General features: G+C 45.6%; 23 protein-coding genes and 3 pseudogenes. 5 read left to right on the top strand and 21 right to left on the bottom strand.

All coding sequences use genetic code 11. From position 1 onward, the window contains the following. Positions 1 to 196: 196 nt before the first annotated feature. The 3 genes and pseudogenes from MiSe_RS20805 to tnpA form a co-directional block, all read right to left on the bottom strand. A pseudogene (locus tag MiSe_RS20805) lies at positions 197 to 286 on the bottom strand (helix-turn-helix domain-containing protein); the annotation flags it as partial. Positions 287 to 725: 439 nt separating this feature from the next. After that, the gene (locus MiSe_RS20810; RefSeq protein ID WP_226584536.1) at positions 726 to 6,749 is read right to left on the bottom strand and encodes a trifunctional serine/threonine-protein kinase/ATP-binding protein/sensor histidine kinase; all 6,024 of its coding nucleotides are present in this window, start codon (positions 6,747 to 6,749) and stop codon (positions 726 to 728) included. Between the two features lie 163 nt (positions 6,750 to 6,912). Beyond that, complete coding sequence (gene tnpA, locus MiSe_RS20815; protein ID WP_226584539.1) at positions 6,913 to 7,386, bottom strand: IS200/IS605 family transposase; 474 nt, start codon at positions 7,384 to 7,386, stop codon at positions 6,913 to 6,915. A gap of 34 nt (positions 7,387 to 7,420) precedes the next feature. Between tnpA and MiSe_RS20820 the strand changes: the two genes are divergently transcribed. Beyond that, positions 7,421 to 8,725, top strand: coding sequence for an RNA-guided endonuclease InsQ/TnpB family protein (locus tag MiSe_RS20820; RefSeq protein ID WP_226584541.1), 1,305 nt, complete (start codon positions 7,421 to 7,423; stop codon positions 8,723 to 8,725). 20 nt (positions 8,726 to 8,745) lie between these two features. Here MiSe_RS20820 and MiSe_RS20825 read toward each other — a convergent pair whose 3' ends face one another. Both MiSe_RS20825 and MiSe_RS20830 read right to left on the bottom strand, forming a co-directional pair. Further along, positions 8,746 to 10,839: a pentapeptide repeat-containing protein gene (locus MiSe_RS20825; RefSeq protein ID WP_226584544.1), complete on the bottom strand. Its 2,094-nt coding sequence runs from the start codon at positions 10,837 to 10,839 to the stop codon at positions 8,746 to 8,748. Positions 10,840 to 11,106: 267 nt separating this feature from the next. Next, entirely contained in the window at positions 11,107 to 11,289 is a 183-nt protein-coding gene (locus tag MiSe_RS20830) for a hypothetical protein (protein WP_226584547.1), read from the bottom strand. Positions 11,290 to 11,605: 316 nt separating this feature from the next. Between MiSe_RS20830 and MiSe_RS53915 the strand changes: the two are divergent. From MiSe_RS53915 to MiSe_RS52100, 4 genes and pseudogenes are all read left to right on the top strand, one after another. Then, a pseudogene (locus tag MiSe_RS53915) lies at positions 11,606 to 12,817 on the top strand (PAS domain S-box protein); the annotation flags it as partial. A 30-nt stretch (positions 12,818 to 12,847) separates the two neighbouring features. Next, positions 12,848 to 15,313 (top strand): annotated as a pseudogene (locus MiSe_RS20835) (PAS domain-containing sensor histidine kinase); the annotation flags it as partial. A gap of 337 nt (positions 15,314 to 15,650) precedes the next feature. Next, complete coding sequence (locus MiSe_RS20840) at positions 15,651 to 16,076, top strand: response regulator (protein WP_226584554.1); 426 nt, start codon at positions 15,651 to 15,653, stop codon at positions 16,074 to 16,076. Positions 16,077 to 16,150: 74 nt separating this feature from the next. Continuing rightward, positions 16,151 to 18,949: a response regulator gene (locus tag MiSe_RS52100; RefSeq protein WP_307731487.1), complete on the top strand. Its 2,799-nt coding sequence runs from the start codon at positions 16,151 to 16,153 to the stop codon at positions 18,947 to 18,949. A 326-nt stretch (positions 18,950 to 19,275) separates the two neighbouring features. Here MiSe_RS52100 and MiSe_RS20855 read toward each other — a convergent pair whose 3' ends face one another. The 16 genes from MiSe_RS20855 to MiSe_RS20930 all read right to left on the bottom strand — a co-directional run bounded on the left by MiSe_RS20855 (position 19,276) and on the right by MiSe_RS20930 (position 48,699). After that, on the bottom strand, positions 19,276 to 22,713 hold the full coding sequence (locus MiSe_RS20855; protein ID WP_226584557.1) for a PAS domain S-box protein: 3,438 nt from the start codon (positions 22,711 to 22,713) through the stop codon (positions 19,276 to 19,278). Positions 22,714 to 22,720: 7 nt separating this feature from the next. Continuing rightward, positions 22,721 to 23,062, bottom strand: coding sequence for a slr1659 superfamily regulator (locus MiSe_RS20860; protein WP_226584560.1), 342 nt, complete (start codon positions 23,060 to 23,062; stop codon positions 22,721 to 22,723). Positions 23,063 to 23,625: 563 nt separating this feature from the next. Beyond that, positions 23,626 to 24,708, bottom strand: a complete 1,083-nt coding sequence (locus MiSe_RS20865; protein ID WP_226584562.1) for an ATP-dependent 6-phosphofructokinase — start codon at positions 24,706 to 24,708, stop codon at positions 23,626 to 23,628. A gap of 289 nt (positions 24,709 to 24,997) precedes the next feature. Continuing rightward, complete coding sequence (locus tag MiSe_RS20870; protein ID WP_226584565.1) at positions 24,998 to 26,014, bottom strand: dihydroorotate dehydrogenase-like protein; 1,017 nt, start codon at positions 26,012 to 26,014, stop codon at positions 24,998 to 25,000. A 23-nt stretch (positions 26,015 to 26,037) separates the two neighbouring features. Then, positions 26,038 to 28,617 carry a cation-translocating P-type ATPase gene (locus MiSe_RS20875; RefSeq protein WP_226584568.1) on the bottom strand — a complete coding sequence of 860 codons (2,580 nt, stop codon included), beginning with the start codon at positions 28,615 to 28,617 and terminating at the stop codon, positions 26,038 to 26,040. Positions 28,618 to 28,691: 74 nt separating this feature from the next. Continuing rightward, positions 28,692 to 29,378 (bottom strand): hypothetical protein, encoded by a 687-nt coding sequence (locus MiSe_RS20880; protein ID WP_226584570.1) that lies wholly within the window; start codon positions 29,376 to 29,378, stop codon positions 28,692 to 28,694. 123 nt (positions 29,379 to 29,501) lie between these two features. Next, the gene (locus MiSe_RS20885; protein ID WP_226584571.1) at positions 29,502 to 30,101 is read right to left on the bottom strand and encodes a flavodoxin family protein; all 600 of its coding nucleotides are present in this window, start codon (positions 30,099 to 30,101) and stop codon (positions 29,502 to 29,504) included. A 135-nt stretch (positions 30,102 to 30,236) separates the two neighbouring features. Then, a complete protein-coding gene (locus MiSe_RS20890; RefSeq protein WP_226584573.1) occupies positions 30,237 to 30,857 on the bottom strand; it encodes a 4Fe-4S single cluster domain-containing protein in 621 nt (206 codons plus the stop codon). An 85-nt stretch (positions 30,858 to 30,942) separates the two neighbouring features. Further along, positions 30,943 to 34,626 carry a pyruvate:ferredoxin (flavodoxin) oxidoreductase gene (gene nifJ / locus MiSe_RS20895; RefSeq protein WP_226584575.1) on the bottom strand — a complete coding sequence of 1,228 codons (3,684 nt, stop codon included), beginning with the start codon at positions 34,624 to 34,626 and terminating at the stop codon, positions 30,943 to 30,945. A gap of 80 nt (positions 34,627 to 34,706) precedes the next feature. Continuing rightward, entirely contained in the window at positions 34,707 to 35,738 is a 1,032-nt protein-coding gene (locus MiSe_RS20900) for an RRXRR domain-containing protein (RefSeq protein ID WP_226584577.1), read from the bottom strand. A 666-nt stretch (positions 35,739 to 36,404) separates the two neighbouring features. Further along, on the bottom strand, positions 36,405 to 37,913 hold the full coding sequence (locus tag MiSe_RS20905; RefSeq protein ID WP_226584579.1) for a GGDEF domain-containing response regulator: 1,509 nt from the start codon (positions 37,911 to 37,913) through the stop codon (positions 36,405 to 36,407). A 12-nt stretch (positions 37,914 to 37,925) separates the two neighbouring features. Continuing rightward, positions 37,926 to 39,950, bottom strand: coding sequence for an adenylate/guanylate cyclase domain-containing protein (locus MiSe_RS20910; protein WP_226584581.1), 2,025 nt, complete (start codon positions 39,948 to 39,950; stop codon positions 37,926 to 37,928). Between the two features lies 1 nt (position 39,951). Then, positions 39,952 to 41,745, bottom strand: coding sequence for a response regulator (locus MiSe_RS20915; protein ID WP_226584583.1), 1,794 nt, complete (start codon positions 41,743 to 41,745; stop codon positions 39,952 to 39,954). A 45-nt stretch (positions 41,746 to 41,790) separates the two neighbouring features. Further along, positions 41,791 to 42,927 (bottom strand): PAS domain-containing protein, encoded by a 1,137-nt coding sequence (locus tag MiSe_RS20920; RefSeq protein WP_226584586.1) that lies wholly within the window; start codon positions 42,925 to 42,927, stop codon positions 41,791 to 41,793. Positions 42,928 to 43,378: 451 nt separating this feature from the next. After that, positions 43,379 to 46,963 (bottom strand): DUF8508 domain-containing protein, encoded by a 3,585-nt coding sequence (locus MiSe_RS20925; RefSeq protein ID WP_226584589.1) that lies wholly within the window; start codon positions 46,961 to 46,963, stop codon positions 43,379 to 43,381. A gap of 524 nt (positions 46,964 to 47,487) precedes the next feature. Continuing rightward, complete coding sequence (locus MiSe_RS20930) at positions 47,488 to 48,699, bottom strand: phosphodiester glycosidase family protein (protein ID WP_226584592.1); 1,212 nt, start codon at positions 48,697 to 48,699, stop codon at positions 47,488 to 47,490. Positions 48,700 to 48,931: the final 232 nt, after the last annotated feature.

Raw genomic sequence — 48,931 nt, forward strand, 5'->3', positions numbered from 1 at the left:
GTTACCACCGTTTAACCCCGCTTCAACCTATAAGATTACCAGTTTTATAGATTGGGGATTAAGCTGTCACTCCAACATCAAGAGGGATGGACTTACACCATCACGGAAATTAGATTGTCAAGGTTAATTATTACCAACCTTGCCCTGCTTACACTTCAGCCGTTGGGCTTTCCATTTTTGCAGGAACGAATCGCACCCAGACTACCCGCACACAACCAAATAATTTGGCTAATGCCAACTTTTGACTTGCTGTGGGATAGCACCTATAACGATACCGGGCTTTCATCTTCTTGTTTAATTTCTTGTGTCCATTATAAACCAGAGCTTGGATAAAAGCCGTCGTTCTACGACGGGGCTTTAAACCCAAATTTTTGGTAAAGGTGAAGAGAAATTAAGTTGCAGTTTCTCACCCGCCAGGGAATAAATTCCAAAGCTGATAGCGAAAGTCCTCTCAAGAGGACTTATAGCGGATTGCAGCCATAATCAAGAGGACTTATAGCGGATTGCAGCCATAAAAGGTACAGCTGAGTTTGTCAAGCGCGCACCATGCGCGGGTGCGCGCTTGACAAACTCAGCTGTACCTCACTCGCTGGCAATCCGCTGTAAAATTTGTTCAGCAACGATGCCACTGGATTTGATATCAGTCCATTTTAATGGACGCAAGGCTATCAGCTTTGGAATTTATTCCCTGGCGGGTCGGTGGAAAGGTGCAAGATCTCAGTGCATCAACCAGAAATTGGAATCGATACGGTAAAAGTCGTTTGACCAGGCACCGATTCTACCTCAATTTTCCCTTGATGCTTCTCAATAATTTTTCTGACAATATCCAATCCCAAACCGCTGCCTTCTCCTGGGGGTTTCGTGGTAAAAAATGGCTCGAAGATCCGCGACATAATTTCTGGAGGAATTCCCTTACCGCTATCGGTAATGCTAACCCGCATCCAATTATCTTGCTGGTTGGCATTAATGGTTAAAATTCCCTTGTTGCCCATCGCTTGTAAAGCATTGTGGATTAAATTGGTCCAAACTTGATTCAGTTCATCGGCATAGCATAAGATTTCCGGCAAATCGTTTTCGTAATTTCTGATGACTTCCACACCCTGTTTTAGTTGGTTGTAATAAAGCGTTAAGATAGTTTCAATTCCATCAGTGAGTTTAGCTAGCACCTTTTCTCCAGAAGCGTTCCAATGGGTATAGCTTTTCAATGCAAACACGACTTTTGCCGCTCGGTCGGTGGCTGTTTTGATAGTATTGGTGCTTTTTTGTAAACTCCCCAATTGATAAGCTTTGTTTAAAATTTTGCCACTTTCTGGGTTTTGCAGCAACGGCAAAAAAGGTTCAATATTGTCATAAATGCCCAGGTCAACCAAGGTATCGGCAACCGTCTCTGGATCGGCAATAGCGAAAGATTCCAGTTGCCGATTTAACGCCCGTTTGGCCAGGCGTTTTTCTTTAGTAGATAACTGGGTAGTTTGAGGATTGGAATGTTGCAGTAATAGGAAGAAATCCTGGTGCCGTTCTGGAGATAAAGATTGGAAAAATTCGGGGAACTCCAAAAGGTTTTGCCCCAAGAAATTAGCAATATTCTCCACGGATGAGCGAATCGCCCCCAAGGGGGTATTAATTTCATGGGCAACTCCGGCAACGAGTTGTCCCAACGCTGCCATTTTTTCTGATTGAATCAGTTCTTGTTGAGTGACTTTTAATTCTTGCAGCGTCTTGACTAACTCGTCATTTTTGTTAAGCAAAGCTGTCTCTGCTTGCTTGCGTAGGCGAAGCTCTTGGTAGACATCGCTGATATCGTGAGCAACCCAGATCGCCAAATCGTTTGAAACCGGCGAAATACAAGCTGTAAACCAAACTTGGCGCTCGTTAATCGTTAGGTAGTAATCCAAATGAATCGTCTGCTGTGTCTCTAAAACCCGTCGGACTAGCTCCCACCAATTCTCCGTATTTTCATCGATAAAAAATGGTTCGATTGTATGACTGATAATGTCAATGTCGGGTGGATACAAAGAACTCGTATTCGTCGGCACAACTTCTACATTTCCTTGGGCATCCAGGATCAGTACAATATCGGTCATGGCTTCAAACACGGCTCGCATTTTACTTTCAGAGGCTTGCAGCTTTTCTTCCAGCAATTTGCGTTCAATAATTTCTTGTTGCAATTCTTGAGTTCTCTCTTCGACTTTCGCCTCCAGGGTTTGGGAATAGTTTTCTAATTCCTCGTAGAGTCGGGCATTTTCCAGGGAAATCGCCGCTTGAGAGCATAATAATTGGATAAGGGATAAGCGATCGCGGGTAAATGCCCCTGTCGTCAGATTATTTTCTAGGTAAAGAATGCCGATGAGTTGACCTTGATTTTGGATCGTCGTACACAGAATTGATTTAGGTTGATTGGCAATAATGTAGCTATCTTGAGTAAAGGCAATTTCCTCAACCGCATCGTTTAAAACAACATCTTCTTTAGTCCGCGCTACATAGTTAATAATCGAGTTGGGCAGGTAAGCACACTCCCCTGCTTCTGAATCTGACCCGTGAGCGCATACGGGAATAGAGCGTCTGACGATGACTTCCTTGTGCGCCAACTGTCCGGCGATTTCAACCACCCATTCCCCCGCTTGTTCCCTTAAAATAAAGCCCCTTTGGGCCCCGGCATTTTCCATAACGATCTTGATCATTTTGGCTAACAAGCTATCGAGGACAATTTCACTGGCAATGGCGTGAGAAGCTTTCATCACAGTGCCTAAATCCAAGATTTCGCTCGAATTACTGCTGGTTGAAACAATAGTAGCGCTCCTGGCATTTTCCACCCTGATGCGCGTGAGCAATTCGGGATAGCGTTCTGACAATTCCTCAACTTTGGCTTGACATCCCCAGAGGGTATAACAATAGCGCGCATCGTTCATGTAAACCGAGGCAATTTTTTCTTTACCCCAAGCTTGATAGAATTTAGCTGCCAGCTCATTGGCGAGTGCTTCTTCATTAATGTAATCGTTTTGTTTAGCGAGGGAAATCGCGCGATCATAATTTTCCATCGCCTCAACATTTTGTTTTAAAACTCGCTGCCGTTCCGCTTCAACCAGATAAAATTTATGCAAAAAATTCATCGGGGCGTGCTGCGCCCATTTTTGCATCTTTGTCTGGTTTTCTGCCACTTGTTTAAGCAGGGTATTTTGCTGGGATTTATCCCCATCGGCATACACCGCTAGTCTCGCCAGAGAATCGTAGAAATAAAACGCGGCTACGACCATATTGCCGGTGACTCCGTCTAAATATGGTTGGGCTATTTCGGCATTTTCTAAGGCTTGATCCTGTTCGCCAAACAGATAGCAGAGGATGAGTTTATTTAAATAAAAGTTGTAAATTGCGGTGCGGTAATTAGATTGAATCAGCAGCGGTAGGGATGCGTCTTCATGGAAAGCTTCCCCCAATAACCGACAAGGATTTTCAGCTTTTCCAAGCAAGTTAAGAACGGCTTGATGAAAGATTTTCAGGCTCTGCAAAGCAATGCCTTGCTTGAAATTATCTAGAACCTGGCTGTAGGTTGCCATTTCTGCTTCTAATTCTGTCAATGGCTGCCCCATCCAATAGCCATACTGACATTTTTCTTTGGCACTGTAGCTGGCAAAATCGAAATTCCCGGTTTCGATTCCGAGCGAGTAAGCTTCCAACAATAACTCGGCGGCTTCTCCGATATGTTTTTTTAAATATAAAATGAAAGTAGCGACGATGAATAATGTTTTAGTCTTAATCGTTTTATTATTGAAATTTGAGGCTAAATTCAAAGCTAAATCGCCCAACTGAGAAGCCGATTCAATTTCTTGAAAAATGCCGTTTAAAATTTGCCCGTAACTGGCATAAGCAATGGCTGATTCAGGGGCATTGCCACGTTGAATAGATAAATTGACCTGTGTTAAGACAATCAGCAAAAATAAAGGTTGAGAGGTGATATAGGTAACCGGATTGATTTTTGATAGAATACCCAAAGCGGCTCGCACAGAAATATCCGTCATTTCGGGCAAGTTAATTAAGTCATTTATACCAGTTTTAGGAATCAGGGCAGCGGTTTGCGCCAGGAATTTTTGCATAGCTTTAGGGGTGGGCGACTTTGGCAAGCTTACCCCTAACTGTTCAGACACTTGCAGTCCAATTTTGATGGCTTCAACGAGTTGGTTTTGCGCCTTATAGGCTTGGATTTTAATTTCATAAACCTTGACTTTGTCGAGCAGGGTTTTAGCTTGTTGCAGCACGGTTTCCCCTAATGATTCCATCTGCTGAAAATCCCCGCTGAGGTAGGCTGCTTCTGCGGCTTCTAGATGAATATTTAAGCTCAAATTGTATTGGTTTTCCCAAGCATTTTCTGGTAGTAAAGATCGCGCTAAGGTTAGATAAGCGCTCGCTGCCCTATAAGCCGTAGCTGACTTGGCTCTTTTTCCGGCAATTAAATTTAGTTCTGCTAGTTCATCCAAATCTTTTTCACAAGCTGTTTCAGCAGTTTCAGTTAACAGATATAAAACTCCACTATTTAAATGATCGACAATCTTAAATATCTCATCAACTAACTGTTCTGGCTGAGTCTTTTGCAACAACAGGCGACCAATTTTTAAGTGAACTGCTTGTCTTTCCTCGAAACAGATCAAATCGTAAGCTGCTTGTTGCACCCGGTCGTGGGAAAATGCATATTCCAGAATTAATAGATCAGAGTTTAACTCGGACGTAGGCAGAATTAACCCCGCCTGAATCGCTACTTTTAAATCCTCAAAAACTCTCCTTGGCGATTGTTCGCAAATTATACAAAGAGTGTCTAAATCGAAATTCCCACCCACACAAGCCGCCATCTGTAAAACCCGCTGAGTTGATGGGGGAAGTTGCTTCAATTTGTCGATGGTTAATTCTACCACATTATCGGTAATACCCATCGCTTCAATCCCCTCTATATCCCATTGCCAGCTTAAACAATCGAAATCAAAAAATATCAATTTATTTCCATATAGAGTATGTAAAAATTCCTTCAAAAAAAAAGTATTGCCCCCGGTTTTTTGCCTCACCAATTCTGCTAAAGGTTTGACCGAGTTAACATCACTGCGTAACGTGTCGGCAATTAGTTGAGCGATCGCATCTATTTCTAAGGGTGCTAAACCGATTTGGCTAACAGTTACTCCTTGTTTCTGGATCGCCTCTATCGTCGTCATCAAAGGATGATTCGATTTAACTTCGTTATCCCGATATGCCCCAATCAACAATAGATGTTGAGGGGGGGCAAAGGCTGATGAACTGCCGACTTCACCTGTCATTATCAGTCGAATTAATTTGAGGGAAGCGGGGTCTGCCCATTGCAAATCATCTAGAAATATAACTAAAAAATGGTTGTGTGACTCAAACAAACGGATAAAATTTTGAAAACTTAAATAAAACCGATTTTGCGACTCGATTGATTCTAACTCCGGCAAGGCTGGCTGCTTGCCAATAATCAATTCTATTTCGGGAATGACATTAATTATTACTTGACCGCTGTGACCCAAAACTGCTAAAAATTTTTCGCGCCATTGCTGAAGTGAAGCTTGACTTTCTGTTAGCAGTTGTCGCACCAATTCCTGAAAAGCGCTGATGATAGCAGTGTAAGGAATATTCCGCTGCAATTGTTCAAATTTACCACTAATAAAATAACCGCAACCTTGGGTAACAGATTTACAAATTTCTTGCACCAGTGCTGACTTACCAACGCCAGCAGCACCCGTCACTAACATCATCTCTATTTGAGATTTTGGCTGGGAACTTTTGGATTGTAGAGACGCTGATACTCTTTCAAATGCTGCCATTAACGTTTGAATTTCTCCCTCTCTGCCGTAAAGTTTTTGGCTGATTTGAAACTTATCAGAAATGTCATGTTGGCCGGGAAAGATGCATTCGATCGTGCCAATCGATTCTAACTGCATCAACGCCAGCACTAAATCGGCTTTAATTCCCCAGGCACTTTGGTATCGCTCTTCGGCATTCTTCGCTAATAATTTCATGATGATACCCGCCAGAGGTGGAGGAATTTCTGGATTAATTTTATCGAGGGGTAAAGGCTGTCTAGCAATGTGACAGTGTACCAACTCGATTGGATCTAAAGTCTCGAACGGCAAAGCGCCGCCGAACATTTCATAAAAAGTGACCCCCAGCGAGTAAAAATCAGTGCGATAATCCACAGAACGGTTCATTCTTCCAGTTTGCTCTGGCGATATATAAGGCAGAGTGCCTTCTAAAACCGTAGGATTTTTGAGGGTAGTTTGAGAGTAGGTTAAAACTGTCGCAATGCCAAAGTCGATGATTTTCAGTTCTTCGGTTGTGGGATTATAAACGATATTCGAAGGGTTAATATCTTTGTGAATAATATTAGCCGCGTGGATGCGCTCTAAACTCTCGACGATTTTAATGGCAATGTTGAGCAATTCAGACAGGGTAAACTTTTGCTCGCGCATCAAGGTTTTTAAGGAGGAGCCGCCGAAATCCTCTAAAATAATCGCTAACGTTCTCTGATAGCTTTCTAAGCTATAAGCCTTGATAACGCCGTCCGACTTCAGCTGGCGGAGGATTTCATATTCCTGCTTATAGCGAGTCAGTTCCGCTACTGTGGGATAATCTTGCTTAAGTATCTTGACAATTACCGCACGATGGTCTGTCTCGCGGATGCCGCGATAAACTTGCGAGTTGGCACTTTCGTAAATTTGGGAGAGAACCTGATAGCCGGGAATTTCAATCATAATAGATTTAACTATAGAAAAATATTTAAGCAATTAGTCTTGTTGTAAATAATCGGGAATGGGGTTTTTGGCATTGTACATGACAAAAATCCCATTTATATCCAACTGACGAGTTATTCATTTGTAGCAATTCAAAATCAAAATGGGTTTAAGGGGTTTAACTTCAACCGCCAGAAGTCCCGCCCCGTCCGTTTACGGCGGGGCCGGGATGAATGGCGGGATCTTGATCGGACTCTGACGCTGAGTCTTGGGATTGGACATACTGTTTTAGTCGCTCAACGGTAACACCTCCAGATGATGCGACAAAATAGGACTCCGACCAGAACAGTGGCTTCGAGTAAAACTTTTGCACATCTTGAGGGAATTCCTTCCGAATCATTCGACTGGTGACGGTCTTGAGATTGTTCACGAACTTGCTGACCTGCATTTGAGGGTAATAGGAGAACAGCAGGTGAATATGATCTGCTTCTCCATTTACCTTGATTACTTGACATCCCCATTTCTCGCTCACTGATTGGACGATCTCCGCCAGCCTGCTGAGTATTTCTGCTGTGATTACCTTTTTTCGGTATTTTGTCACAAGCACTAAATGAGCTTTCATGTCTGAAACCGCCCTGGAATGTGATTTATAACCCATTGACTGCGTTTAGTGCTGTGGTATGATACTGACTATGAGGATATCACACCAGTACCGCTTACTACCAACCGCTGAACAAGCCGCCCTGATGAAACGGTGGCTCGATATGCTGCGGGCGCAGTATAACTATCGTCTAGGTCAGCGCTTCGATTGGTACTCCCAGACGCGGTGCAGAGTCTCTGCATGTCCTCTAACTTGTTCAATTGTTCCCGTAGAGGAGATTTTCAAAGACATCCGATCAGAAATGATTGGGAAAAGTGGTTATGTGAATTGGAAGGCTATGCAACAAGGTGCTTTACCTGAAACCAAGGTAGAGCGACCGTGGTACAAAGATATATATTCTCAAGTTTTACAAGACTGCATTCATCGGGTTGATAAGACGTTTGAGCGGTATGTTTTTGGCGACAAAAACGGCAACCGCTCTGGGAAACCACGTTTTAAAGGTAAGGGGCGTTATCGCTCCTTTACCTACACCCAGATGAAGCAAGACAGTCTGGCTCTTAATCGCATTACTCTACCCAAGATTGGGGATGTTAAGCTAATCCTTCATCGACCACTGTTAGATGGATTCAAAATCAAAACGGCTACAGTAACGTTGAAGGCAGATGGTTGGTATCTGACGCTTTCCCTGCAAGATGACACTGTACCAGAAATGATTCAGCCAACGGTTGAACCGCGTTGGGATAACAGTATTGGCATAGATTTAGGTCTAGAAAAGTTTGCGGCAGATTCAGAAGGAGAGTTTTATGATGCTCCTCGGTATTTTCGCTCCCAAGAGGAGAGATTAGCCTTACTTCAAAAAAAACTAGATGCTACTACTAACTTTCGAGCTAAGAAACGGCTAAAAATTCCTATAGCCAAGCTGCACCAAAAAATAGCTCGTAGACGCAAGGACTTCCACTACAACACCGCTAAAAAGATTCTTTCAAAAGCAGAAGTTGTGTTTGTGGAAGACTTAGCTGTCAAAAACATGTCCAGAAGATGCAAACCAAGACCGGATGGCAAAGGCGGTTTTGCCGCTAACGGTCAAAGTGCAAAGTCTGGGATGAATAAAAGTATTGCTGATGCAGGATGGAGCCAATTCATTGAGATACTAACTGTCAAGGCTGAAAGTGCTGGGCAGAGAGTTATCAAGGTTGACCCCAAGGGAACTACACAGCATTGTTCAGAGTGCCTCAATCAAGTTCCTAAAGAGTTGGCCTCGAGATGGCATAGTTGTCCTCACTGCGGCCTACAACTCGATAGAGATACTAACTCGTCAGTGCTAATCAAAAAAGTGGGGTTGGGCGTCGCCTCACTCAAAAAGGCTCGCAAGAGAAGCCAGCGCTGTACTGCGTAGCAGTCAGCGTCTGGAGTACGTCACATGTCCAAGTCGCTTATGCTTAACCCATCTTGCCAAGATGACTCGCTTGTTGGCAAATCATCCTCAATAACAGCTCTACGCTGCTTCAAGCTCTGCTTTGTTTGCTCAGAAAGTCCTAAATTGCGATGAAATCGCGCATATTCCACTCTGACGCGGCTCAGGTCGGTTTCGCTCAAATCCGCATTGGTCAAATCAACGCGCCCCATGTCCGCACCGTTCAAGTTAGCATGGCGAAAGTTAGCGCTCATCAAGGTAGCATGGCGCAGGTTTGCATTGCTCAAGTCGGCATTGCTCAAGTTCGCTCCGCTTAAGTCGGCATTGCTCAAGTCGGCATTGCTCAAGTTCGCTCCGCTTAAGTCGGCACCGCTCAAGTCGGCATGGCGTAGGTGAGTTAAATTCAGACAAGCCTCGCTTAAGTTAGCACCGTTCAAGTTAGCCGCACCCAGATTAGCACCCTTAAGATTCGCGCGGCGTAAGTCAGCCATACGCAATTTCACCACGATCAAGTTAGTATTGCTCAAGTTAGCATCGTTCAGGTTAGTCCGGCGCAGATCGGCTCCGCGCAGGCTCGCACCGCTGAGATTAGCATGGTTTAAATCTGCTGCGATCAATTCTGCACTGTTGAGCGTGGCTTTGCTTAGATCCGCACTGCTGAGCTTGGCATTGCTTAAATCGGCATGAGTCAGGTTAGCACCGCTGAGGTTAGCACCGCTGAGGTTAACACCGCTCAAGTCAGCACCGTGTAAGTCGGTGCCGCTGAGGTTAGCACCCTTGAGGTTTAAATCGCATTTAAGTTGCGAAAACACTCGATAACCATCCAAATCGTCACTCGCTGACTCGCTGTTGGAATTCTTTTTTATATTGACTAAATTGTATTCTACATCTTCCGTATAAACTGTAAAAACCAGATTTAACACTTCCAAAAAATGAATGACGCCCCAGCAGTCTTCTTCGGGCAATTTTTCATAATATTGAATTAAATTAGCAATCCGCGCTTCTAAATTGACGCGAACATTTTTGCAAAACAGCACAATTTTGAGCAGAATAATCGCTAAAGTCAGCGTCTCGTTTTGAGATATGAGTAAAACAAACAACAACGAAGGTTCCTGCTGATTTTCTGTGGTTAAGCATTCAATCACCTGGTTACAAGTTCTCAGGATTAGTTCGGTGGTGACAGTGTCTTCTTCCCGCTCTTTATAGAGATGTTCTAGTTTTTTAGCTAACTCAGCTTTCAAAGTTTTGATAAATCCTTTGTTGTTTATATAAAGCGAATATAAAATATATTTTTGCAGGTTTTGTTTAAACATCTGATAACTGACCTGCTGATTTTGATTGTTGAAAATATTTGCCAAGTTAGAATAGCTGAACAACCCGCGTTTGGCGACAATTTTTTTGATCAGACGCAACGCTTCATCTCCCAACCGCGTCGGGTTTTTGAGTTCGCTATCCTTGACAGTAGCAGACTGAGAGTGAGCCGTGTACATCGCCAGATCGTGCTTAAACTTTTCTTTTAGATGCTTGGATAATTCCTTAGCAGCTTCCCGCTGTTCGATGGGATTTTTTAGATCCACATATTGCGCCGCCAATAAATAAGCAGTATAGCGATGGCTCCAATAGCCTTTTTGACGATTTTCAAACGCCGAAGCAAATAATTTGAGTTCTTCGTAATCTTTACTGTTAATAAAATTTTGAATCCAGCTATTGAGATGGCTGAGGGGTAGAGATGCAATAATTTCGGTGGGTGAGGTTTCTGGAAATAGGCGAATTAACTTTTGGATGGTATGGTACTGTCTAGCCGCCCACCAGTTATTGATTAAAATATAACAAGTTCTTTTGATCGTGTTTCTAAATTCTTGCTCGTCCTCAAAAAAAATGATTTCGTAAAGCGCATGAAGCGCTGAGGAAGAAACTGCTTTAATTGGCTCCAAAAATAAATGTTTAAATTCCAATAAAACCGTTCCAGGTTCCCAGCTATGAACAATTTCCAAGAAAAAGCTATAAATTTTTTCTTGAGCCAACTGAAGATTTTGTCTTGACTTGTTTAACTTGTTACTTGGAGCCGTTCTATTAGGATCTTGGAAAGCATCCATAGTGGTTTTATTTATCAGGTCACTTAGCTCTTTTCTTGAGGCGTGACCGCAGAAAAGCTGATGCAGCCTGGGTCAATCTACCTAAATCTTAGCCTGAGTAGTTTTAATCACCCATGAATTTTTACAAAAACTCTGCCGGTAGTCTATGCCGCTTGGCGGTAATTGCCGCCGTTTTTCCATGTCAATAATTTGACATTCTCTCAGGAGCATTTATCTTCCTGCACTGGAAGTTTACTTCGAGTATATCTGTTGATCCCTCCCGGAGCGCTACATTTTCTCGACCCGTTCAATTAAACTTTGAGCCATCTCAATTGCTACCACAATCAGATCCTGCTCTTGCTGTCCCCTGCCTTTCTCATCGCTGACGCTGGCATAAATGTGGGGATTGGCAAGCATTCCAGCTAAAATTTGGGTCGCAATTTGTTTGAGTTCGCTGTTTTGTGTGTCCATTTTTACTTCCTCTCTCAAACCGATTTCTAGCAAAATAGTTGCAGGAGGGGGGTTTTACGAGGCCATCACCTTTGTTTCTTCGTAGTTTCACAGAAACCCGGTTTTTTTCCACAGATTGGTTGGTAAAACCCGCCCCTACTGTTGCTCCCATTCTTCAAGAAAGATTGCAACTGCCTGCGGTATGAAAACTGATTGATACAATCGGGCTAGCCGTTTTATATAACTGTCGCGGTTTTGCTCCCGTTTCGAGGTTTGTTTCCCAGATCCTTGAATGGGGTAATTTGTCCCAATTTTAACCAAGAGCCAGTCGTTTAAGATGTTCCCTGTTCCTGAGCTTGAGCTTGTTGACTTACTCATTTTAGATCGATTTATCGATTGCTCTCCTTTGACTGTTGCGCCGGATACCCCGGTTATTGATGCGATCGCTTTAATCAACCAAACCAGTGCTGCCTGCGTTCTGGTGGTAGAAGGGGGGCGCTGTATTGGTATATTTACCGATCAAGATGTAGTAAAAATCACTAAAACCTCCCTGGAACTATCCAGGGTCATCCAAGAGGTGATGGCGCAACCCGTTATTACCTTGACGCTAACCGGGTCGGAGACGGTATTGACAGCTTTAGCACTGTTGCAGCACCATCGAATTCGCCACCTACCCGTTGTAGGCGAACAAGGTGAATTGATCGGGTTAGTAACTCAAACCAATTTGCTGCAAGTATTTAACTCAAAAGAAACTGCCCTTAGCGATATTAGCCAGTACCAGCAGGTAAAGGAAGCGCTGCAAGCCACCATAGCATCTTTAAGGTTTCAAAAATTTGCCTTATATCGGTCAGCGATTGTAGCGATGACCGACCAAAAAGGCACGATTACCTATGTGAACGATAAATTTTGTCAAATTTCCCAATATTCCAGAGAAGAACTGATGGGAAAAACCCATCGCCTGATTAATTCTGGTTACCATCCCCCGGAATTTTTCCGGGAACTTTGGTCAAGGATTTCTAGCGGTCAGGTGTGGCAGGGAGAGATTAAAAACCAAGCCAAAGATGGCAGTTATTACTGGGTTGATACGACGATTGTTCCCTGTCTCGATCGGGAAAGGAAACCGTTGCAATATTTGGCAATCAGGTTTGATATTACCCAACACAAACAGGTAGAAGAAGCGCTGCGGGAAAGCGAAGAACGCTTCCGCCAAGCATTTGAACATGCAGCGATTGGCATGGCATTAGTATCTTTGTCGGGACGCTGGTTGCAAGTGAACCCTTCGTTGTGCGAAATGTTGGGCTATTCAGAACGGGAATTATTGGATAAAACCTCTCAATCTGTTACCCATCCAGACGACTTAGATACCAGCATAGATCGACGGCGTCAATTGCTAGCAGGTGAAATTCGATCTTATCAATTGGAAAAGCGCTACCTGCACAAACAAGGGAAAGTGGTGTGGGTACAATTGAGCGTGGGGTTAGTGAGAACTTCTTTGGCAGAGCCGTTGTATTTTGTGGTGCAGATTCAGGATATCAGCGATCGCAAACAAGCAGAGCAAGAACGCCTGCAACTATTGCAGCAAGAACAAGCAGCAAAAAACCAAATCGCCAACATCCTAGAAAGTATCACCGATGCCTTTTTGACCCTGGATAGCGAGTGGCGATTGACCTATGTTAACCGGCAAGCAGGGCGGATCTTGCAGAAGCACCCAAATGAGTTAATTGACAAGAATATTTGGCAAGTCTTTCCAGATGCAGTGAGGACGAAATTCTACCAGGAGTATTATCGAGCGGTTTGCCAACAAGTGAGCGTGGAATTTGAGGAGTATTATCCACCCCTTGCCACTTGGTTTGCAGTCCACGCCTATCCCTCAAAAGATGGCTTGTCGGTTTATTTCCAAGATATTACCAAGCGCAAGCACACTGAGGAAGCGTTGCGAGAAAGCGAAGAACGCTGGCACTTAGCTTTACGGGGTAATAACGATGGGATTTGGGACTGGAATGTGCGGACAAACGAAGTATTCTTTTCACCGCGATGGAAAGAAATGCTGGGGTATGAAGACCACGAAATTAGCAACCATTTGGATGAATGGGCACTCCGAGTGCATCCCGACGATCTGGGGTGGGTAACCCAAGCGATCAAAGACCATTTTGCTAAGAAAACCCCGTTTTACGTCACCGAACATCGCGTGCAGTGCAAAGACGGCACGTATAAATGGATACTGGATCGGGGACAAGCGCTGTGGGACTCACAAGGCAAGGTGGTGCGGATGGCGGGTTCCCATACTGATGTTACCGAGCGCCGGCGAGCCTCTGAAGCGCTGAGGGAAAGCGAAGAACGGTTGCGGGTGGCGCTAGAAGCTGCTTGCATGGGGACTTGGGACTGGAATATTCAAACGAACCAAATTAGCTGGTCCCAAAACCTAGAATGCTTGATGGGGTTGACGCCGGGAGGCTTCGACGGTCGTTACGAAACATTTATTAACTTGGTGTACCCGGAAGATCGAGAGCGAGTGGTGACAGCTATTACCCGTGCGGTGCAACAAGGAGAAGGCTATGAGATTGAATTTCGGTTTGTGTTACCGGATGGTACAATTCGCTGGGCTGCGAGTAAGGGACAGGTGTTTTACGATGAAACAGGTAAACCCGTTCGGATGGCTGGGGTAGACCGAGACATCACCTCACGCAAGCAAGCTGAAGAGGAATTAAGGCGTCAAGGGCAGCGATCGCAACTATTTGCCGAAATTACCCTCAAAATTCGCCAATCTTTGCAACCAGACGAAATTCTGCAAACTGCCGTCACCGAGGTGCAAAAACTGCTCGATACCAACCGAGTGCTGATCTTTCGACTGTGGGGGGACGGCTCGGGAACGGTGGTGCAAGAAGCTGTGGAACCGGGTTTTACGGCTATTTTGGGCCAAAAAATCACCGATCCCTGCCTGGGACAAGAACACCTAGAACCATATTGTCAAGGTAGAGTGGGTGCGATCGCCGATATCGAAACTGCCGATATCGCACTCTGCCATAAGGAATTACTCCGGCAGTTTGGTATCAAAGCAAACCTCGTAGTACCGATTTTAATGCGGGAAAACTGCTGGGGTTTGCTGATTGCCCATCAGTGTTCTAGTCCCCGAAATTGGACTCATTTTGAAATCGATTTACTGCAACAACTCGCCAACCAAATTGGCATAGCCTTATCGCAAGCACAACTATTAGAACAACAAACCCGCTACGCAGAAGAACTCGCTCGTTCCAATGCAGAATTAGAACAATTTGCTTACGTTGCTTCCCACGACTTGCAAGAACCCCTGCGAATGGTGACGAGTTACTTGCAGTTAATCGAACGCAGGTACAAAGACAAATTAGATTACAAGGGAAATGAATTTATTGCCTATGCTGTAGACGGCGCGCGGCGGATGCAAACTTTGATTAACGATTTATTGGCTTATTCGCGGGTTAGCACTCGCGGACAGCCTTTTGTACCAGTTGATTGTAATCAGGTGTTGGAGAATGCTTTAGCTAATCTCAAAATTGCCATTCAAGAAAGCGGCGCAGTTATTACCCACGATGCTTTACCCACCGTCATTGGTGACACCACCCAACTGACTCAATTATTCCAAAATCTAATCGGCAACGCGATCAAATTCCGCAGCGAACTTTCCCCCCAGGTTCATATTGGAGTAGTGAGGAATGACGCGGAGGCAGGGAGACAAGGGAGAGCGGAGAAATTATCAAAAATTATCCCCGCGTCCCCCCATCCCCGCGTCCCCGCGTCTAGTGAACATGCTCTATCCGAAAGTGAATGGTTGTTCTACGTGCGCGACAATGGAATAGGAATCGAATCCCAGTATGCCGAACGCATCTTTGTCATCTTTCAGCGTTTGCACGCTAGGGGGAAATATCCAGGAACTGGGATTGGTTTGGCAATCTGCAAGAAAATTGTAGAACGGCACTCAGGACGGATCTGGGTCGAGTCCGAACCGGGTAAGGGTGCGATTTTCTACTTTACGATTCCAGATAAAGCGGCTAATAACGTAAGTTGCTAGTTACATCCAAGGACGCTGGTAATGGGTAATGGGTAATCGGTAATTGTCAGGATTCAACGACCAATGAATCCAATTACCAATTACCTCAGTCATCAACCCGGTTTCAGAGTTAATTTCTCGCTGTCAAACGCACGATTTTTCAGAGAAACCGGGTTGAAGTTGCTAGTTATCTCTCTCACAGCGGCTAATGGCGTTCCCAGGCGACCGCCTGGGTCACGAGGCTAATGGCGAGATTGGTAAAAATCCTATATTATCAATTAGCAATTAGCAATTAGCAACGCCAAAGCTGATAACTAGCAATTTGAGTTAATACTTAATAAATTTTCCACCGATCATCATGGCAATTGAAGTTTTGTTAGTTGAAGATAACCCAGGGGATGCTCAGTTAACCCAGATAGCCCTGGAAGATAGCAAAATAGCTGTTAACTTGAGTATCGTTGAGGATGGCGTCGAAGCAATGGCTTTCTTAAAAAAAGAGGGAAAATTTAGCGAAGCGTCCCATCCTGACTTAGTATTGCTAGATTTGAACTTGCCAAAAAAAGACGGGCGGCAGGTTTTGTTGGAAATGAAAGCCGATGAAGCCCTCAAGCGAATTCCCGTAGTTGTGCTGACGACTTCCCAGGCGGAAGAAGATATCCTGAAAGCCTACGATCTATGTGCAAATTGTTACATTACTAAACCCGTTGACTTCGAGCAGTTCGTTAAAATTGTGCAATCGATAGAAAACTTTTGGTTCACTATCGTCAAACTACCCCCAGAATGAGTAGGTGTGCAGGTGTGCAGGTGTGCCCAATAGATTCCCAATTAGCAAAGAGCAATGAGCAATTAGCAATTCCTATGGCAAAGCAATCGATCAAAGTTTTGTTAGTCGAAGATAACCCCCCTGATGCGCGTCTGTTGCAGGAGTACTTAGACGAGGTTACCACGGCCCAGTTCGACATCAAACAGGTAGAGTTGCTAGAGGAGGGAATGAAATGTCTCGACGTAGAAAGCTTTGATATTATTCTTTTAGACCTTTCGCTGCCAGATAGCCAGGGGTTCGACACTTTTGTCAAGATTCGCCGTTACGCTCCTAACATTCCGATTGTCGTGCTGACGAGTTTAGATGATGAAACCCTGGCAATGCGGGCGATGCAGGAGGGGGCGCAGGATTATCTGGTAAAAGGGCAGGTGTATGGCAATTTGTTGGCGCGTGCCATGCGCTACGCCATCGAGCGCAAGCGGATCGAGCTGCAATTGCGCCAAAGCGAGGCGAAGTTTAGATCTTTGGCTGAAAATCTCCAGGCAGCCGTCTGGATGGCAACACCTGATTCAAGTAATAATTTTTACACTAGCCCTGCGTATGAAAAAATCTGGGGTCGAGGGGCAGAGAGTCTGCGCGATCGCCCTGATTCCTGGATCGAGGCAGTTTATCCAGAGGATAGGGAGGTTGTGCGGTGGAAGCTAGAGCAACAAATCCAGGGCAAGCCCACCAATGTAGAATATCGCATCTTGCAGCCGGATGGGTCGGTGCGGTGGATTTGGGATCGGAGTTTTGCCATCCCGGATGAACGGGGAGAAGTTTGGTACTTGGGGGGGATTGCAGAAGATATTAGCGAACGCAAGCAGTCAGAAGAATCTTTACTGCGGCGCACGCACCAGTTGGAAGTCCTCTCCCGCGCCACTCGCAAGATTAATACGGTGCTGAAAATACCGGCAGTGCTGGGAACTTTAATCGCGGCGGCAATGGAATTAGTAGGAGCAAGCGCTGGAGCTGCCGGATTGGTAATCGAAGGGAAAATGACCTTCACAGAATACCATCAAAAGGGACAAATACGCCCGCTCAATTTCACTTTCGCTCCGGGAAAAGGAGGTATTGCGGGTTGGTTGATGCAGACAAAGATGCCTTATTTTACCAACGATACGGCGCTCGATCCTTATGTTGGGGAAATGCAACGATCTTTGGGGGTGAAAAATCTGGCGATCGTGCCGATTTTTAGCCGCAAAGATGAGTTGCTCGGCTGTTTGGAGTTGCACAACAAAGAGTATGACCGATTTAGCGATCGCGACATCACTCTGTTGGAAGGTTTGGCTGCTAGCGCTGCGGTTGCTTTAGAGAACGCAAAAATGATTCTAGAATACAAGCAAGCCGAACAGAAAATCCGCGAACAAGCGGCTTTGCTAGATGTGGCAACCGATGCCATTTTTGTCAAAGATTTAGACAACCGAATTCTATTCTGGAATAAAGGTGCAGAACGCTTATACGGTTGGAAACCAGAAGAAGTACTGCTGAAAAATACCCAAGATCTTTTATCCAAGAAAGATCCAACTCAACAGGAAGTAGCATTGAAAACTACTATCGAGTCGGGGGCGTGGCAAGGCGAGTTGCATAAAGTCACAAAAGATGGTAAAGAAATCCTGGTAGAAAGCCATTGGACGCTGGTGCGGGATGAAGCGGGAAATCCCAAATCTATTTTGATCGTCGATACGGATATCACCGAGAAAAAACAACTGGAAGCGAAATTTTTACGCGCTCAACGGTTAGAAAGTCTGGGGACTCTTGCGAGCGGAATTGCCCACGACCTCAACAATATTTTGACGCCGGTTCTCGCCGTGGCGCAACTGCTACCCCTCAAACTTCCCCACCTCGACGAACAAAGTCAGCGGATGCTTTTGATGCTAGAAACGAATGCCAAAAGAGGCGCGGATTTGGTGAAGCAAATTCTATCATTTGCGCGGGGAGCGGAAGGAAAGCGCACGAGCGTGCAACTGAAGCACTTGCTTTTAGATATCGAACAAATTGCCAAACGCACGTTTCCCAAAACGATTGAAATTGAATCTGATATCCCCTCAGAATTATGGACTGTTTCTGCCGATGCAACGCAACTGCATCAGGTGTTTATGAACCTAGTCGTGAATGGACGCGATGCCATGCCGCACGGGGGGACTTTGAGCATTAGCGGCACTAACCTTCACATCGATGAAAGCTATGCCAGGATGAACGTTGAAGCTACAGTGGGTGCGAAGGTTGTCATTACAGTCAGCGATACGGGTGTTGGCATCCCTCCAGAAATTATCGATCGCATTTTTGACCCGTTTTTCACCACCAAAGAAGTAGGTAAAGGCACGGGATTGGGTTTATCTACGGTACTGGGTATTGTTAAAAGTCACGGCGGTTTTGTAGAAGTATCGAGTCAGGTAGGCGTGGGGAGTGAATTTAAGGTGTACTTGCCTGCTAGCGAGGACACCTTGATGCAAACAGCAATCGAGTTGGAATTATTCTCAGGTAATGGGGAATTAATATTAGTGGTGGATGATGAAGCGGCGATTCGCGAGATTACTAAAGCTACTCTAGAAAGCCACAATTATAGAGTTTTGACTGCCAGCGATGGGATTGAAGCGATCGCAGAATACGCCGAACACATGGATGAAATTTCTCTGGTGTTGATGGATATGATGATGCCGACGATGGATGGTACGATCGCCAGTCGCACGTTAAGAAAAATGAACCCGCAAGTTGAGATTATCGCTATGAGTGGGTTGACTTCTACCGATGCGATCGCAAATGCCACAAGTAGCGGCGTCAAACAGTTTTTACCCAAACCCTTCACCGCCAAGGAATTGATCGCTGCTTTACAGCGATCGTTCAAAGGGTAATTGGTAATTGCTAATTGCTAATTGTTAATTGGTGACAGGACTTATATCATGTCCGCGAGAGATCGGTAGTGTATGGATGGCTAATGGCTAATTGCTAATTGCTCGCTTTTCAATTGCCTCCAGAGCAGCCATTAGCGATTAGCTATTAGCAGTTACACAACCGTTGCAAGAGGACATGATATTACGCAACATCTCTATATGTATGGTGCCTTAACGCAGTGTAATATCGTTGACCGTTGCATCGGAATTACGACCTGTAGGGGCAAGCGAGCAATTAGCAATTAGCAATTAGCAATTAGCAATTAGCCATTAGCAATTACCTAATTTTATTGCGATTTAACCGCCAAGTTTTTAGTCAATTGGATAATTTTTTTAAACTGGAAGTTTTCGATTAAATCCGTCAGAGCATTTGCTAAAGCTGCCTGTTCGGCTGGAATTTCCTCAATCAACTCCAAAATAACATCGTCGCAGCATTCAGATGCAGCCTCATAAACTTTTTTTACCCATGCGGGTGGCATTTGAGATAAGCGACGCTGATAATCGGCTTCGGATAAAAATTTGCCTACTTTCTTAGTTTGAGCTTCTGTGCCGCTGGTTTCTTGTTCGTAATCATATTTAACGTTGAGATATTGTCTAATTTTTTCAAGGAAGATTTCCGTTTGCAGTGGCTTGCGAATAAAATCATCGCACCCCGCTAATAAAATTTTTTGTCGCTGTTCTTCAAAAGCACTAGCCGTTAAAGCAAAAATTATAGTTTTGCTAATTGGTAATTGGTCAAGTGTAATTGACGAGCCTTCCCGTCGTTTTTGCTCCTGGGTTCTAATTTGTCTAGTTGCTTCGTAACCATCTATTACCGGCATCCGTATATCCATTAAGATTAAATGAGGTTGCCAATTTTCCCAGGTTTCTATTGCCTCTTGACCGTTTTCGGCTTCGCACACAGAAAAGCCGATTGATGTTAGTAATTTTACTAACAAAATCCGGCTTTCCCAAACATCATCAACGACTAAAATGCGATATTCTGGTTGGTTGTTGGATAAACGAAGGACTTTTTGTTGTGACCTATTTGTTTGAACAAGCGCCGTGTCAGCTAAACTGATTTTAATATCAAAGGCGAATAAGCTTCCTTTGCCTGGGGTACTGCTGACTATAATGTTTCCCCCCATTAAGTGTATGTATTTTTGGCTAATTGGTAAACCTAAACCCGTTCCTTGCCCAGATTTTCTCCCCGTTGCTGTTTGTCCGAAGGGTTCAAATAACAGGTGAATTTCTTCAGCAGCAATGCCGGAGCCAGTGTCTTCAACTTCAAAACATAAGCGGTAATTGGTAATGGCGTTCCCTGGATCTGCCTCGTTCCCAGGCTCTGCCTCGTTCCCAGGCACTGCCTGGGAACGAGGGTCATGGGTAATTTGTCCATTTTCGTTGCCTGACTCTGCCTCGTTCCCAACCAGATCCAGGGAACGAGGGTCATGGGTAATGGGTGAATTTGAATTTACATTCTCACCTGCTCCCTGGCTCACCTGCTCAGATTTGACGCGCAATGTCACGCCGCCATAAGATGTAAATTTGATGGCATTTCCCAGAAGGTTGAGCAAAACTTGACGTAATTTTCCTTCATCAGTTCGCACGTATTGAGGAATGTTGGAGCTATATTCAAAAAGCAGTTGCAAGCCTTTGTCATCAGTTCTTAGTTGCAACATTTTATATAAATTATCTAGCAGTTGGAACAAGTCAAAACTGCTTTCATTGAAGGTGACTCGGCCTGCTTCGATTTTGGAAACTTCTAAAATATCGTCGATTAATCCAAGTAAATGTTCGCCAGCGCGATTGATAATAGCTAAGTTTTTCTGATTTTCTAAAGATAGAGATTTATCCCGATTCATTATTTGGCTAAAGCCGAGAATGGCATTGAGCGGGGTTCTCAATTCGTGACTCATATTGGCGAGAAATTCGCTTTTAGAACGATTGGCGGTATCGGCGGCTAATACAGCTTGTTGTAAGGCTTCTGATTGCTGTCTGGTTTTGGCGAGTAATTCTGCCTGCTGCAAAGCCACTCCTAGTTGATTGCCGAAGTGGACGACCACATTAATTTCTGTTTCTTTCCATTGACGGGGCTTTTGATTTTGATAAGTTGCGAGCAATCCCCAAAGTTTATCGCCACAAAAGATGGGAACCGTGATGTAGGATCTGGCTTGCAATCGCTCTAAAAGTTTGAGATAACAAGCATTGAATCCTGCTTGATAAATATCTGGAACTGCGAGGTAATGAATTCCTTGACTGTAGACGCCTCCTTGGGTTTGTTGCAAATAAGTATCGTGGAGCGAATTCGTATTACTTAAGTTTTTGACAACACAATCTTTGTGTGATATAGCATTATTTAAGCTCGCCCGGTCAGAGCGCTGCAACAGCGAAGGCCATTTCTGACTAACCGACTCGGCGACAAACTCACCGCTCCAGTCTGGATTGAATCGATAGAGTAAGACGCGATCGCATTTAATCGCTTGACGCAATTCTTCTGTTGTGGTGGCAAATATCGTTTCGATGTCCAAGGTTTGGCGCATTTTTTCGATCGCGGTGGAAAGCGCTTTTTCCCGTTGCAGGCTTTCTTGCAAAGCTTCCTCTGCGTGTTTGCGCTTGGTGATATCGATCAAGCAACCAATACACTCAATCGGTAACCCATCAGCGTCGCGGATTAACCTAATGCGATCGCACATCCAGCGGTAAGTTCCGTTTTGGTGTCGAAATCGATATTCGCAGGTGTGTAAGCCTTCTGAAAATAGGTACGTTGTTAATTCTTCTAAAACGCGCTCCACATCTTCCGGGTGAATCTGGCGATACCAGAAGCCAGAATCTGCGATCAATTCTGGCGCCTCGTAACCCACCAATTGGCTGACATTCTGGCTGATAAAAGTCATGCCGAAATCTGCGGTCGCTTTGCAGCTATAAATCACCGCCGCACTCGATGAGAGGAGATATTCGAGTCGTTCGGTAGCAGAACGCAACTCGGCGGTGCGGTGTTCTACCTGGCGTTCTAATTCCTGGGTGTATCCGGTGAGAATTTCTTGTGCTTGCTTGCGATCGCTGATATCGTATAACGTCGTTAACAGCGTATGGCGCCCATCGAGGGGCAATGGATGAATCGAAGCCGATACCCAGATTTTCCTACCCGAAGCGCAATTTATCTGAAGTTCGTAGTCTCGCACGTATCCCTGCTGTTCTAACAGGCGCAACAAGTTCTCCTCTTCGGCGGGATTGGCGTAGAATTCTCGCAGATAGTGACCAAGTATCCCACTGGCTTCAATGCCGAGTTGCTGGCTCGCGGTTGAGTTGGCGTAGGTTATAACACCATCTTGCCGTTGTGTCAAGAACATCAGCACCGGAGTAGATTCGGCGATCGCTCGCAGCAAGTCCTCGCTCTGGCGCACCGACTCCACTGCCTGGGTGTAAAGCTCGTACTCGATAAAATCGCCGTGCTGGGTGGTCGTTTGCAAGATTAGTTCCAAGTCTGCCTTGTCTCTGGAAACAGTTTCCAGAATCTGCTGCAACGCTGCCTGAGCTAGCTGGCGTTGGGCGATTTCTGCGCGCAGTTTCTCGTTGGCGTCGAACAACTGCGCTTCAATCGCATCTCCATGTTCTGCGGTGGTCAACAGCGTCATCTGAAGATCGCTGTTTTCCCGCAAGAAGCGCGCATTTTCCAGTCGCAGACGCGCGATCTCTGCTAGAAGTTGTTGCCGCTCATCGGTGTTGAAGTTAGTGTCCGCCATGCTTTAATTATGCAAACTCTAACTGCAAACTCGGCATTAGTCGCTGTAGATTCCTGAGACTTCGCATCTGCCAAGCAATTCTGCTCGCTCCTAGCAAGGTCAGCTGCACGTTCGGTTTCTGACGCATTTGGATCGCAAACATCGACAGCATACTGATACCGGAACTGTTGAGAAATTCTAGTTGCCGCAGATCCAGGGTAAACCCTGAGGTCTGTTCCGCAGTCTTATTCAGCAGATATATGACTTGCTGGTATTCTTCTATACCGTTTAACCGCAACATCCCTAGAAAGAAAACGGTTGCAGTTTCTGGATCGTAGTAGATGCTGTATTCGTCGGTTTTGATCTCCACAAGTTAATCCCCCCAGTAATATGGTATGTCTAGAGTCGCACATACCAGATAGAAAGGGTACAGCTATCAATCAAACAGTGGACAAAACTGGACAACTAGCGCATCCACCCGACAGATAGCCAGCCTGAGCGAAAGCTACGTTTTGAGGGTCATGACACCAAAAGGTGCTTTCGGTGCTTGTAGCTTTTGTGGGTTAACCGCATAAGCTGTTAGAGGATGTCACGAAACCTGCTATGTCCACATCTGAAACTTTTTTGAGTTCGTCTTCCTTGGGTAAAATCATTTGTTGCAGGCGGTGCGAGGGTTATCAAATCTACTCCAAGATCATACGCTCTTTGATGCCAGAAACCCGGTTTTTTTACTAAAAAAACCGGGTTTCTTAAACGTTTCAATTAAATATATTACGCAAACAAACCACAAAATCCGGATAAAATAGCAATAGACTTCTGGCAAAAGTCGCTTTTCCACCAACTTATGAGCGGGCTTTTCGGCCCACCCCACAAGGCAAAAAAACTCTTGTGGGGTGGGCCGAAAAGCCTGCCCCAGGTATTGTTGCCAGAGGTCTATTGAGTATCGCCCAAATAGACACCCAAAGCGCGAGCAGTTTGAACTAAATACCCGTTAGGATCTACACCTGTCGGACTTTGGCGCAATACTTCTTCGATCGGCATTGGCACGACTTGTCCATTTTGCCAAGTAACAATGCAGTTGTATTTTTCTTGCGCCACCATGTCCACGGCAACTTTGCCAAAAGCTGTCGCCAACAAGCGGTCTAAAGCAGAGGGAAGACCGCCCCGTTGAATATGCCCCAAAACGGAAGTTCGCACGTCAATTTGATTGTTAGTGCAGCGAATAATTTGATCGGCGATATATTGTCCCATGCCGCAGTTTGGCTTTTGATTGGGTTGGCAAACGTTTTCGCAATCCTTGGTATCGGTTGCTACTTTAGCGCCTTCCGCAACGACAAGGATTGCAAAACGGTGTCCCCAGCGATTGCGCAATTCTGCCAAATGGTTGCAAATCCCTTGAATCGAATAGGGAATTTCGGGAATGATAATACAATCTGCACCCCCCGCAATGCCAGAATGAAGCGCCAAATGTCCCGCCTTGCGTCCCATCACTTCTACAATCATCACGCGATCGTGACTGGCAGCGGTATAAATTAGGCGGTTAAGCGCATCAACAACCGTATTTACCGCAGTATCAAACCCGACCGACCAAACCGTTTGCGCCACGTCGTTATCAATTGTCTTGGGAATTCCGACAAAATTCCAATTGCCCTGCAAAGCTAACTCGTGAAGAATCATCAAGCTACCATCGCCACCCACCGCAATCAGGGCATCTAATCCTAACTTCTCGTAACTAGCAAGAATTTGGCTCGCTTGCGCTAAGGTATCTCCTTTATTGATACTGCCCAAAATAGTGCCGCCCAGACTCAGCAAAGGATCGATACCGTGCAGATCTAAACCGTGGCAATTCAACAGCATCGTCTTGCCTTCGAGGAGTCCTTGCGTAGCGTAAGGAATGCCCACAACTTCCCAATCATAGGTCAGCGTCGCGTGTCTAACCACAGCACGAATCACAAAGTTGAGTCCGGGACAGTCCCCGCCGCTAGTGAGAATGCCAATCCGTTTTTGCGGTTTCATATGTTTAGGTGATTGGTGATTGATGATTGGTAATTGGTAATTGGTAATTGGTAATTGCTAATTGCTAATTGCTAATTGCTAATTGCTAATTGCTAATTTCAGAGCCATTTAAAATCTAAAATTAGCCATTAACCATTAGCCATTAGCCATTAGCCATTAACCATTAGCCATTAGCCATTAACCATTAACCATTAGCCATTAACCATTAGCCATTAGCCATTAACCATTAGCCATTAACCATTAGCCATTAGCCATTAGCCATTAGCCATTAACCATTAGCCATTAGCCATTAGCCATTAGCCATTACCGATTCGGGTTTATAACTTTGAATCGATCGCATATACTGCGCCCGTTCAAAAGCACTCTTGTCGGGACAGTTTTGCTGGCTCATGCTACCCTGCATTTGCTTGACAGATTCGTATTCGTGTTTTTCCATCCATTCGCGCATTTCTTGCTCGATAACTCGAATGTGTTCGATACCGTGGCGCAGCAGGACGGAACAAAGCATGGTAACGCTCGCACCCGCCATCAGCATTTTCAGCACATCCGGTGCTTTGTGGATGCCGCTAGTAGCCGCCAAGCTAGCATTAATGCGACCGTAGAGAATTGCAATCCAGCGCATTGGTAGGCGCATTGCTTGCGGAGTACTTAACAAAACATTGGGTTCAACCTCCAGCATTTCTAGATTGATATCTGGTTGATAGAACCGATTAAATAGTACCAGCCCATTCGCCCCAGCTTCTGTCAATCTTTTAGCCATATTTGCCATATTGCTGAAGAAAGGGCTAAGCTTAACCGCCACTGGAATTTTCACCACCGTCTTCACAGCACGAAGGATATCGATATAGTTTTGCTCGACCTCGTAGCCGGTCATTGACATGTCAGTGGGGACGTAATAAATATTTAATTCCAGTGCATCTGCGCCTGCTTGTTCGATTTGTTGGGCGTAGTCGATCCAGCCGCCGACGGTGGAACCGTTGAGGCTAGCAATGATAGGAATACCTACCATTTGTTTAGCCATGCGGATGTGATTCAGGTATTCTTCTACGCCCACGTGAAAGATTTCTGGTTCGGGAAAATAAGTGAGGGCTTCGGCAAAACTTTCGGTGCCGTAAGTTAGATGGTGGTGCAATTCGTAGCGTTCTTGCCGGATTTGTTCCTCAAATAAGGAATGCAAAACAATTGCCCCTGCACCCGCATCTTCCATCCGCTTGACATTAGCGATATTTTCTGTTAATGGTGCTGCGGCGGATGGGACTAGAGGCGATCGCAGCGTCAATCCCATGTAAGTAGTAGTTAAATCCATGCTCGTTTCTCCTTCGTTCTGCATTAACTCGTAAAAACTTGATGTTTTCTGTTCAAAATTTTCAACCTCTCAAACCATAAAATACTGACGATTCCTGCCGCTAAACAGATTGCTAAATCAATCGGATGTAGAAAGGAAAAGCGGTACAAACCGCGCAAGAAAGGCACGTAAAGAATACCGCCGAGAAAAGCGATCGCACCCCCTAACACCCACCACAAGGCCATATTGGGAGAACCCAAAGTATCCCCGATGGTTCTAGACCAAGAGCGATTGGTTAAGATCAAGCCGAGGTTGGCAACAATTAGGGTAGTAAAAGTGAGGGCGCGGGCGTCTAATTCCCCTTGACCGCGATACAAAGCAGTGGCAAAAACCGCCAGCAGCACGAGCAATATTCCCCCACCTTGCAGCAAGCTTAAGCTTAACATCCGCTGGCTAAATAGCGGTTCTTTGGGATTGCGCGGCGGACGGCGCATTGCGTTAGCTTCTTCCGGTTCTGCTTCAAAGACAACCGAACAAGCGGGGTCGATAATTAAGTGCAAAAACGCGATGTGAATTGGCAATAATACCAAAGGCCATTTAAACAATACCGGAATTAGGGACATCCCGGCAATCGGAACGTGAACGGCTAGAGTATAAGCCATCGCTTTTTTAAGATTATCAAAGATGCGGCGACCGAGTTTAACTGCTTGCACAATCGAAGAAAAGTCATCGTCAAGCAATACTAAATCTGCCGCCTCGCGTGCCACATCAGTTCCCCTTCCTCCCATTGCAATGCCGATATGGGCTGATTTTAAAGCGGGTGCGTCGTTGACGCCATCGCCGGTCATGGCGACAATTTCGCCGTTATTTTTAAGGGCGTTAACGATGCGTAACTTTTGTTCCGGTACAACCCGGGCAAAAATATTGATCTGCTTCATCCGCCGCTGTAATTCTGCATCCTCCATTTGGTCTAATTGGGACCCGGTAATGATGCCATCGGTGGACGCGAGACCGATTTGTCTGGCAATATTTTGGGCAGTACCGGGATAGTCGCCAGTAATCATTATTACCTTGATGCCAGCGGTGTAGCATTCTTGAATTGCCTTGGCAACCGTTGGACGGACGGGATCGGCGAGTCCCACCAAACCTAAAAACTCGAAGTCGAAATCGTGCTGTTCGACTGGGAGATCGGTTGGTTGAAAATAGGCTTTAGCGACACCCAGGACGCGCAAACCAGCCTCAGCCATGCCGCTGATTTGTGGCGAAAGTTCCTGGATTTGGTCTGGGGTAAAGTGACACAAAGAAGCGATCGCTTCCGGTGCGCCCTTAGCAGCAATGATATAGTTTATACCATCGGGCGATTGCCAAACGTGGGACATTGCCAGCAAGTTATTCGAGAGGGGATATTCGCGGATCAGCGTCCAGTCGTTATGCAGGTGTTCGGTATTGGCAAGGTAGCGATCGCCGAAATTTTTAAACGCTTTTTCCATCGGATCGAAGGGGTCTTTTTGACTTGCCAAAATGCTGAATTCTACTAACTGGTGGAAGGTTTCCGGCAACTCTTCTTGCTCGTGCAAATTTAGATCGTAAACTTCACCTTGAGCAAACATCTGTCTGACTGACATTTGGTTCAAGGTCAGCGTACCTGTTTTATCCACGCACAATACTGTCGCTGACCCCAAAGTTTCAACCGCTGGCATTCGCCGCGCCAACACTTGTTTTTGCGAAATGCGCCACGCACCCAAAGCCAAAAAGATAGTGACAACCACGGGAAATTCATTCGGCAAAATTGCCATTGCTAAAGCAAGTGCAGCTAAAAATCCGTTTAACCAATCTCCCCGCGTCAGTCCGTAAAGCACCCCGACGAGTATGCAGATAGAAATGGCAATAATTGCCAGCTTACTAACCAGTTGTGTGGTTTCTTTTTGTAATAAAGTGGGTTCCGGTTCTACAGTTTGTAAAGCTTTGCCAATTTTGCCAAGTTCGGTTTTAATTCCAGTTGCTTGTACCTGAGCAATTCCCTGTCCGGTGACGACCAACGTGCCGGAGTAGACAAGCGCCAAATTCTCCCCACCAGGACGAAGAGATTTTAGATGATTGGATTGTTGTTCCCATCCCAAATCGACGGCGACTTTGCGGACGGGTAGGGATTCGCCAGTCAATAAAGATTCATCGACGGTGAGGTTGCTAGAAGATAGGAGAACCGCATCGGCGGGGACGCGATCGCCTTCTGCCAAAATGATAATATCGTCCCGCACAACTTCCCGACCGGCAATGCGTTTTTGTTTGCCATCTCGGATGACTGAAGCGCGAGGACTGGATAAATCTCGCAATGCTTCTAATGCTCTTTCAGTTTTGTGTTCTTGATAAAGGGTGATACCCATGATAAAGAAGACAAAGCCGAGTAAAATCAGCGCGTCCTGTATTTCACCCAAAAACATATAAATCGCGCCGCAAGCAACTAGCAGCAAGAAAATGGGTTCTTGGACGACTTCGGATGCGATCGCCAAAATACCGCGCTGCTTGGTTGAAGGAAGTTCGTTATAACCTTCGTGCTTCAACCTATAAGTCGCTTCTGTTTCAGCAAGTCCGGTAATAGTATTGAGGTCGAATTCGCGAGTCATGATGGGATTTCCTCTCGTGGCATATCGATAGACGCGGCATGGCAGAATTATCCTTCTGAGCGTTTTGATTCATATCAGTCAATAACTCCCCGCACCTTGCCAGCGATTAAAGGAGATAAAGTGAGAACGACTAAACCAATGGGCATTAATCCACCTGCAAGCAAGTTATATTCAGAAGCGATTCGCTCCCAGGAATAGGCAAAAACGAAGCGCCCCAAACCAATCTCGAAGGCAATGGTCAGCAGCAGCCATAATAGTCCAATGGCTAGCAATTGAGAAGCACGAGAAGCATGGAGCGCTCGCACAAAAGCAATAGCGATAATCAACATCAGAATTGACCCGGTGAAAACTGAAATTTGACGCGCCCGGAAATCACCCACATAGGGCGCAAGCCATAGAGTACGAGCAGTCCCATGCAGGATTTCAGCAAACATCAAAACCAGCCAAATAACAATGCCTCTTAGGAACATCATCGCTAGTGTAAGCTCCTTTCTCGCTGTGGCTGAACTCCCGTTCTTTTGAATTATCCACATAATTACTGCTTCCCATCGTCCGTAACGCAAAGAAACAAAGGGCGAGCCAAAAAATCGTTGGTTTGGTTTCGAGAGAGCGACGAAGAAACCGGGTTTCTGGCAACGCCCTTGCGTAAGTTCTGTTTCATAAATCCTCCTTGTAAAAATAGTCAGACATTCAGCGAAAAAGAAATAAAAAATCAGACGTGTTTTTTCTAGCTTCTGACGGGCAGGATGCCCATCCCACAAGAGTTAATTTTTGCTTGTGGGGTAGGCGTCCCGCCTGCCCCAAAATTGAATTAAAATACCTCACACCTGCTCCGAAGATCACCTGCAAAACCTGCCTATTTTCCAGACAATTCTCATCATTAGCTAGCACGCTGGTGAGAGAATTTGGCTGTCAGCGTTTACCCCGGCAATCTCTCGCGCCATTTGTTTGGCAAAAGTTGCTGCTTTTGCGCCCAATTCATCTGGCGTAGTGCAGAAAGGAACGACGTATTTGCCAATCACGTGACAGCGACTATACGCCATCATGCGGTCAAATATCTCTTGAATCAGGTCGGCATTTTGTTCCACTGGTCCGGCGCAAGTCACCAAGAGTGCAGTTTGCTTCCCCGTACCTAGTGTATGGATGATTTGATGATCCTTCGATTTAACCAAACAGTAATGCCGGTCAAGTAAGGCTTTCATTTGAGCCGAAAAAGACCAGGCATATAACGGTGTGGCGTAAACAACAACATCCGCAGTGATTATGCGATTGAGAATCTCTAGCGCATCATCTTTTTGCACGCATCCCGGTTCATCCATGTTTTCCTGGCAAACATTACATCCCAAGCAACCGTTGATCTTGTAGTCTGTAAGGTTAATCCGTTCCACTTGATGCAAGGGAGCGACCAAATCTTCAAACTGTTTCAACACTGTGGCAGTGTTACCATGTTTTTTTGGGCTTCCTAAAATCGTTAATATCTTCATAAACTACGCTCCTTTTATCGGTAATTGCTAATTGCTAATTGCTAATTGCTAAGTTTTTTTATATTACCAATTAGCAATTAACTATTAGCACCATATTTAGTGTCGCTGCGTAAGTCCATATCTCAACTCTCTCGCTCATTCACTTAAACCCATTTGTCCTCGAAAACCAGTAATCAGACGGGTTCCATCTTTGAAAATGTGAATTTCTACTTGGTCGCTTGCCCAGGTGATTTTATCTTCAAAAGCTGGATTCAATACCCGTACCCGCTGATTGCGCGAAGAGACGGGCGAATCGGGAGAATTAATTGCCAAAGATTCCACGTAAGGGCCATCGACTAAAATGTCTAATTGTTCGAGTAATTCTCTTGCTCCTTCGGGTGCATTTTCGCCTTGCAATTCTGGCAAAGTATACCCGCTAAAAGACATGACATTCAGACCCGCTGCTTTTAATTTTTTGGCTAATTGAGCGAGGGCGGTTGCTTGCAGAAAGGGTTCTCCTCCCGAAAAAGTGACGCCTGAGTTGCGGGGATTGCTTAAAATTTGCTCTGCCAGTTCATCCACCGCAATTAATTGGTTAATTTCAAACGACCAAGAAGCGGGATTAAAACATCCGGCACATTCTCGCTTGCAACCTTGTACCCACACCACGGCGCGACACCCTGGACCATTGACTTCTGATTCGTCAACGTAGCCCATAATATTGAGGTAACCGGGGGGAATTTCTACTTCAGATAGCGATGGGGTTGTTGAATTCATTGCTGTTTCTCGTTAATTGCTAATTGCTCATTGCTAATTGCTAATTGGGTTTTTCGATTACCAATTAGCAATTAACTATTAGCTATTACCCTTCAGTCGATTTCACAACTTCCTTGGCTTCTTTTGATTCACCGTTTGATCCATTACCGTTTCCGTGTCCGTTGGAGGGTTTTTCTAACTGCCTTGCAGCTAGATATTGATACATTTGCCAACGGGTATTTACATCTGACTGCGCTGCTTCTAGTAACCGTTTCGCATCCTCTGGTTTGCTGCGCCTTAACATGTTGAAACGGTTCTCGTTGTACATCGATTGTTCGACTGGAAAACGAGGAGAACGGCTATCTAATTGCAGCGGATTTTCTCCTAGTTTGGCGCGGTCTGGATTATACCGATAAAGCAACCAACGACCGGATTCTACTGCTGCTTTTTGTTGTTGCATTCCGGTCATCATGTTGATACCGTGGGCAATGCAATGGGAATAAGCAATAATCAGCGATGGTCCGTCATATGCTTCTGCTTCTAGGAACGCTTTCAAAGTGTGTTCGTCCCTCGCACCCATGGCGACGCTGGCGACGTAAACGTTGCCATATGTCATGGCAATTAAACCCAAATCTTTCTTAGCTGCGGGTTTTCCTCCGGCGGCAAATTTAGCCACTGCTGCCCGTGGAGTAGATTTGGACATTTGTCCGCCGGTATTGGAATAAACTTCGGTATCCAATACGAGGATATTGACGTTACGTCCGCTGGCTAAAACGTGGTCTAAACCGCCGTAACCGATATCATATGCCCAACCGTCACCGCCAATAATCCAGACGCTCTTTTTGACCAGATAATCCGCGAGGGATTTCAGATTTTGGAGTTTGTATTTTAGATTTGGATCTAGTTCGGAATTAAGCAGTTGATCGAGGCGTTGTTTCAACTGGGCAACTCGTTCTCGTTGTTCCCAAATATCTGCTTCGTCTTTTTGTTCGGCGTTTAAGATATCTGTGGCGAGGGATTCGCCGATTTCTGTTGCCAATTGTTTGAGCAATTCGGCAGCAAATTCGGTATGTTTGTCGATCGAGACGCGGAAACCCAATCCGAATTCGGCGTTATCTTCAAATAGACTGTTCGACCAAGCGGGTCCGCGTCCTTCGGCGTTGTGGGTCCAAGGGGTTGTTGGCAGGTTACCGCCGTAGATGGAAGAACACCCGGTGGCGTTGGCGACTAACATGCGATCGCCAAACAATTGACTCACTAATTTCAGATACGGCGTCTCGCCGCATCCCCCACAAGCACCGGAAAATTCAAACAGCGGTTCTTGCATTTGTTGCTGACCAATTTTTGTCAGCTTCAATTCCCGCCGATCCGGATTGGGAAGACTTAAGAAGTAATCCCAATTCTCCCGTTCTTGTTCCCGCAATGGCAATTGCGGTTCCATATTAATCGCCTTCAGTTTCGGTTCCGACTTATTCTTAGCCGGACAAACATCGACGCAGACGCCGCATCCGGTACAATCTTCTGCCGCGACTTGGATGGTGAATTTTAAACCTTTCCAATCGTGGTCTTTCGCGTTATTACTCTTGAAGGTTTCCGGTGCATTTTCCAGTTGTTCTGGTTCGTAAACCTTGCTGCGAATTACACTATGGGGACACACCATGACGCATTTACCGCATTGCACGCAAACATTCGGGTCCCAAACGGGAATTTCTGCGGCAATGTTGCGTTTTTCCCATTTAGTAGTACCGCTGGGGAAAGTCCCATCACAAGGCAATGCGCTAACGGGTAAATCATCCCCTTCCCGCGCAATCATCTTGCCTAAAACTTCGCGCACAAACGCGGGTGCGGTATCGGGAATTGGTGATTGGTAATTGGTAATTGGTAATTGGTTTTGTTCTCCTTTACCAACTTCGTACAGATTTGCCAGGGTTTGATCCACGGCTTTGATATTCATCTGCACGATTTCTTCGCCTTTCTTGCCGTATGTCTTGCGAATCGATTTCTTAATTTGCTCGATCGCTTCTTCTCGCGGCAGCACTCCAGAAACTGCGAAGAAACAAACTTGCATTACCGTGTTAATGCGTCCGCCCATCCCAGCTTCGCGGGCAACTTTAGAGGCGTTGATCCCATAAACTTTCAGTTGCTTCTCGATGATTTGCTCTTGTACCGATTTGGGCAGTTTCTGCCAAACTTCATCGGCAGCGTAAGGAGAATTCAGTAGGAATGTTCCCCCCGGCACGATTTCTTTGAGAATCGGGAATTTTTCCACAAATTCCCATTGGTGACAGGCGACAAAGTTGGCTTTATCCACCAAGTAGGTCGAGCGAATTAATTCCGGCCCAAATCGCAGGTGAGAAACGGTAACCGACCCGGATTTCTTGGAGTCGTAGACAAAGTAACCTTGGGCGTAGTTATCGGTTTCTTCGCCGATAATTTTGATCGAGTTTTTGTTCGCGCCGACGGTGCCATCCGAACCCAAACCGTAGAAAATAGCCCTAACAACGCTATCGGGTTCGATAGAAAATTCGCGGTCGTAGTCTAAGCTGGTGTGGGTAACGTCATCGTTAATCCCCACGGTAAAGTGATTCTTGGGTGCGGCGGCGGCGAGGTTATCAAAAACGGCTTTAACCATTGCCGGGTTAAATTCTTTTGAAGATAACCCGTAACGTCCACCGACGACTTTGGGCAAGTGAAAAGACTGCTCACCTGCTCGTTTGCTCACCTGCTCACCTGCATATTCAAACAGGGCGTTAACTACATCGAGATAAAGGGGTTCGCCTGCACTACCGGGTTCTTTAGTCCGGTCTAAAACGGCGATACTCTTGATAGTTTCTGGCAAAGCTTCTACAAATCGTTTCGCATCAAAGGGACGATACAACCGTACTTTGAGGACGCCGACTTTTTCGCCTTTATTGTTGAGGTAATCTACGGTTTCGTGAACGGTTTCGCAACCGGAACCCATCAATATAATGACTCGTTCTGGTTCTGGATCTCCGTGGTATTCAAATAATTGGTATTGCCGCCCGGTGAGTGTGGCAAATTCATCCATTACTTTTTGAACTATATCCGGACAGGCGAGATAGAAAGGATTGACGGTTTCCCTTGCTTGGAAGTAGACATCCGGGTTTTGTGCCGTGCCGCGAATGACGGGACGATCCGGGGTGAGGGCGCGATCGCGCATCGCCAATACCAATTCTGCCGGTATTTGCGAAGTCAAGTCGTCCGAAGTCAAAATTTCCACTTTCTGCACTTCGTGGGATGTCCTAAACCCATCAAAGAAATGCACGAAAGGAATCCGCGATTCTAAGGAGGCTCGCGTAGCAATTAATGCAAAGTCATGGGCTTCTTGCACGGACGCGGCACACAGCATCGCCCATCCGGTGGCACGCGCTGCCATCACGTCGCTGTGATCGCCGAAAATCGAAAGCCCTTGGGCGGCGAGACTGCGCGCGGCGATGTGGAATACGCAAGGCGTAAGTTCTCCGGCAATTTTATACATGTTTGGGATCATCAACAATAATCCCTGGGACGCCGTGAACGTAGTGGCGAGGGAACCCGTCTGTAGCGCGCCGTGGATTGCACCCGCTACGCCCCCTTCACTCTGCATCTCGATGATCGAGGGAACGGTACCCCAGAGATTCGGTTTGCCTTCAGATGCCCAGGCATCCGCCCATTCGCCCATCGGAGTTGAAGGGGTGATCGGGTAGATTGCGATCGCTTCATTGAGTCGATAAGCGACTTGGGCAACTGCTTCGTTGCCATCTATCGTTGCAAATGTTCTCTTGTTCATCTGAAAATCTCCGTTCGTTTAGGAAACCATGCGGCGAGCGTGCCCGTCGAGGAAAAACGCAAGGGCGGTTTTAAGCGCCGTCAAACTATGCGCCACGAGTTGTAACTCAAAAATTTGCAATCCAATGGATTGGCCTTTTGAGTCAATCTTTTCCCCGTGCTTAAATGATGCAAGCTAATTGTTTTCCTGTTCGGGTCTTTTTTGGTTGGTGATTTTTGCCAGCCACCGACGTAACAGAAACTATATTTGGGGTGCTTTACAACTGAACCCCGCTTAAAACCAGCACTTATTGTCCCACCATATCTAGTGCGAACATGCCCTTTGGCGTGATGCAATCTATGCAATCGTCTTCTATGAAACTCAAGAGGGACAATCTCAACTATCTCAGTATTGTCAGGTTGAATATGTCCACCCACGAACCAATTAGCTAGCACCCAAGAATCAACACAATGAGCGTCAAACTTACTGTAAAGCTTGTTTTTATATTTTTTCAATCCCAAGCTTTGCCGCATTTCGTAAGTCTCATTGCCCGTTTTTATCTCTAGGTGAGCAAGTCTTTCTAGCTCGGAGTATAACCACTTTTTCCCAACTTCTAAAGGACTAAACATTACATTCCACTTTCGTGCCCCCTTCCAGGTTCTCGCTTTAATATCTTCAACAACAAAAGTTGAAACTGGAAACATTAAAGTTAACCACTTGCAAATCCGTAACTTCCATTGCCATCTAGCTTTAGTTGACGGTGGTAACTTTTGCTTATTCACTAACCGATTTTTGCGGTTTTGACGGCATGGAGTATTGCGATATCGACGAAATCGCCGCATGTTACGACGCGCTTCTACATGGTCTTTTACCCAGTCAACAGCATGAGTTTGGATGTTTAGGTATGTGTGAGCCTGTGACTTTACAGTAAACCCCTCACGCTTGCTTCCAGGGTCAACTCCAAGGGCTATAGGTTGAGTATTTCTGTTAGATGGTTCTTGATTTAATCTAACACAAAACACCCCCTTTTTAAAGAATGGTGTAACCTTGCCCGATCTAATCCAACGTTTAGCCCTACTTGGTGTCGTTGGCATTAGCGGACGGTTATTTTGGTCTACTACTGGGACAAACATTTACGATAAGTCCTATTTCTAGGTGTATATATCCCTTCGCCACTGACCATCAAAGCGGTTGAAAATTAGGCAGGCGTTCTCAACGTTTTTCGGGATACCACTCCCAGATGGTTCAGTCTAATTGGCTAGACACTGTTTTAGTCTTGCATTCGGAAGGGGGTAAATCTTCCTCTGGCAAGCCCCATCTCGCTCGCGAGCGGGGTCAGTGACTTTTATACCTCGTCATTTGCCCTTAGTCAGTTGTCAGTTTACCCCTGAGTGCTGACCCATGACCGATCTGGCTCACTCTCAAGGTAGACAACAAATTTGAGGAACTTGTGAAGCTATCGGATTTGAGGGATTAAAACTCACTCTTTTGTCAGGCGCTGATGACGTTCCACCATTTTTGGCGCGGATAATTCTACAAACGACGGCAATTTCACAAAACCGCGTTTTTGGCAAGGATATTAAAATATTTATTGATTTAATGTTGCAAAACTTTGCATCCCGAAGGTAATGTTATCAATTGCTAATAGCTAATGGCTAATGGCTAATTCCAAAGCATTAGCAATTAGGTGTTGATGGTGCCGTACTCTCGTCTAACGCACCCTACATTTAAAGTCTCTGGGTAAGTTCTGAATTACCAATTACCAATTAGCCATTAGCAATTAGCAATTAACAATTGTATCAATCCAGGACAACTTGACGAGCAACCGCAATATTTCGCCCTTGTCTTTTTGCTGCATAAAGTGCCTCATCTGCCATTTTGATTAACACTTCTGGCGACTCTTTCAAACTGGGTACTAAACTACTAATTCCTAAACTCAAAGTAACATAATCGCTGACTAAAGATTGGGCATGGGGAATTTTGAGTTGTTGCACTTGTTGTCGGATTAATTCCCCAACTTGCATCGCTCCTGCCATCGATGTGTTCGGTAGGAGGATGACAAATTCTTCGCCCCCGTAACGCGCCACCAAATCTGCTGGACGCTTGAGAACTTTTCTAATTGCTTGTGCCACCTGCTTTAAAGTGACATCCCCAGCTAAATGTCCGTAGTAGTCGTTATAGCGTTTGAAATAATCAATATCGCACAGAATCAACGACAGGGGTATTTGCTCTCGTTTTAATCTGCTCCATTCTCGTGCCAGGTGTTCGTTAAAATAACGGCGGTTGGCAACAGCTGTTAATTCATCTAAACTAGCGAGTAACGCTAGTTTTTGGTTCGCGGCAAAAAGTGCGGTTTCCGCTTGTTTTCGCTCCACGAACGACCCCAACTGGGTGGCGATCGCATTCACCAATTCCAGGGAACGATCTTCAGGTGTGGGAATTTTTTTGCTAAAAAATATCAGAATGGCAAGAACTTGGTTATCGAAGAGAATGGGAACTCCAAATGCCGCTTTTAGTCCCACAGTGGCAGCTAAATGGCAACGGGGAAAAACTTGCACGTCTTGTTGGGAAATATCCTGTATCCATTCAGGTTGTTTGGTTGCCCAAATTCGCCCCGGCATCCCCTCGTTAGGGCGAAATATCAACGTTTTGCTGAACAGATGAAATTCTTCGAGCCTCCCCTCGTTGGCATACCAACCCCAACTGCGTTCGAGGACAAATCTATCTGAATTGACCACCCAAGCTTCGCCCAAATCCCATCCGATGGTTTGGCACACTAAAGCGAGAATTTTTTCTAAAGCGGCGTCAAGGTTGGGGGCAGAATTAATTGCTTGTGTGGCTTTTAGTAAGAGTTGTAACTGAGCGTTTTGTTGACTCAACAGTTGGTTTTTTTGTTGCAGTTGAGCTTGCAGCGCTCGCCTGGTGAGTTGAAGAGCTACCCTCGCCAATACTTCCTCGACTTGAAATGGTTTGGTAATGTAATCTTCCCCGCCGATTTGAAAGGCTTTGCTTTTGTCTAACCCCTCAGAAAGTCCACTCAAGAAAATCACGGGAATCTCTCTGGTTTTCGGGTTAGCTTTCAAAGTTTGGCAAATTTCGTAGCCAGACAAATCCGGCATGATAATATCCAGCAAGATTAAGTCGGGATGCTTTTCTTGAATCGCCTCTAACGCCAAGTTGCCATCGGTAACTGGTCGAACTTTATAGCCATTTTCCCGCAAGAGATTGACTAATAAGCGTAAGTTCGATATTGTATCGTCAACGATTAAAATATTTCCCTTATAATTGTTGCTGGATGTTAAGTTCATACAGTTTGTTTATCAATGCCTTCCTTTCAACCAGTAGGTAAGCATTTCTCCTTTACCTTTAACCTCTATTATCCCCCGTTCTTCAAATTCAAACCGATCTTTTAAGCATTCGTAGGTGGCAGCGCTGACTTGAATTTTTCCCGGCATTCCGCTAGACTCCATGCGCGAGGCAACGTTGACGGTATCGCCCCAAAGGTCGTAGATAAATTTGCTTTTGCCGATGACTCCGGCGATGACGGTACCGATGTTGATGCCGATCCGCACTTGAAATGCTTGGTTTGTCTTGGCGTTGAGTCGGTTAATTCCACCCAGCATGTCGAGTGCCATTTGAGCGATCGCTTCATCATAATTGGGACGCGGTACGGGCAATCCTCCCACTACCATATAAGCATCCCCAATCGTTTTAATTTTTTCCAACCGATGCTTTTCTGCTAAGCGATCGAATTCCGAAAAAATTGCATTCAGTATTTCTACCAATTCTGCTGGTGTCTGTTGCGCGGAAAAGTTGGTAAATCCCACTAGATCGGCAAACAATACGCTCACTGCTTCAAATTGGTCGGCAATCGGCGTTTCCCCAGCTTTCAGGCGCGTGGCGATGGATTGGGGCAAAATATTCAGCAGCAATCTTTCGGTCTGAGCTTTTTGCAATTCCAAGGCTTGTTGTGCCAGCTTGCGTTCGGTAATATCAGATACCGTGCCTTCATAGTATAGTAACCTGCCGGTAGAATCTCTCACCGCGCGCGCATTTTCCGAGATCCAAATTTGCTTTCCATCTTGACGATAAATCAGAGATTCAAACCCAGATACAGCTCCATCAAGTTCGATGGCGGCGATAAATTCGTTGCGTCGCTTGGGGTCAACATATAATTGCTCGTTAATGTTTTTCATGGCAAGCATTAACTCTTCTGGAGAAGCGTAACCATAAATCCTTGCCAATGCTGGATTAACGCTCAAATACCGTCCTTCTGGCGTTGATTGAAATATGCCATCAATCGCGTTTTCAACGATGCTGTGATATCGTTGTTCGGCAATGCGTAAGGCGTCTTCTGCTTGCTTGCGCTGGACTAACGCTCCTAATTGGGTGGCAACTGCTTGCACTAATTCCACCATCCGGGATTGATAAGCACTGGCTTGTTTTTGATAGAAAATCCAAATCGCTAGGACTTTTTCATGAGCCAATATCGGCACGCCAAAAGCTGCTTTTAATCCCACCCTTGCTGCGATTTCAACTCGGATGAAAGCTGCCCCATCTACAAGAGAAAGATTTTCAATCCATTCGGGACGCTTTGAGCGCCAAATTCGACCGGGAATTCCTTCTCCGGGTGCAAAGGTTAATCGCTTGCTTTTTTGTCGATAGTCTGAAAGACTGGCATCTTTTAAATAACAACCTTCACTGCATTCTAAGATTGTGCCATCGGCGTTGGGAATCCACGTCTCTGCTAAATCCCATTGCAAACTTTGACAGATCATTTTGAGGATATCGTTAAAGGCGGCGTGCAAGTCGGGGGCGCGATGGATGGCGTGGGAACTTGCCAAAAGCAGGCGAATTTCCATCTCCGCTTGTCTGCGATCTCGTATTTCTTTTTTCAGTCGGGAATTCTGCTCGGTTAATTGTTGATTTTTTTCCTGTAGTTGTGCTTGCAAAGACTTCAGGGTGAGTTGATTGTTCACCCGCGCTAATACTTCCTCGATTTGAAAGGGTTTGGTAATGTAGTCTGCCCCGCCTACTTGAAACGCTTTGGCTTTATCTAAACCTTCAGAGAGCGCGCTTAAGAAAATGATCGGAATATTTTCTGTTTCCGGGTCAGATTTAAGTTGTTTACACACTTCATACCCGTCTATATTGGGCATGAGAATATCGAGTAATATCAAATCTGGCTTGCTTTTCCTCACCGCTTCTATTGCTAAAATCCCGTCGGGAACAGGTCTAACTTTGTACCCATTTTCTCGTAAAATATTGATTAACAATTTTAAGTTGGCAGGGCGATCGTCAACAACTAATATTTCTGCCTTACAGCGGTGGTGATTCAGCGTCATATTATTTTTCGGCTAAGGGTTCTTGCGGTGAGATATCGGCAATTATTGCCAAAATATTCTTGTAATCAAACTCATCGAGATGCCCCTGAATAATTTGAGCGAATGCCGGATTTTCTGCCTGAATTTGCTTAATTATATCTTCGATTAAATTCAAATCTGCCAGACTAATTGCTTGTTTCATTTCCCCGGCCCATCCCTCGGGAAGTTTGAGGGTCGATTGCCATTCGTTGGCCGGATACCTCGACAGGTTTGGTTGAGTTTTCTTGCCTCCTTTGGCGTTTTCAATTGCCTTTAAAATCTTTGGGTATTCCAATTTTTCAATTTTCTTTTTTAGTGCCTCTGCCAGTGCTGTTTCTTGCGGCTGTATCCTTAAAATCAATTGCTCTAACGCTACCCGATCTTGCGTTAAACTTGCTTGTTCTAATTCAGTCAACCATGACTTTGGCAATGCTTGCATAGAAGCTAAATTTAGATTATAATTAGACTCACCCGACGCAATGGTTGTGTTGGCTTCTTCAATAAAGCTCGCTCCTAAATATTCGGCTAGTTTTTCAAAGATAACCTTTTCTGACACGGGCTTACAAATAATATCATCGCATCCTGCCGATAACATAGCGAGTTTTTCTGACTCAAAAGCACTGGCGGTGATGGCAATAATTGTTGTGGCAAAACCTTTGGCTGTGGCTTTAATTCGTTGGGTGGCTTGATAACCGTCGATCGCGGGCATTTTCATATCCATCCAAATCAGATGGGGTTGAAAGGTTTCCCACATTTTAATCGCTGCTTCACCGTTTGTCGCTTCTAGAACTTCAAACCCAACGGGGGCAAGTAACTGCACCAGCAGCTGACGGTTGCGTACGCTATCATCAACGACTAAAATTCGATAGCGGGGTTGGTTTGGGGCTAGAGCGATAACGCGGCGGCTTATTTGTCGATTCCCGATGGCTGTGGGGTTAACGGGGATAACTTTAATCTCAAATTGGAAGGTTGCTCCCTGTCCTAGTTGAGATTTGACAGCGATATCGCCGCCTAAAAGTTGGATGTATTTGCGACTAATAGTTAAACCCAAACCCGTGCCTTTAGCTGTAGCAATTCCGGCTTTAGTTTGTCCGAACGGGATGAATAGATGTTGCATTTCATTCTCGCCAATTCCGACTCCAGTATCCCTGACGGAAAATAGCAGATTTAAGTCATTTTCTGGTTTGTCAATCCGAGTGACGGTAAGCGAAACTTTCCCCTCATTGGTAAATTTAATGCCCTTGTCGATTGGGTTGATTAAAACTTGGCGGAGTTTGAGGCGATCGCTTCTGATAAACTGAGGAACTTGGGGAGCCAAGTTAAACTCTAACTGCAAGCTTTTTGCCTTGGCTTTAACTTGAAACATTTCCTTTAACTCAGCCAGCATCTCGACCAGATCGAAGTCGGTTTCGTTCAGTACGATGCATGCGGCTGCGATTTTCGATAAGTCGAGAACGTCGTTGATTAAACCCAGCAAGTGTTCGCCGCTGCGGCTGATAATGCGGATATTTTCTTTTTGTTGCGGATTGAGATTTGAGTCGTGCTTTAGCAGTTGTGCAAATCCTAAAATCGCGTTTAGTGGCGTCCTGAGTTCGTGACTCATATTGGCTAAAAACCTACTTTTAGCATGGTTTGCTGCTGCGGCTGCTTCTTTTGCTTGTCGCAGTTCTGATTCTGCCTTTTTAAGATCGGTGATATCCCGTCCGACGGCTTGATATTCAACAATACATCCAGCATCATCAAATATAGCCCGGTTGATCCACTGAGTCCAACGCAATTGCTCCTGACTAATTACCCGATTTTCAATCGTGACTACGGGATTTTATCTGCTGATGGAATTTACTAGACGCGCCACATGTTCGCGGTCTTGTTCAAAAATAACGGGTTCGTAATGATACCCGATCAATTCTTCCCGCGTTAGTCCAAAATATCGACAGAAAGCTTGATTGACAAAAGTTAGGGTGCCATCTGGCTTAAATCGGGCAATCAGTTCGGTCTGATCTTCTAAAATACCGCGATATCGCGCTTCGCTTTCTACCAGTGCGGCTTCGATTTGTTTGCGTTCGGTAATTTCTTGGGCGAGTTGGGCGGTGCGTTGTTTTACTTGGGTTTCTAGGGTGCGCTGATATTCTTCTATGAGTTGTTCTGCCTGTTTGCGTTCTGTAATGTCGATGATGACGCCATCCCAGATGATATCGCCTAGGGGCTGTTTTTCGGGGCGGGAGATTCCTTGTACCCATTTGAGGCGACCAGAAGGCGGAATAATTCGACCTTCCCATTTCCAAGGTTGTAAAGTTTGTGCCGAAATTAGAATGGTTTCCTTGAGGGAAGCTACATCTTCGGGATGGGTAACTTGCCAAGGCAATTGGGGATTTTTGGCAATGATTTCGGCTTCATATTCGTAAAGTTCGCGCACCCCTGGACTGACGTAGGTGAATTCTTGAATCCCATCGGAATGCAGTACGAAGCGATAGACAAAGGAAGGCACGTTTTCTGCTTGACGGCGATATTTGGCTTCGCTTTCTTTTAACGCGTAAGAAACATAATTTTTATTGGTTGTGCCGTCGGTGACTTCTATAATGTAGGAGAGTTGACCATCTTTCCTCACCGGAACCGCACCGATAAACTTGCCTTGTTCGTTACCGGCATAAATAAAACTAACCGAATTAAACACTTGAATGCGCTTGAGAAAATCAGCGTCTAAATTCTGCAAATTTGGAGAATATAGATGAATTTTTCCTAATTCCAAGTCATCGGCAACGAGTTGGACAATTTGTTGGGGAAGAGCAGTGTAAGATTTGAGGTGTTGGTCGATGCGATCGCTCACCTGAATCATCAACTCATGCGCCAGGTTATTCACCGTCTGCTGCCCATTTTTGAAGGAAAGATAACCCACCAGCCCCACGGTTATGGTAGTCTGTACAACGAAGGGAACCATTAAGACAGTTTTTAGGGGCACACCTCCTGCAACTCTAGCAAAAACTTTTTTTAGCGATCCGCTCGACATCGTGGTAGCTTACTCCTTCAGGTTTTCCATCCCTCGCTAAGGTCTGCGGCAGGTATTGTTTACGTTATAAATAAAAATTTTATTAAGGTCAAGTCTCTAATCTATGGGGAAGAGGCAGAGGGAAATTTTTTTAGGAAGTTATACGGAATCCGCTTTTTTAACTAACCGCCAAGAAGCCATAGACGCTTTCAGAGGCGCACTCGTTGAGTAGGAGACCAAGAAGAGGAGAAGGAGGGAGAAGAAGGGAGAAGGAGAGTGTAAGCAGTCGATATAGCACCAAAAAAATTGCTGCTAGCTTTAAAATCAGCAGCAATTCTCAGCTCGCGCTAATCGCTAATTGCTAATCGGAAAAAAACCATTAGCAATTAGCAATTAGCAATTAGCAATTAGCAATTAGCAATCGTCAAACAGAAACAAAGTCAGCGGCGGTGATATTACTAGAATTTACCCCGCTCAAAATTGCCAGCAATTCATTATTTGCCATTAGCTTAATTAAAGTATCGCTGGCGTTGACACCCGTACCTTGAGTGACGCCAATCTGTGCAAAGGACAAACCTGCGGATAACTCGATGCGGTCTTCATTATCGGTGAAATCTGCAATCAGGTCGGTGCCTTTGCCAGTTGCTAGGACGAAGCGATCGCTACCTGTACCCCCTGTCAGCGTATCATTACCCGCGTCGCCGCTGATGCGTTCGCCACCTGCACCGCCATTTATGATATCATCGCCGCCGCTACCGGAAACATTATCGCTGCCATTCCCACCATTAAAACGGTCATTTCCACCGCCTAAATCAACGACCGAATTCCCATAACTTCCCAGCAAGGTAATAACATCATTACCCTCGCGGGGGTCGTTGCTAATCTGATTGACTGGTTCGTCGCCCTTTAAATTAATAAAGAAGCGGGAATCATTCATCGTGACGGTAATATCATCATTCCCGTAACCGCCGGTAATTTTGCCATCAGAACGGGGCGCATCGTTAGGGTTAGTATTGTTATCCCAAGTTGGGGCAAAAGTCACGTTAATTGTATCGTTACCCGTGCCACCATGAGCGCCTAAAATACCATCCGGATCTGCAATCGTATCGTTGCCATCCCCGCCAAACATCCGGTCGTTGTTGCCCGCACCGCCGTTAATAGAATCGTTACCGCCTTGACCAGAAATGAAGTCATTACCGCCTTGACCATTGATAATTTCATTCCGGTTCGTACCGACCAAATTATCGGCGTTGGGCGTACCATTAATCAAAATCGGCAGGTTAAAGCGGGCAACCAAGGGGTCGTGGTCGCTTACTTGATCGGCAAATTCCGAGTTGATGTGAACCACATCAAAACCATCGAGCCGATTTAATAAATTCTGGCTCGATAGAATATAATCCAGCGTCTGAGAATTGCCATCAAAATTGTAGGTGTAGCGGTCATTAACAGGCAGGGTTTCGCTCGGGTTATTGAGTCCGGCACTTTTAAGAATATTCAGGGGATTGGAGCATTCAAAATCATTCAAGTCACCCGCTACGATAACGTTGGCATTCGGGTCAACCGCCAAAATACTCTGAACAAAGTCTTTGACAATTGTCGCTTGTTGATTGCGCTGTGCTTCGCTAGTTAGCGTTGGCGGTTGGAAGCGTCCAAATAATGGTTGGTCGCCGCCTTTAGAGTTAAAGTGGTTGCCGATAACAAATACCCGATTCCCGTTGAACAGAAATTCGCCGACCAGGGGTTTGCGACTGGCGTTGAAAGCTGAGTTTGTGGGGTCGATGCGACCGGGACTAGCAGAGAGTTGGGGGTCGCCACCCACATTATTAACGGTGGTGCTTGAGGTAGAAGTGCCGCTGGGACGGTCTACAAAACTAACGCGGTTGGGATTGAATAGGAAACCGACGCGGATATTGCCCCCCGGTTCACCGCCATCTTGGTCGTCTACAGGGTTAATTTGGCGGTATTCATAGGTTGGTCCTCCAGCGGTGGCGATCGCATTAATCAACGTTTGGTAGGTAACGCTAGCATCGACAACCGAGTCGTTAGTAGCGCCGTTGTTATCTTGTATTTCCTCTAAGCTAATAACGTCGGGTGATTTGAGATTGTTGACTATAGCACTGGCAAGGCGGTTAAACTTAACGCTACCATCGCTGGGGTCGAGGTTTTCCACGTTGAAGGTAGCAACGGTTAGCTGGTCTTGCGTACCTATCAGTGCGGTTGTTTCTGGGGTCAAACCACCGGAAGTTACCGTCGGCAGGGGGGCGGTGTTGAGTAGCTTGAAGTTGCCAAAGCTGTAATCGATTACACCTGTAATTAAATTGTTGAAAGTATCTCCCACATTTACTTGCGGCGGGTGGGAAACGATCGCATCGTCAATAATAATCCGTTCTGGATTAAAGTCCCCCGGTTGAATGCGGATGCCACCCCGCGCCGTGCGTTCGCCCGCATTTACCCCATTGTCTGCCAGAACCGGAATTTCGCCAAAATCGTTAGTCGGACCAACAACAACGGCATTATTTACCCCTACCAACATCCCTTCTAAGCTTTCGTAGAAGTCGATGCCATCTTGCGCGGGGTCAAACAAGGTGGCGGGATTTTCCACAGTGCCACCTACCGCATCGTTATCGATAATTTGGTTAGGAATCGGGCGACCGTTGATGCCGATAATAGTAACAGCAGGCAAGGGGTTGCCGCTAGAAAGCTTTTCGATAGTCGGGTTGGTAATTTGAGTAATGGTGAGATTGTTGATGCCGCCAGTACCCCCCGGACGGAACTCGCTTACCTTACCGTTGACGCGAACCGAGTCGCCCACGCTAACAGTAGGTGCTGAGGCAGTGAAGACAAAAATCCCTTCCGCGGTGGCATCATTATTATCCGGATTGGGGTCTTGCAGGTAAAAACCATTCGAGCGCAACGCCGTGACTATACCCCCAACATTGCTAACAGTTTGACCTTCTAGGGGAGAACGATGGGCAGTTCCTTGAATATCGCGGATGCGAATAGCTGGGGCGGTATCGTTGTCGGTGATGTTAACGCTGAGATTGGGTATTGGGGTGAGGGTATTGGAATAGGCGGAGTCAGCACTACTGGTGATGGTGTGAGTGATGACGCCCGTGTGAGGAGAACTTTCTATCGCAGTATCGTTAACAGCTTTAACGGTAATTGTTTGCGGCGTGGTATCAGTAAAGCTGAGATTGATGGAATTGGAAAAGGTTACCCCATCGCTGCTGATTAGGGTTTGTGCGTCTGATGCGATCGCCATATTCACTGCACCCGCAGGTACGGTATTGAGAGCGATGGTATAAGTATCGCTCGTTTCCCCTTGTTCGTTCACATCGGTGCTACCGCCAGATTGGGTAATTGTTATCCCCGCCGGAATCGCAAAACCTGCCGAAATACTAAAGTCATCAATTGCTAAACCGTGGTCGTTATTGGCATCGTTACTATCCGACCAACGCAACCAAATTTCTTGTCCCGGTGCAATCGATAAACCGCTTAAACTTGCCGATAAATTCCTGCGATTCGCTGCGGCATTTCCATCTAAGGCACTTGGAGAAGTTGTGCCAAAAGTCGGACTGGTAAAATCCAAAGGAGCGAAATCAATCCAGGTTCCACTTGTTAAGCTACTCGCGCCAATTTGATATTGAAAATCTAACTTTTGGGCGACGCTGGGACTCGTAGTGACGCTACCGGCAGTCCGCCACTGTTCTCCTACATAACCGATATTGAGCGAGGAAATGGTATTCGCTGTATTGTTAACAAAACGAACGCCCCACAAAACAGTACCCGTCCCGCCGGATACTACAGAACCTAATCCGCGATCGCTAGAAACACTCCCAAAACTGTAGAGTGCGCCTGTATTGCTAGAACCAGTTCCAGCAGCATAAGTCGTTCTGTTTGCATACCAACCCCCGATTGTAGAATCATCAATCCAAGGATTGCTAGTGCCTGAATTGCCTAACAAGTTAAATTCTTGAGAGTAAGGGTTACTCAGGTTAATTGCTGGCATTGCGAAAACCTCACTTGTGGTAAAAAGCAAAAAAGGTAAAAGCAGAAAATGCAGCAGAATTTGAACTCCAACCAGGTTCCAAGGAGCCATAGGTATTCACCAAAAGACGATTTACTACTTCAGGACTTAGGCAAATCACCTTTGTTTCTGTGACGCAGCAAGAAACAAAGGTGATTGGTCAACTCCTGTACTTGCTAAAGCGTTCTTTCTGGTTTAAATTTCCCAGAATGAACCGAGAAATTCCGGAAAAATGGGAAATTTCTCTGTCTTCTTAACCTGGTCTTTACCTGTAGTTCAGGTAATTTCACTGAAATTTGCTTTGGTTAAAAAGTTACCATTAATACAAAATCAATGCATGTAATCCAGAAAACACTGTATATGAATTTTCTGTAAAGTTATTTTCTGGGTAGTAAATGTAGTAAATGTAGGGTGCTCTCTTCGAGCAGAGTACGGCACCGCTCCAGGCGCACGAACCGGGGTGAAGAGAAAAGAAGAGATAAGTCATTTTAGAGCGGTCAGGTAGCTTAGTCATAAAAATCAGCCTCAACAGGTGAGGGGCGCGCGCCATTTTGGAAGCGTTTCCAAGATATTTTCAACTCTTCTGGGGCAGGATAGTTGGTGTCGTAAAGCACAAGCACGTTCGTCAAGTTCCGTCCGGGTGACATCAAAATTCGTCCTTGATGTGCTAAAGCGACTGAAGCACCTCCGTCTAAATTCATCGCTTCCACACAACCAATTTCCTGCAGAATTTTTGCTTCTTGTTCTAAAGACAAACTGCGGAGAAAAGTAACCAGAAATAACTTATCTCTAGACTCAGGAAATCCAATCGCCGTCCGCGCGCCCACGCCCAAAACGTGAGAATCTTTAAATCCTTCTGATAAGGGCGAGAGGGAAATTTTTCCCTGTTTAACTAATCTTGGCCCGCAAGTAAGAGAAAACCAATATTGACTCCAATCAGGTTGACCTGACAAGCGGGCGGTAATCATTTCCAATTGATTTCCTGCTTTGATTCCCAAAGTCGTCCCATAGTTTTCCCAGCGACTGTATTTGAGAAATCTGCCCGCTGCCACCATATTTCCCAGCACCGATTTTTGAGCATCTTTACCAAAAAATGTGCCGTTGGCAATAACGGCGGCGCGGTATCGTGCTACAATATTTTCAAAAGGTTCATCGCCTTTTGTGACTTTGGGATTGTTGGCTATATTGGCATTATTAGCTAACCCGATGGTGAGAAAAACTTCCGGATCGGTGAGGTCAATTGTGGTTTGATAAAAACTTACCCCAGCGATAGTGTTTCGAGTTACTGGCACGGGTTGTGCTTTTTTGGCAGAACGTTTTAACGGCGATGAAGTTGGAGTCGGTGTGATGCTAGGTTGAGGAGTTTCCCTGGGTTTTATAACTGGTGTGCTAGGGGTGGGTGTAACGCTGACAACAGGAGTTTCGCGAGGTTGTATAACTGGTGTGCTAGGGGTGGGTGTAACGCTGACAATAGGAGTTTCGCGAGGTTGTATAACTGGCGTGCTAGGCAGAGGTTGAGGTGTTTGATTCGATCGTAGAGTGGATGCATAAGCGAGTACCTTCTGCCATAATTGACCCACGAGTTTGAAAAAATTGTCGCGGTTTTTTGGGATGGAGAAAAAGTCGCCTAAAATTTGAGCGATCGCTATACCGATCAAAAATAAAAAAGTGCGCCGCAGCATCCGACGACACCCCTGAGACTGTTTAGGTTTTGGCATAAAAATCAGTCTGACCTTTTGGCACCACTGATATTAACAACAAATTGCGCGATGGCAATTCCTGAACACCAACACCCACCACATGCAGGGGCACGGCAGCAGCACATCTTCTTTTCCGGAAAGATCTTAATTGCCGTGCCCCTACCGCCAACACCCACCACATGCAGGGGCACGGCAGCAGCACATCTTCTTTTCCGGAAAGATCTTAATTGCCGTGCCCCTACCGCCAACA

Origin of the sequence: Microseira wollei NIES-4236 (assembly GCF_020521235.1) — a bacterium.
In the GTDB taxonomy this organism is placed as follows: Bacteria; Cyanobacteriota; Cyanobacteriia; order Cyanobacteriales; family Aerosakkonemataceae; genus Microseira; species Microseira wollei.

Bases quoted from the DNA above. Each gene is read 5' to 3' on its own strand.
- MiSe_RS20810 (WP_226584536.1), bottom strand. From the start codon at position 6,749: ATGATTGAAATTCCCGGCTATCAGGTTCTCTCCCAAATTTACGAAAGT.
- tnpA (WP_226584539.1), bottom strand. From the start codon at position 7,386: ATGGGTTATAAATCACATTCCAGGGCGGTTTCAGACATGAAAGCTCAT.
- MiSe_RS20820 (WP_226584541.1), top strand. From the start codon at position 7,421: ATGAGGATATCACACCAGTACCGCTTACTACCAACCGCTGAACAAGCC.
- MiSe_RS20825 (WP_226584544.1), bottom strand. From the start codon at position 10,839: ATGGATGCTTTCCAAGATCCTAATAGAACGGCTCCAAGTAACAAGTTA.
- MiSe_RS20830 (WP_226584547.1), bottom strand. From the start codon at position 11,289: ATGGACACACAAAACAGCGAACTCAAACAAATTGCGACCCAAATTTTA.
- MiSe_RS20840 (WP_226584554.1), top strand. From the start codon at position 15,651: ATGGCAATTGAAGTTTTGTTAGTTGAAGATAACCCAGGGGATGCTCAG.
- MiSe_RS52100 (WP_307731487.1), top strand. From the start codon at position 16,151: ATGGCAAAGCAATCGATCAAAGTTTTGTTAGTCGAAGATAACCCCCCT.
- MiSe_RS20855 (WP_226584557.1), bottom strand. From the start codon at position 22,713: ATGGCGGACACTAACTTCAACACCGATGAGCGGCAACAACTTCTAGCA.
- MiSe_RS20865 (WP_226584562.1), bottom strand. From the start codon at position 24,708: ATGAAACCGCAAAAACGGATTGGCATTCTCACTAGCGGCGGGGACTGT.
- MiSe_RS20870 (WP_226584565.1), bottom strand. From the start codon at position 26,014: ATGGATTTAACTACTACTTACATGGGATTGACGCTGCGATCGCCTCTA.
- MiSe_RS20875 (WP_226584568.1), bottom strand. From the start codon at position 28,617: ATGACTCGCGAATTCGACCTCAATACTATTACCGGACTTGCTGAAACA.
- MiSe_RS20885 (WP_226584571.1), bottom strand. From the start codon at position 30,101: ATGAAGATATTAACGATTTTAGGAAGCCCAAAAAAACATGGTAACACT.
- MiSe_RS20890 (WP_226584573.1), bottom strand. From the start codon at position 30,857: ATGAATTCAACAACCCCATCGCTATCTGAAGTAGAAATTCCCCCCGGT.
- nifJ (WP_226584575.1), bottom strand. From the start codon at position 34,626: ATGAACAAGAGAACATTTGCAACGATAGATGGCAACGAAGCAGTTGCC.
- MiSe_RS20900 (WP_226584577.1), bottom strand. From the start codon at position 35,738: ATGTTTGTCCCAGTAGTAGACCAAAATAACCGTCCGCTAATGCCAACG.
- MiSe_RS20905 (WP_226584579.1), bottom strand. From the start codon at position 37,913: ATGAACTTAACATCCAGCAACAATTATAAGGGAAATATTTTAATCGTT.
- MiSe_RS20910 (WP_226584581.1), bottom strand. From the start codon at position 39,950: ATGACGCTGAATCACCACCGCTGTAAGGCAGAAATATTAGTTGTTGAC.
- MiSe_RS20925 (WP_226584589.1), bottom strand. From the start codon at position 46,963: ATGCCAGCAATTAACCTGAGTAACCCTTACTCTCAAGAATTTAACTTG.
- MiSe_RS20930 (WP_226584592.1), bottom strand. From the start codon at position 48,699: ATGCCAAAACCTAAACAGTCTCAGGGGTGTCGTCGGATGCTGCGGCGC.